A 57,671-nucleotide genomic window follows, 5' to 3' on the forward strand; every position below is an offset into this window, starting at 1 on the left:
AGATACAGTTGAATCACCAAAATCCTTTGTTACCTCTATTGTCAAAACGCCATTTTTATTAATGAATCCGCTCAATGCATCGTTTCCTGGCTCGAGTTCACGAGGAACAGATTCCCCTGTTAACGCTGCAGTGTCAACCATTGAGTTTCCTTCTATAACCTTGCCATCGAGGGGAACTTTTTCTCCTGGCTTAACAATAATGATGTCACCTATGTTTACCTCTTCAGGAGATACTTTCCTGATCTCATCGCCAACTTTAAGATTTGCATAGTCAGGACGAATATCCATCAAAGCACTTATTGATTTTCTGGAGTGACCTACAGCTATATCCTGAAACAATTCACCTACCAGATAGAACAGCATAACTGCTACACCTTCTGGATACTCTCCAACGAAGAAAGCACCAATGGTAGCAATACTCATCAAAAAATGCTCACTGAATACCTGACCGCGGGCAATACCTTTTATTGCTCTTAAGACAACCTCTCCACCAACTATGATATAACTAATAATAAACAAGGTAAGCTCAAGCCAATTTTGGAAATTAAAGATGATTCCCACGGCAAATATTGCTCCACCGACCACAAGTCTTATGATTTCTTTTTTGTTGACACCTTCTTCTTCCTCTTCGTTATTTTCGTTTATTTTGGTCTTGGAGTTATTCTCCTCAAAAATGACCTTTACATCTGGCTCTATTTTCTTTACTATGCCTTCAATCTTCTCATTTAACTCAGAGCGGTTGACTTTCGGACTTATTTCCAGTGTTAGTTTCTTCGAAACAAAATCTACTGCAGCAAATTCAACTCCTTCTAGACCGCTTATTTCTTTTTCCATTTTAGCTGCACAATTCGCGCAGCCAAGTCCTTCAAGCATTACTATGCTTTTGTTCACCTTTTTCTTCTCTGCATCAACTATTTTAACATCCGGCTCAAGTTTATTTACAATGGATGTTACTTCTCCAAGAATTTTACCAAATTCCTTTTTATCGACCGCTTCAATTGTCAGCTTCTTAGATACAAAATCAACGGTCGCACTATTTACTCCTTCAAGGCTTTGTGTTTGAGCTTCAATCTTTGCAGCACAATTCGCACAGTCAAGTCCTTCAAGTATTAATACTTTTTTATTGCTCTTGTTAACGGATTTTTCTTTCACTACCACATCCGGTTCGTGCTTGTGCACTATGGTTTTAACTTGCTGTAATGTATTCTTATACTCTTGCTCTGATTCAGTTTCTAAAGTCAATGTCTTGTTCATGAAGTTCATATAGGCTTTGACTCCATTTAATTTATTAACCTCATCTTCAATTTTAGCTGCACAATTTGCGCAATCTAAACCTTCTAAAATTACTTCCTTCTTTAACATTACTGACCCTCCTTTACTTACTTTCTTCTGAAATATGAATTAATCCCTGGTCAAATATTTGCTTTACATGTTCATCTTCAAGAGAGTAGAATACAATCTTTCCTTCTCTTCTGCTCTTTACTAGTTCAGCCTGCTTTAAGACTCTTAGCTGATGTGAAATTGCTGATTGGGTCATATTTAATAAGAATGCAATATCGCAAACGCACATCTCTGATTCATCTAATGCCCAGAGTATCTTAATTCTTGTTGAATCTCCAAAAACTTTAAATAGTTCTGCTAGATCATATAGAGTTTCTTCTTGAGGCATTTTTTCTCGCACTTTATTTACAATTTCCTCATGTATTACATCACAGTCGCATCTTTCAATTGGTTGAATTTTTTTTGCCATATTTATATCACCTCTTTATCATTCAATTGAACACTTGAATAAGCTTTCATATATATTATAAACCTCAATTCTCCGTTTGTCAATAAAAACATATGAGTAATTGTTCAAGTGTGTTTATCTTTTAGCTTTACGGTCAAGACCGCCACCTCTAAGCGCAGCGTAGGTGGGTTTTAATCAGGTGGAGTAGACTCTCCATCTGATTCCCCGATGTTTCAGCTTGCTGAAACGAGTTCACTTATTAGATTATCCCCAAGTATAAATAGAAAAGAACCGCCCATCAAGAAGTATTTCTCCTCAATCGGCGGTCAAATTCGTTTTATTTTTCTATATCAATTTCTACACCAGATTTAAATTCAATAGTTAGTTTATCATCATAGACCGTTATTTTCTCTATAAGTCTCCTTACTAGTTGCTCATCATACTCCTCAAGGAGGGTGGATTGTTCATTTAGGAACTTTTCCATATCTTCTAGTCTTTGCTTGGAGCCTTTTTTGCCAGCTTCTTCTGCTAAAGCCTTATGTCTTTCCTCTCTGAGCCTGTAAATCTCATCGGCTATATCGTTATAATCCTCTTTGGAATTGGCCAGTCTCAAAAGGTCTTTTTGTAATTCCTCTAGCTTTTTATCTATCTCGGAAACAACATTATTGCCCGTTTCACTTATCACTGTTTCTATATTTTCCTTTAAGATAGTTAAAAAGCCATCCTTTTGCCCTATTAGTTTATTAATTGCCTCTACCGTAGCAATACCTATCATATCCTCCAGCACGGTTCGGGAATGACAAGTTAACCCTGTATTCTCAAGTCTACTGACGCATCTCCAAACAATCGATTTTTTACCTCGATTATTCCAATGAACTCTACGGTATATTTCGCCACACTCACCACAGAAGATAATTTGCGAAAATACATGATTTGAACTAAAGTTTCTTTTCTTTCCACTAGTACTTATATGTCCTCTACTTCTACGAACTAACTCTTCTTGTACCTGCATGAAAATTTCACGCGGGATAATGGCTTCATGGTTATTCTCTACATAATACTGAGGTACGATTCCGTTATTCACAACCCTCTTTTTTGTAAGAAAATCTACCGTATAAGTTTTTTGGAGCAATGCATCACCAATGTATTTTTCATTGCTTAATATTTTCCTTATAGTACTGGTATGCCACCTTTTTTTCCCCGCTCCCGTAAGTATGCCATCAGTTTCAAGTCCTTTTTTGATTTTATCCATACTGGAGCCTTCAAGATACTCTCGGTAAATCCTTTTAACAATTTCAGCTTCCTCCGGCACAATTACTAATCGCTTATTTTCATCTTTGGTATATCCTAAAAACCTAGAACAATTGACCATTACCTCTCCCTGTTGGTATCGGTATTGGTAACCAAGCTTTACATTCTGGCTTAGTGACTGGCTCTCTTGTTGCACTAAGGATGCCATAATGGTAAGCATAATTTCACCTTTGGCATCCAGTGTATTGATATTTTCTTTCTCAAAATATACCGCAACATTTTTATCTTTAAGTTTTCTGATGTATTGTAGACAGTCCAAGGTATTTCTAGCAAATCGGCTTATTGATTTGGTAATAACCATATCAATTTTCCCAGCCATACACTCATCAATCATTCGATTAAATTCGTCGCGATTTTTTGTATTTGTGCCGCTGATACCATCATCAGCAAAGATCCCTGCAAATTCCCACTCTGAATTCTTCTTGATAAACTCTGTATAGTGTTCAATCTGCACTTCGTAACTACTAGCCTGCTCATCACTATCTGTAGAAACTCGGCAATAAGCAGCGACCCGAAGTTTTGGTGTTTCATCTTCTTTTCGGCTGTTGCCTACACGTTTAATTGCAGGTATAATCATTACATTTTTATTAACTGCCATCTTGCTGCACCTCACTTTCTATTAAGCTGTATACATATTCCGCTTGTGTAAAAGGATTTGTATACTTCTGAATTACTTGTCCTATGGTAAACTTCTTAAAAATAGTAGGTTCATCTTCTTTCTTGGGTTCAAAGATTCTGCCTAGCTTTTTCGCTCTCTTTACCCTCTCTGCTTCTGCTTTTTCGTAGGTTTCTTTATCAATGATGGCAGGGTAATAATCATCACCAAGATAACGCTCATTTCTTAGCATCCTTCCAGCAGTTCCATGATAAGCATCTATTCCAGCAGTCTTTGCAGCGACCGTTAAGGAAAGGCCTGATAAGTAGCCCTTATACAATTTCCTTACTTTTTCAGCTTTTTCTTCATCGATAACTGCTATTCCATTCTCTATCCTATAGCCATAAGGCATGTGCGCCATTTTCTCACATCCTTTCCCTTAGTGTGATTCCACATTTCAGAACGAAACCTATCTCTACCCTTGAGTAAACGATAATTTTTTCAATATGATCATTGAAAATTTGCTCGTTAAAGGTATTTATCATTTCAGCCTTATTCGTAAACTTTATTAAGTTACTGACTTCCTGCACCTTTGATAATTCTCCATTTAAAGCATGAATTAAAGCTTCTTTTTGCCCCATATAATTATCTGCTTCCATTTTCAGTTCATTGTTTTCTCTGTTAAAAAGGGCAGGTTCTAGATAACCCTTTGCCATAAGCTTTACAAGCAGTTCTCTCTGTTCTGCATTTTTTTCAATTTGCTTCTCTAATTCCTGAATTCTTGAAAGGTTATCAGAGTTGCTCATTCCACGCAAAGCATCTAATAGTGGTTGTAGAATAAGTTTTCTACCGAAAATCAGCTTGTTAATCATAGTAACAAAGGCCGTCTTTATATCCTCATCTCGAATAAACTGCATGGAACATTCTGTTATCTGCTTTAAGTGTTTACTACAACACCAGGCTACATATTTTCTTGTGCCGGACGAATGAATTCGTCTTTTAAAGGTGCTACCACATTCCGAGCAAATAATTTTTCCGGAGAAAGAATACCGATTTTGGTACTTATCATTACGCTTTTCTATTCCCTTTTCTTTTGCCCTTTGATTTAAGGCAGCCTCTACTGCTTCAAACACTTCATGGCTGATAATTGCCTCATGGTGATTTTCTATTAAATATCTGTTTTTCTCACCATAATTGGTGCGCTTATTAAAACGGGAATCTGTATAGGTTTTTTGCAGTATAACATCCCCGGTATATTTCTCATTTTTTAGAATTCCTCGAATTGTTGTAGCGGTCCAACGACCACCTCTTTTGGAGGGGATACCCTTTTGATTAAGATCATCTGCTATTTTCTGTGTACCCTTGCCTGATAGTACTTCTGCGAAAATATACTTCACAATTTCTACTTGCTCAGGGTTTACCACCATTTGTCCATCAATGTTGTCATAGCCATATGGTGGGTAAGAAATCTTAAAAGTTCCGTTCTGAAATCTCCTTTGAATTGCCCACTTGTTATTTTCCGAAATGGAGATTGACTCACTTTCTGCAAGCCCGCTTAATATAGTAAGCATCAGTTCACTTTCCATTGATTGGGTATTGATATTCTCTTTCTCAAAGTAGATATAAATCCCAAGGTCCAACAGTTTACGAACCATCTCCAAACAATCCGTAGTGTTTCTTGCAAACCTACTAATGGACTTTGTAATAATTAAGTCGATCTTCTTATTTTCACAATCTGACAGCATCCTGAGAAGTTCCGTTCGGTTTTCTTTTTTAGTGCCACTAATTCCCTCATCATAATACAAGCCAACATACTCCCATTCTGGGTTTGCCTTTATGTAAGTCTCATAATGGGATTTTTGTGCTTGTAGACTTACTAACTGTTCATCACTACCCGTAGAAACACGACAGTATGCGGCCACTCTTAGTTTAGGTTTGATAATCGATGCAACCTTATTTCCTTCTATTTTCGTTATCTTTTTCATCGCCTCACCTCCTTCTTGGTAGGTCACATATTACCTCTGAAACCCTTATATATCAACGAATTCAGGGCATTATCTCTGCTAAAAAAGGAGAGAAAGATTGGCGATTAAGTGCCTCTATCTTGTTGAATTCTGCTTCCGTTATTAAACCTTTTTGGAGCATCTTTCTAAGTAATTTCTCTGCTTGAATATAATCAAACTCACGCTGTAGCTGCTCCTGTGACATTTTCTTTAATTGGATGCTTTTGTCTATAACCCCATCTGAGATCTTCATAACTTTTTTATCCTCATGCTGATTCATGTAGAATCACCTCCTACCTAATAGCCGCGGGAACAGGTCGAAGTTGAGGATTTGTAAAAATTAAATTAAATCAGAGCATAAAAAAAAGAGCCTGCAAGGGAATAACCCCCACAGGCTATATACATCTAATAGTTAATATTTTTAGGGAAACTCTGTAAAGCTAAAGCATAATTGCTTTTTTACTCGCTCCCTTTGATTAATCATACTTAATAAATGCATCCGTAAATCCTGCCTTTTTAGCTTTGGCAAGCTGTGCCTCAGCATTTGCTTTGACAGTGTATGCACCTATTTGTACACGGTAGTATTTCTTTTGCACTGGTTCTGCTGATTTTTCTTCTTCGTTTAGAAGTTTCTTAACGTCCGCTCTAAAGGTATCCATGGTCTTGCCATGCTTAGGAAACCAGTGCATTACATCCGCATGGTTACTGGCTATACCTTGCTTATAGCCTTCACTATGACAGAGGATATCCTTATCACTAAGTCCATAGAGTTTGCAAAGATATACACAAAGCTCCACTGCTTCCTTATAAACAGCAGAAAAATACGAGGCATCGGTTAGACCGTCCTCGCAAATTTCAAAACCTATATGGGTATTATTCGCATCCCCTCCAGCATGCCAACCACGATGATTCCAAGGCAATGTTTGATAGGTGGCAATGGAGCCATCTGCTAATTTACCAATAAAAGCATGGACGCAAACTTGACGACCTCCGGGTTTATCCTGATTCCAATGATTATTGTATTGGTTCTTTCCGAGCAAACCATCATCTGGACCAACATATCTCTTCAACCATGGGTTGTTAGCCCCTGTTGAATGAACCATTATACCCTTCGGTTTTATTGTTTTGCCTGCTTTGTAACAGGCATTGTTCGTAAGTATTAGTTTGTATAATTTCATTATAATCACCTCAACATTTAATCATTTGGCTCAGGTGTAAGATGGACAGGGTACAGGTGATAGGTAAACTTTAAATCACAATAAGCATTTGATGATGTTCCATCACTTCCCATACAGATATACAGTCCATAACCGGCTGGAACTCTGGCCTGCCGCATTTGAATATGAATGTGCAAGGATTCTGCTGAAGTATTCGATCCGACAGGTGTGCTCCGTTGAATTCTGGTGAACGTCTCCTCATCATTAGAAATATACAAGTCCAGTTCCTTTTCACTAGTATCCGATTGACGACAAAGAGTTATCAAATGGCAATCATAAGCCGTCGTATACAATTCTACGCCCTGACCGCCAATAACCACACTATTAATAGGTAATATCGTGTGCAAAGGACCACGGACACTGTTTGCACCGCCTGAACCCGAGACATTACCCGACAAAATATATCTTGAATAGGCCGAACGGGTGAAGTCACTAATAATAGCCGTTGCTGTGGATGAGAGAGGTATTACGGAAGTCACATTTTCTGCTCTTTCAAGTAGAAAAAGGCTCTCACCTGCCTCAACGGTAGTACTACCTATGGAAAACCTTTGACTTGTCCAGTAAGCTGTACAAATTGGATTTGGATCAGTCCCAATTCCATAGGCAATATTCATTTCGTCATCAATGCCCCTTATAGCTCTAGCAAGTGTCTTAACTGTATTACGAAGGGTGTCTTGAATTAGAACCTGCACATTATTTGCAGCTGGACTACCCAAAGCTGTAACGAAGGTATATGTTATCATGCCAATCACTACATTGTTTCCATTTGCTATATTGCTAAATGTGATGGCTGCCCTCCGGCTAATCATATCCGGTGCACTAGCTGTTTCTATTGGATGCAAATGGTTTAGTAGAATACCTGTCCGCCTATATAAATTTTCGCGGGTATCCTCAACCAAATTGTGTGTTGTATTTAGCAAATCATAGTTGTTGTTTAATAGATTGTAAGTGAGGTTGAGCAGATTATTTATTTCATCAATATCCAGTTCAGCTAAAGCTGAAAGCACTTTATTTAACCATTCCTGTGCTGGAGGTTCTGGTGGTTCAGCAATTCCATCCACAAGAGCATCCTCGACTATGGTTAGTATTCTTGCGCTCTTTCCAACCACATCACCATAAGTAACCCTTATTTCAAGCCGACCAACACCAACAAATGATGTGTCCGTTGCATTGGGCTGCCATGTAAGGACACCATCAGCGTAGTTCGTGACTACCGGATATGCAACCCCATCAGGCCTTTTGTAAATCGCATTTAAGGAGGCACTTGGGTAGTTATCTTCCAGTAGGCTTGATACATCAAACTCAATATTTCGGTAATTGTGTTCACCGCGTCGACCAATGAATACCGTTACCGCTTTTGTTAAGTCAATCATATTTCATCACCTGGCTTAGGAGGTTCCTCATCATGACCATGTAGTTGCTTAAGAACCGCCTTTAGTTTTTCTGGGATGGGTAGCCCAATATGACCTGCATTCTCCAAAATGGATACACCCTCGTTACTTAGGTAGAAAAAGATTACCGCTGTTCGCAAAGCGCTGCCATCGTATCCTGCACTCCCCAAAATTTGTGTATCAAGAATATGAGCGATACCTACCATTACAAAGATGAGCACCTTTTTGAAAATTCCCTTGGCACCAATTTCGCTGGACAGCTTTTTATCTGTAATCGCACAAAGGACTCCTGTCAGATAATCAATAGCTACAAAAGTGACCAGTGTATATAGAAATCCGTCAAACCCGCCGAGAAACCATCCAAGAAAAGCACCAACAGCCGCAAAAGCTAACTGTATCCAATTCCAAATCTCTTTCACTGTAAACACCTCCATTACATTAATTTGTGTATTTAAAAAAGCACCCCTGTAAAATACAAGAGTGCTGTTGCCGTATCACACACCTTACAGCATCAGTATAAGATCGTGGATTTGTTGCATCACATCCGCCTTTGGACGCCCTGTTCCAATAGGGAGCCATGTCACAGGTGGTATATCAAATGCTGCAGAAGAGTCAAAACCATTAACCACTGTAATGATAGTATCAATAGCCTTTCGGATTTCAGTAATGTGAAATGGCCATTTTTTAACTGTTGTTCTTCCCGCAATAATCTCTTCACTCCAAATTACAGGGGATAAGTTGTAATAACTTAGCACTATATTTAAAGCGGTTCGAAGCGTCTGAATATGTGCTGCCTTTACAACAGTCTCATTTGCAGTAATCGTTTCAAAAGGTGGCGGTAATATAGTAAATGTCCTGACAACTTCTGTGCTTGCCGACTCAATATCACTATCAAGACAGCGGAAGGTTACAGTATGGTTTCCTACTGCAAGCGGTTCCGCTTGGTACACCGTACTAACACCATTTCCCAGATAGCCACTCGTAGAAAATCTCTCAGGATTATCCACACTATTAACCCACTCATCTGAATCAATCTTTACTTCCACAATCTGTGTCTGACCGTCTGGTTCAGTGCCTGTAGTAATCATAAAGCGTGGTGTAGTGTTATAAGTAGACTTTCCGGTCATAGGACTGACGATGATCGGAGCAGCAGGCGGACTGTTTTTCTTTACCGTGTTACTAACCACATGGCTTGAAACTGCATCAAGTGTATCTGTTACGCTTATTCGATAGCGGGTATACATTCCAGGTACCGGGGAAGCATTTACCTGATGGGTACCTGAAGTAGCACTTGAAATAATAGTAGTCAATGCTTCATATACCGACCAATTTATACCGTCTGCTGATGTAGCTTGTTGAATAACATATTGCTTGATGGCACTGGTTCCCGGTATCGTTCCGCTCCACATAAGAGTTACTGTATTCGTCTCATATATTGGAGGAGTAGCAGTGAAAGAAGTAGGCGGAATGGGCAGTGTATTTCTGCGGACAGTGTTGCTAGATATAGTCCAGTCAGAATAAAAACTCTCTCCAGCCGTGCCACGTGTCCTAACTCTAAACCTACGGTAATAACCGCGAGTTGTCGGTGGGCTAACAACTACGCTGCCACTTGTTGTTGAGGTAACCGCTATTGTTAATGCTGTCCATGCTCCCCATGTGCTGTTATCTGCCGAGTCACTATATTGAATCTCATAGGATGTGATGGTGTTGCCTGCTCCACTGGATGCACCACTCCACGAAAGAGTAACATTTCCTTCAGCTAAAGTTGAACTTACCGAGCAAGCAGTCGGTGCTCCACAAGCCGTGATATCACAGTAAATGCTATTACTGATTTTTTCCGAGGAATAGACATCGAGATTATCTATCGTCCATACACCAAATTGAGTATATGTTCCTGGAACTCGTGACACGTTAGGATTATAACTACCTCCACTGGCCGATAAGGCCAATATGGTTAGAACGTTCCATGGACTCCATGTGCTGTTATCCGTAGATGTTCTACTGGCAATCTGGTATCCCTTGATTGCACTCGTACTTCCAGAAGCACCGCTCCAAGTAAGCGTGATTGTTTCATCACTATAATTGATTGGAGTAGCAGTCACTGTAGTTGGTGGGCTAGGAACTGTGTTTCTGCGAACAGAGTTCGACGATACTCTCCAGCCTGAATAATAACTTGCTCCTGCTGCCCCCCGAGTTCGCACCCGAAACCTACGATAATTACCCCGTGTTGATGGTGGTGCAACTGACAAGCTGCCACTAGTGGCCGTGGTGGTTACTGTAGTTAGTGCTGTCCACGATCCCCAATTCAAATTGTCAGCAGAATCACTATACTGTATCTCGTAGGAGGAGATGGCATTATTTGTACCACCGGAAGCACCACTCCATGATAATGTAACATTGTCCTCCGAGAGGGTTGCACTCAATGAACAGGATGTCGGAGCACTACAAGCTGTGGTTCTTATTGCCCAGTTAATGGTTAACACTATCTGGCTTAAATCATCTCTGGCTCGAAATCCCATATAGTTTAGTGTGCTGGAGCCAGCATCCATGAATAAACAATTACTAGCTCCACTACCGATGGAATCAATGAGTGCGGTGGAAATTGCGATATCCTTTGTACCCTGTCCGGCAGAAACAGTATAGCTATATCCAGAAGTAACTTTCGTAGGTCTACTCCCGGATATGCTGGTACCCGAACTAGGAGATGGCAAACCATATGCATTTCCAGCATATAGTGTTATCGTTCTGGCTGAACCCCAATCACCTGCAGCTATCCTAACAAGACGAATACTGGCAGAGGTAGGATAATAGTTTGCATAGGTATTTCGAATACTTGTAAGGTCAAATAACATGGCACCAACATTCTCATAATTATTGGCTGGGGCATAAACCCCTTGTCGAACGTAGTCGGTTACACCCGCAATCCAACTGCCATTACGCCATGTACAAGCATTTATCGCTTGATAGGTTGCCATAGAAATTCACCTCACTCGTAAACCGCCGATACCAATGAGTTCACTAACCCACAAAGGCTGGTGTTTAATCTGGTATCAGTAATGTTATTTGCTGCTATTGATGTAGCTGCAGCAGGTACAAGAACGTCTGCAATACCGAGTTCATATACATCGCTGGTTCTTGTTAAGTCTGGGGCCACTGGTGTAGCAGCTGGAGTCCCTGTAACAACTGCAAGCTGAATATTCCTGCTGATTTGGCTTAAGCGAACAACAATCCGGTCAATGCGTGGATTGCTACCGTGCGCTGTAGTGAGAGGCATATTTAACGCATCTGTATTCTCATATCTATATCCATTAATCCACGCACTTCCAGCCGCCACGCTTACTGCCAATCCCATCCCTGGTGATACCTGCAGATTTGTAGCTGTTTTATAAAATATCCCGTTTGAAACAAGACTTCCAAAGTATGCTGCAAAATCCGTGGCATCATAGACTCTATCTCCATCGGATGAATTGAAAAATCCGCTTTTCTCCATACAAAAATTCCTCCTTCCTAGATGGTTTTCGTATACTCGATAACCACGTAGCCCGTATAATCTGTCCGGTCAATACCAGGTTCAACAACGACATTTGTTTTATCCACATAGAGACCGATTTGTGAAGCAAAGTTGTTATACCGTGCAAGCGGTAGTGGCAAGAAGGTGGTGCCATTTGTTGCAAAGCCGGATAAACTAACAACTGTACTTAGGTTTGCTATGCCATGGGCTACACTCCCAGGAGTAGCGTTGGGAAGGGAGCCGAGGTTTACTACTTTTCGATATATTGCCTTACCATCTATCCATAGACGCCCTGTGTTTTGTTCTGTCATAGAGTAATCAGTAAACGCAGAGGAGATTTTAGTTGCTGTAATCGTTCGTTCTGCAATCTTTGTACCAGTGACCGCTCCATTTGCAATCCGTGCTGTAGTTATTGGATCGTTATTAATATTTAACCAGTTCGCTTCACCAGACGGATTGTTAAACACAAAAACAGATATCACATAAAACGTCATGGTGTTGCGAGATATAAAAAATCCCATTGCCCGCTGATATCCGTTTCCCGTGTTATCCCCGCTATGCTTTACCAGAAAGACATGCCCGTCATCACTTGGCTGATCACTGAATTTGTTGCCGCTCCACGAGGTGAAGTAAAAGGCATCTCCAGGGCTCATATGGTGCAGGGCATACTGACCGATCGATATAGCTCCTTCTCCAACAATTACCTCAAGTGAGGGCAGTTTCCCAAACAGATTGTTGATACTATCGGTAACAGTATCTCCTTGGATATTGGGGTCAAGGTCATGAATATCTCCAAGTGTTTCTGACACATTGCCTAACGCTTCTGCAATATCAGAGATGCCAGTTGGGGCAGATAATGCAGTTTTAATCTCACTCATATCAGAGCGAATTTTTTGAGCTATTGTTAGCTCGCTCTTTCCGAATACTACACTGATGCTTTGACCGTCCGCGTCATATGTCTCCTCCACTTCAGCGATTCGTGTTGTCATAGATACACCCCATGCTTTGGAAATAACCTTAACAACCTGCCCAAGGTCAAAGTCTACCTTATAAGTCAGGTTGCCATGTGGGTTAACTGATGTATCAAATGAATAACGTATTACTTGCTCATTTAGCTTGCTCTGCCCACGAAAAATCAGCGTATTGATATAATCCACTCCAAAATCTTCTGCCCGTAGGTCTTTAGCATCCACAAAAATCTCATGTCGAGATTCTCCTGATCCACTTGTAATTGCTACAAATGTCCGCCCTGCACCTTCGCCCTCCCCACCAACAAGAGCGGTGTTAGCAAAATCTGCTGCACTTACTGTATAAACCTGCTCAGTTAGGTTCTCATACTCCTTAGAGAACACTGCCTGTGATTCAGTCCCCTTATACAGCATTATTGTAAAAACCCCTGTTTCAGGAGTAAAAATAGTCTTGATACCAACCTCCGAAACTTCACATAGTTCCGTCACTGCGTCCATCAAGTTGCGGTATGAAATTTGGGTGCTAATGGGTATATCCAGGCTTGGAGATGAAAAGGATATACCGCTGATCTTTCTTGCTACATCAGAAGGTTTGATAAGGTTATTTTCTATAAGTTGCTCCACACAATCAGAAATGTCACCGGACAATTTCTCCGTTTGCCATACAATGCGTCTAGCAAGAAAGGACGTGGCAAAGCGACCACTTACCGTAATAAATTCCTGATCCGTCTGAGACAAGGAAAGATGCTCAATAATCCCAGCTTCTTCATCATCGTTCTTCCAAATGATATTTCCTTCTTTTAGAAGTTCGGCATTCTCTTGTGTGGCTATGGCTTTTAATTCAAATGAACCACACTGAGAATAACGCCGTGTCCATCGAAGATATTCGAAAGATTCCACGATGCCCACAAGCTCCCGGTTTGTATTAAAGATATATAGTTCCATACTCACACCCCCAGAAATTGTGGACGAAAGTAAATACTGACCTCCAACAGTTCCATATTAACTGAAGCGTCATAGCGCAGTGTGTTAGTACCTGCAGCAAGCTGAAAAAACGTTGAATTGGTGTCCAATAGTGAAAAAGCATTTGTAACCGTTGACCCTACAACCTGAACCACACGCTTACCAGCGAAATGGGTATACACACGAAGTTCATCACCAGCACTCATTGTAGTGAGAAGGCGGATATATTCTCCCGTGTCTATGTTTAGTAGTTCAGGGTTGGTAACCGTACCCAGTGCTCGAAATACGATTTCGCATCCACAAGATACATCTCCAATGTTTTCTACTGTGATGATTTGACTCGGTTGGCGCATTCCAAACTCCATACCACTTACTGGTAATTCCAGTTCAAACTCAAACAGAGGTATCCATGATGCCAGTTCCTCTCTCACCTCATCTAATGTTTCGAAGAAAGGGGATGGACATAGTAAACTTACAAAGAAGTTTGGTATGCGTTGCCTAGTAGAAACAGTAAAACCTGCTTCCTCTACCACACAAGCAATTTGCCGTCCACGATACAAAAGAGTCCCTCGCATTTTTGGAGTAAATATCTTAAGAAATCTCTGTCTCCGTACATAAGCCTCGTCAAGATAATCCGCTACGACCGTACCTTCTAGCGTGATATTACGCATATCCAGTGTGGAGGAAATATAAAAAGCACCGTCTTGATCCGGTGCCTTAAATGTATTAACGGTCTGGCGTATGTTGCCTGTTCCGTCTATCTTGGTAAGAAAATACGGGCGGCTTTGTTTTAGGGTGATACTCTCACCGCTTGAGTTAATATAAGTAAGTTCCACTGCCAGACCTCCTTTAATATTCTAGTGCCAGTTTGCGAGACAGATTTTTGAATTCCCTGGCTAATTCTTTTTCAGATAGAGGCTTTGGTGACACAACAGAGATATTTTGAGTGATATTTGTACCATTGGCATTCCCTTGCCCAGATAAACCTCTGTAATTAAAATCAAAACTAGTTGGTACAGCATTTTGCATATCCCTTGAAACTGCTGTCATTGCATCCTCAAAACCTACACCGATACCTTCACCCATATTGTGGCCAATTCCAGCAAATAGCTTTGAAGGTGAACTGATGCCGAAGAAATTCTTAATCTTTGATACAACATTGCCGAAAAATCCAGAGATTTTACTCCATAGCCATGCACCTGCATCTGAAATACCTTGCCACAGACCTTTGATTAAGTTTCCACCTACTTTAGCCATCTGGCTTATATAACTTGTAAAAGCATTGACCAATCCTGAGATAATCTGAGGTACAGCCTTGACGATCTCTACGATTATCCTTGGAAGATTCGCAATTAATGCCACAAACAGCTGAACACCGGCCAAGATGATCTTGTCGATGTTACCTACAATAGCGTTTACCAAGGATGTTATTATTTTCGGAATAGCCCCAACCACAGTAGTGATAATTTGTGGGAGTGCCTGTATGAGCGATATTAATAGACGTATGCCCGCATCTATAATCAATGGAATTGACCCAATAACTGCACTGATAATACTGTCGATAATCTGCGGGATTGCTTCCACGATTGCTGTGATGATAGTAGGCAGTGCTGTAACCAGTGAAGTCAATAATTGAATACCTGCATCAATAATCTGTGGAATGGACTCCACTATAAAATCCACTATTGCTTTTATGATGACAGGTAAGGCAGATGTTAGTTGAGGTATTGCATCTACCAATCCCTGTGCTAATCCTATTATCAACTGTAAAGCGGCATCCAAAATAAGTGGTAGGTTATCAATTAATCCTTGAACAATCTGCGTGACTGCCGAAACTGCTGCGGGTATCAGTTGCGGTAGAGCCATGCCAATACCCTCCACAAGTGCGGTTACCAGTTCTATTGCTGCATTTATGAGCAGTGGAAGATTATCAATCAACGCACCGACAATCGTCATTACTGCATCTACTGCCGCTGGAATCAGTTCAGGCAATAAGTTCAAGAGTGTCTCCAACACCTGCGTGAACAGGCTCGTTACAGTTTCCAACAACATCGGAAGCAAGTCACCTATTGCTGTTAATATCGCATCGAACGCAGGCGGTAGTGCGGTTACGATGTTTTCTAAAACAGGCACGATATTTTTAACGACTGCACGGAATGCATCCACAAGATTTTCCGTCAAATTTGTCATGTCTGCATTAGCGTTACCGAGTCCTGCTGTAAAAGAGCCAAGTGCAGCTTGTAATAACCCAATAGAACCAGAAATGGTCTCAGTTGACTCTCTCGCAAAGTTTCCGGCATACTGCTGTGTGTTCTCAAAAAACATCTGCATTGCGACTTCCGCTTTTTCCGCTTGTGTAGCGGTATTCCAAGTGAAATCTAGTCCCTTAGCAAGAGCATAAGCTTCGATGTTTGTAGCATTCATGGCAACACCTAAGTTATCCATCATGGTAAAGTTGCCTTTTGCCGCTCCCGTAACCGCTTCCATGGCAGAAGACATATCTATACCCATAACGGATGCCATATCTGCTGCACGTTGCATCGCTTTTTCTGTCAATTCAAGACTTTTTCGCTGTTCAATGCCAGAGCCTTGGAACAATGCACCCATTTTATTAGCTGTTGCCAAATACTCACTTTGGGAAATTCCGAGATTTCTATAGGCTTCTTCACCGGTCTTTTGAATTGAAGCAGCATACGCTCCAAAGACTGCTTCTGAGCCACCTAGGTTTTGCTCCAATTCCCCAAACTGGGTAACTACCTCTTTACCCAATTTTATAGCAGCAGCTCCAGCAGCAACTGCAACTGTGCCCATAGCCACACCGATGCCCTTGAGTATACCACCAAGCTTTTCAAATTTACCTCCAGAATCTTCCGCACTTTTGCCTGAGTTGTCTAACTCTTCACCGAGATTATCTGCTTCAACCGCAGACTGCTGAAGTTCACGCTCCATATTATTGAGTTCTGCCTGAGCTCTGTTCAGCTGAATCTGCCAGTTTTGAGTGCGGCGGTCATTTTCACCGAAAGAGGAGGTGGCATTATCAAGAGCGGCCTTAAGGGTTGAAATCTTTTCTTTCTGTGCGTCGATTTCTTTATTCAAAACCGCATTACGAGCAGTGACCGACTGGATAGATTTATCGTTTTTATCAAACTGACTGGTCACAAGTGCCATTTCACTGCCCAGCACCTTAAAGGACTGATTGATATCTCGTAGGGCGTTCTTAAACTCACGCTCGCCCTCGACGCCTATTTTCAATCCAAAATTGTCCGCCATACCTTCACCTCCTCCTATATGCCTGGTGGGATAATATCGTCAATCGTTCGAGTTTTCTTCGGCTTTTCGATCCCATGCCATTGCTTGTGGCAAGCCCATAAATCAAAAAACAGTCCAATTGGCATAAGCCAGAATTCCTCTGCGTCCATGCCCATCTGAACTGTTCCATAATAATAAAGTCGGGTAAAGACTTCAGCGTCCGTTACCCGACTTCCACGTTTTTTGGAGTTTCTTCCTCACTTTCCACGTTGCGCTTTGCACCTTTGAACATTGCTTCGGTGATTGCACTTTTATATTCCGCCAAATCAAGCGGTGAGGTAAGAAGCTCCACTTCTTCCTCTGTCAACAATTCTTCTGGTGCGTTCTTATTCTTAAGATTGCGAATTAAAATGGACTGGTTTGCAAGCAGTGTGATTAGCCAAACTATCTCGTCCAGTGCCATCTCAAAGTTTTCTGATTTCATCAGTTTTTCTCCAAGATTTTCAAGACCACCGTAACGACCAGCAATTGCCTTTGTTGCACGTGTAGTTAAAACCAGTTCATACTCTTTGTCACCTATTTTGATTGTGGCACTTCTCTCATTATCCATCATTTCTCCTCCTATGGTTCAGGTGTATATACGGGTTCATAAACTTCAGTGAACCAGCCTGTTATGGTGGACGATGAAACACCGGGGTCGCCTTCTGTGACTTCTGCTTTCCATGGGTGCTTGCCCAACCCATCCAGCTTGTTCCTGCGCATAACTGTTCCTTCAATAGTAGGTGTAGAAAAGGTAATGGAATCCGCTTTTGTCTGTAAGTTGGTCGCTGGTAGTCCAAACTTAACGCGATACAACCAAAAATATCGATATGTTCCATTGGCCTTTTGTGCACGAAACCCCACTGCAACAGGTGTACCTACACTCTCACTTGCAGAAATTAATACCCCGTTGTCGTCGGTGGACGCACCAGTTAGATCTGCTGCTACTGTCGGGCCAATGTCATCTACACCGAGAGTGAGTGTACCGCTATTAAAGTCCTTCACAACCTCGGCAGCACCATCATCGGCATACAGAATTGCTTCCACCAATTCTACCGAAAGTTCGGCAGTAATGGCTTTTGCGAGTACCGAAGGCACACCGTAGGTTTCCTCGCCATTTGAGTCCTCGGTTATTTTTGCATAGTACAGTTTATCCAAACCGATAGTTGCCATATGTTATTCCTCCATTCCATAGTTTTTCGCCACGTCGATGGCGTAATGATGATATCCAGTATCATCCTCGTGACCAATATATCTACGCTCAGTCACTGTAAAATCATCGTTTAACAAAGCCGCTGTAATCTGTCTCTTCCGCTCTAAGTAGTTGCTCTTGGAAAATAGTGATATCCGTGCTTCCTGCACATCAAAGCAAGGTCGGTTATCCGCATGAACTTCAAAAACATCCGAAAGTGGGAGTATCACCACGTACTCATCCGGTGCCAAACCTGAAAAAACCCCGGTTTCTACGGGGATAGGTATTGCTGTCAGAAGTGTATTTAGCTCCTCTAAGATATTCATATTTTATCAATCTCCTCCTCAAGCTTTGCGATCATCGCATTGATACAAGGTTTCCTAGATGCAGTTCTCGCAGGCTTTAGGAAGGGTTTTGCAGGCTGACCATGCTTACCATATTCAATGATTGTGGCAATTTTAGCATTGCTCTCACCATCAGAACGTGGCTCGGCAAAGCCAACTTTGACATTGAAGTTTCCGTTTCTATCTTGCTTTGCACTTGAAAGTCCTAGTGAAGATAGTAGCTCCCCAGTGCTTTTGGATGGATATTTTGTATTCTTACATATCACTTTACTTAGATTTCCCTTAACTTTATCCAGTACCACTTCACCGCCAACTTCCAGAACCTTAGGAAGAATTACATCGGTCTGGTCAGCTAATCGTGATACCTTTAAAAGGAATTCTTCTGGCATCTTTATATTCACTTTTGCCATATCCATCACCTCACGGTTGGTTCTATCTTTTCTGCTAAAACCTCGACATACATACCTCGGTTTCTAACATCATCAACACTTAAAATCTGATATCTGCCATCATCACAAACGATGACCATTTCACTGGTCACCCTAAGGCCAGATATTTTTCTAAACCTAAATAGGGAAGTTGCAGAAGAAAATGATGCCCTATTTGCCCACCGCTCACTGCCATGCCGATCTTCCTTGTAGGCACGTACACTGGCAAGTATGTTATCGCCTATAGCAGCGAAACCATCCTTGTCTTTAATAGGCTCTGTACTGATGATATCAATAAAGGTGTTCATCTTTCCAAAACTCATAATTTACACCTTCCAATCCCGGTCTAGTCTAAGTAGTAGGTTCACTGTGTTCCAAACCTGCTGCCCCGCCTGTACGCTATCGGCGAAGAAACCAGCCGTCGAGCCATCTCTGCTTTCGTAGAAATGACTCGACAACATGATTACTGCCTGTTCAGTTGTTGGGGGCATGATGTTTTCAGTGTAATAACCCTCAGCAACATGCTGATAACTTTCCGCATAAGAGACGGCGGCTTTGATGTAATGCAGCAGAAGTCCATCGTCTGCGTCATGCGTCAGGATCAGATTTGCTTTTACTTTAGGAAGAAGATTATCAGTTGTCATGCCGTCCGCCTCCTTCCGGTCATTCTTCGTCTGTAGCCATTAACCCAGCCGCTTTTAGTTTAGCGAGCAGAGCATTAAAATCTGTGACAAGAGTGGCTGTATCCTCAGCTATGCTGTCGGCTTGATTAGCAGCCATTTTTACCAGCCCAGAGACTGACTCCGTAGCATCGGTAGGATATGTTGGAGCATACAGCTTACCATCTTCACCAATTTTGATTTCGACAGTATCACCCTCATCAGCAGCGGCGGCTTTTACACCACCAAGAGTCTCCTCTGTTGCCACGAGAAGCGGATCGGCGGAGAGCCCCGTTACCGAGGCTCCTTCCTTGATTTCAAGTGTTCCGCCTATAACAGTTTTTTCTCCGCCTTGTTCGGTATAATTCTTAGTGTTATAGCTCATAACGCACCTCCATTAAGCTTTCTGCTGAAGTACTTTTATGGCTTCAGGTAGAATTAATTTTCCATCCACACGCTGAGTAGCAACAAAGCCTACTTGACCAGTAACAGCATAAAGTTCATTAAGCCTCTTAAATACACGACCCTGACGATCAGCTACCCAGTAATAACTAAAATCACCAAATGCGATACTCTTTGCAGCTGCAGCAATAGTTGGCATATATGCAGAAGTATACAATGGTCGATTGAGGATAGTATCCGGTGTACCTGCCTGTAAGGAAGGTTGCCATAGGTACTGTCCTTGACCATCCTTTAGTTTACGGATTGCTTTTACAGTGGCGTCGTTCATAACGAATACAGCCTTATTACGGTAAGGTGCCTTTAATGAATAGAACAGATCAAGAACCTCGTCCATAGTGATTGCCGTAGCACCTGCAGTAGTCACACCAATTTGGGCACCACCTGTAGAAGCAAGGATACCTGTCGGTTTTCCAGATCCATCACCGGTAAAGAAAGCTTCTTCCTCTTTGTTACCGATACGCCTTGCAAACTCCTTAGAGATGTAGGCTTCAAGATTGAACACAGAATCGTTAAGAAGCTCCTCGGAAACTTTGATCATGGTAGCGAGTTTGTAAGCTCCTATAGAAACCTGTCCGAAACTATCATCGCTATCTGGGATAGTGCCTTCTTCATCCACCCAAGAAGCAGTACCTTTTGTAGCTACAACAGGAATTTTCCTATCACCAGAAGATGTATTGATAACATTGGCCAGTGAACGGAAAATGTTCTCTTCCTCAAGAGCCTCTACTAAGGTACGTTCAAACTCGTCAGGCACAAGATAACCACCCTCGGAGTCTGTACCGATTTGAAGGGCATTTCTTACGTTTACATCAAGGCCTTCACCTGCACGAGTACGCATAGCATTCCAGAATGCTTTCTTGTACTCTGCAGACGCACGTCCTGTCTTATCTTCAGCATGTTTGGACGGTGTGTTTGTAATAGGGCTACTAGTGGCTTTGGAAAGTTCTAAGTCAATAACCGCCTGACGTTCCAAACGTTCTATTTCCTTACCAAGTGCAACAACTTCAGCTTCCATCTTTTCATAGGTTTGTGTGTCCTCTGCGGATAACAATCCATCACCGCCACGTTTTGAATCAAGGAATGCCTTCGCCGCATCCCAAACCTTAGCGCGTTTCTCGCGCAATTCAAGAATTTTACTCATTGTTATTTCCTCCTTTAAATTAGTGAGAAATTAAAGAAAGCCGCTTATCCAGCGACTCTATAGGTGTACCTGTTTTTTGTTTTTGTTTTTTAGGTAGTTTGCTAATAAGTGAGTTAGTAACCGCCATCCTGCTAAAGATAAGGCTATCCGTCAAATCCGGTGTTTCATTTTCCATAAACATGATCTTATCTGCAAAACCCAGTTCGATGGCTTTATTTGCATTCATCCATGATTCTGCATCCATCAGATGAGAAAGCTTTGTTCGGGAAAGACCAGTCTTTAACTCATAGGCATTAATAATACTTTCCTTAACCTCATCTAATAGAGCTTTAGCTCGTAGCATTTCCTCGCTATCACCGATGGCAATAGTCGAAGGGTTATGAATCATAATCATGGATACCGGCGACATATATACATCTCCACCCGCCATTGCAATAACAGAAGCTGCACTTGCCGCAAGCCCGTCAATTTTTACAGTGACCTTTCCTGTATAGTCCATAAGCATGTTGTAAATCTGAGCTGCTGCAAACACATCCCCGCCAGGAGAGTTAATCCACACTGTAATATCACCGGTGCCAGCCAGCAGTTCATCTTTGAACATCTTAGGTGTGACCTCATCACCCCACCACGTTTCTTCGGATATCACTCCATTTAAATAGAGAGTGCGCCCTTCATCAGAATCTCGCACCCAATTCCAGAACTTCTTCATTTACTGACCTCCTTCGGTTTTGGCAAACGCTCCTGCGTCAGCCAATTTCGTCATATTTCCGTTAACCAGATATAAATCGCCACCTTCCTCAGCTGGGATACGGTTCATGTCCTCCAATTCACGGATATCATTAGCTGACATCCAGCCATTTTGTCGCCCAATAGCATAGCCATTCATTCGGCTTTGATAATCGCCGCGAAGCAGACCATCTAAATTGAACTTGATGAATACTGATGTTTTCTCAGAAGGCAAAATAAGCGATTGCTGGAGACTTTGCTCCCATCTCACCACCCACGGATCGAGAGTGTATTTTACAAACTCCAAAGACTGCTGCTCGATATTAGAGAAGCTAGATTTCTCAAGATCTCCCACCATATGAGGAGGCACACGGAAAATCCTTGCAATCTCATTGATTTGAAATTTCCGTGTTTCTAAAAACTGAGCCTGTTCTGGAGGTATACCGATGGCTTGAAACTTCATGCCCTCTTCCAATACAGCGATTTTATGTGCCTTAGCTGTGCCTTGGTAAGCACTATTCCAGCTATCCTTGACTCTCTGTATGTCTTTAATTACTCCTGGGTGCTCCAGCACACCGCCGGGATTGGCTCCATTAGCAAAGAATGCCGCACCGTATTCTTCGGTAGCAAGTGACATACCGATTGCATTTTTTGCCATAGCAATAGGGCTATAGCCAATGAGTCCATCAAAGCCCAAGCCTGGTATGTGAAGTACATCATCTTTGCGAAGTGTGACATACCCGCCCTTTGGATTCAGGCCACTTTCGTCTGTATCCCGGTAGTAGGTATAAACCAGTTCACCATTTGATGCTCGACTTACTTCCATCTTGTTAGGAAGTAGAGGATAAAGCGCAATTGCCTGGCCACGACCATTTCGAACTATCTGTGCATAAGCATTGCCCCAAAGTAAAAGATGACTCATCAGTGTTTCTCGAAACACAAATGAAGTCATCTCTGGATTTGGTTCATCATGAAGAAGGTAATACAAAGGGTGGAAAGGAATCTTTTCTTTACCTCCATCAGAACGATATCTATATACATGTAGTGGCAGTCCAGCAATAGCTTCAGCTAGTATTCTTACGCAGGCATACACCGCTGTTGCTTGCATTGCAGTACGCTCATTTACTGTTTTGCCAGATGATGTACCGCCGAATAGGAAGGAAAATGCGCTACCCACACGGTTTTGCGGTTTGTCCCTTGAACGAAACAGTCCTTTTAATAAATTCATAGGCCTCACCTCCAAATTGAAAGAATTACACCACAAACAATCATTGAAATTTATAGAATTATTAAACCTCTCTCGTCATACACCGAGTCTCCACTATTACCTGGTCCACAGCGGATGGCGCGGTCGAGTGCCATAATAGTTGCCACTGCTCCATCTATTTTTTCTGTACTTTTTTCCTTGTCCGGTTTTATATTTCCAGCCGGATCTGTTTTTATATAGATGTTATCCATCATCCACCGTAGTACTGGATGCCCGCCGTGTGCTATTCTTTCTTCTAATGTCAATTTCATAAGTTCCTTTGTAGGTGGTGACATATCTTTAAAACCTTGACCGAAAGGAACTACAGTAAAGCCTAACCCTTCAAGATTTTGCACCATCTGAACAGCGCCCCAGCGGTCAAAAGCAATCTCTCGAATGTTGTACTTTTCCCCCAGTTCTTCAATGAATTTTTCAATGTATCCATAATGGACTACATTTCCCTCGGTGGTTAAAATATAGCCTTGCTTCTCCCAAAGATCGTATTGCACGTGGTCTCGTCGAACTCGGAGGTCAATATTATCCTCCGGCATCCAAAAATACGGGAGAACGGTATATTTATCTGTTTCATCTTCCGGTGGGAACACCAGCACGAAGGCTGTAATGTCAGTGGTAGAGGATAAATCAAGTCCTCCATAGCATACTCTACCTTCAAGGCTCTCTGGTTTTACTGGAAACGCACAGGCATCCCACTTTGCCATTGGCATCCAACGGACAGATTGCTTAACCCACTGGTTCAGACGCAGCTGTCGAAAGCTATTTTCCTCAGCAGGGTTCTGTTTTGCGCTTTCACAAGCTGCTCTAACTTTATCGATACTTACTGTAATTCCTAGGCTTGGATTTGCTTTCTTCCATACTTTGGGATCAGTCCAATCATCCTCTTCTTTGGCACCGTAGATTACGGGATAAAAAGTAGGATCGTATTTTCTGCCCTCAATAATATCAACCGCTTTTTGGTGTGTTTCATAGCAGATACTCTGGGTATCCGTCCCTGCAGTGGTGATAAGAAAATATAGCGGTTGGGTCCTCGCATCACCAGACCCTTTTGTCATAACATCAAATAGTTTCCTATTTGGCTGAGTATGAAGTTCATCAAAAACAACACCATGTATATTGAAGCCGTGTTTTGAATAGGCTTCAGCCGACAATACCTGATAAAAGCTGTTGGTCGGCAGGTACACCAGTCGTTTAGTTGAAGTCAGCAACTTCACTCGTTTATTCAGCGCTGGACACATCCGCACCATATCGGCTGCTACTTCAAATACAATTGATGCCTGCTGGCGATCTGCGGCACAACCGTATACCTCTGCTCGTTCTTCACCATCTCCACAAGTGAGGAGAAGTGCGATTGCTGCTGCAAGCTCGCTTTTTCCCATCTTTTTAGGTATTTCTATATAAGCCGTGTTAAACTGCCGGTATCCATTAGGTTTTAAGATACCGAATAAATCACGGACAATTTGCTCCTGCCAATCGATAAGTTCAAAAGGCTTGCCTGCCCATGAACCTTTCGTATGGGAGAGTGCTTCGATAAAAGCCACAGCGTAATCAGCAGCGTCCTTATCGTAATATGACCCTTCAGCTATAAAGGCGGTCGGCTTATATTTCTTCAGTTTCCGCATAAACACCGCCCCTTTTATGGAAAAGGACATAAGAAAAGAGCCTCAATCCTATAGATGAAGCCCTTTTCTCTATCCTATTTAGATTTAGTTATTTCTTTTTATCCACTTCACCCGTCAGTATGAAATGGGCATATTCTGCTTTATGGTCTATTAAATAGACTACCAATTCATAAAACCCTCGTTCATTTGCCTCATACTGTACTCGGTCCACATCAAACATATTTGTGACTCCACTTTCTCGGATGGAAAGGATTTGTTGCTTAATTATCTCATTCATTGGCTACCTCCTCCGATTCTATTGAATCAGTTGTAGCTTTGCGCAGGATTTCCACATCGAAGCCCGCACTCTTATAGCCTTCTAAAATTGTACTGTAATAATAACAACTCGGCTGTCCAAGCGGTCTACCATCATTCATGATGTAGACCATCGCCTTGACGGTTTTGCTTCCCAACTTCACTTTTATTGTTTCCTTTCGATAAAGGAACGGCCATCCCTCGTAACGGTCAAGTGCCGCTTCATCGGTCGGTGTAATCTCCCAAACTAAAACTGGTACGTTGCCACCCTCAAAAGGCTCGATTGTCGCCACAGCGCCCGCGTGTGCCCCTCTAAATAATAGGCGGTGGTCATTGATTTGACTTGCTCCTACCACCTTCGCTGTGGGGCATCTGTCGGCCATTTGCTTTAGATTAAGGTTGGAGCCATAGGCAAGATATAATTTATTCTTCATTGTAATCCTCCTTCTTAGCTTTGTGGGTTAGGGGCAGCTCAGGCCGCCCGAAACCGCCATGCAGCTGAACCCGAAAGTGCTGCTGTCAAATGTTCTCTGCAGTTTGCAAATTCATCTCCAATGAAACCAATTCGGTTTAGATAGGTTCTCATGGCAAATTTTTCGTTTTCCACCTGCGGTTTCTTTGCTGATGCACACTTTTGTGTTAAGGCTTGGTGGTTGATGGCAAGTGCTAGAACAATGTAGCTTCTTATCTTTCCTGCATGAAGTTCGCTATTGAATCCTCTAAGTTCAACTGTATGGTTTCCGGTAAAAAAGCTGTGAAGGTTGAGGAAATGGTAGCGGCTGTTGTGATAATGAGTGCTTCTACTCTCGCTGTAGCCCTCGTACCAAATGTCCTCAATTTGTCTCATGGTTCTAGGCTTTTTACGGTTTATCTTCTCAACCAAAATGCTGTCCATCTTTTTGCAGTAATTCATTCTCTGCGGTGCAATCTGAAGTGCTTTATAAAATAAGTCATTTTTACTTGCAATGATATTTACAAAGTTTCGAATGCTTCGTGGGGTATGTTCAGCACCGTCTAGATGAATGTGAATTCCGCAAGATGTATTTGTAAAGGCTCCAGCTTTGCGAAGCTTTCTTACTAGCTCTTGCAAAGTTTCAATGTCCTCCCGATAGGTTAGTATTGGGCTAACCAGCTCAACACTATAATCTCTACCTGCAGCTACTTTTCTTCTACCTTCTTTTCTTTGGCAGTTGATGCTCCCATCGTACATAAACTTCCACACTCGACCATCTGAAGTTTTTACCTTCTTGGTGTCGTAGTAAGTCCCGCCTTCACTGTAAATGCCTTGCAAAAACTCTGCAGCGACTCTAGCCGCCCTTTCCCTTGTAATCCCTGTAAATTCAATCTCAATCCCGAATTTTGCACTTAACATCGTGTCTCGCTCCTTTTAAAGTGTGTTTGTCCTTTCGGCATGTACATATATCACTCTAAAAGGCTTATATAGCAAGACAATTCTGCAATACAAATCTACATATTTACTGCCATATTGGGCTTAAAATGTGTATTTTTATTCTTCGATTTTCTTGCATAAATCCTCTCCAAAAACCACTCCAAGGGAACTGCCTGAATCCCAACTGACGTGGATAGTTCCCATATCATCAACACTAGTAACCGTACCTTTATCTCCTGGCTGAAGCTTGGTATAAGGGTCATTCATCTTAAGTAGCATGACACGAGTTCCTGGAGTGTAATAACTTCTAAGTTGCTTTAGCATTTCTGGGTGAATGATATTCATTATTCACTCACCTCCTCATGCTTGGCACTTCCGCTTTTGAAGGCAGAGCTACCCGACAATTTGGAGAGGAGAATTTTTCGTTCTGTTTTGTATTCTGGCCCGATAAATCCAAGTCTTAGAAGGAAACAACGGAAAGCGTACTTTTCATTCTCCACTGATTTCTCGGTCGAGTTGACGCGGGTCTGCTTCTTTGCCATTTCACAAAGTGCTGTTACAAAGTGGGTATAAGCCTTCACCTCCTCTGCGGAGCACTCACTCTGGAACCAAGGGAAGGTTATAAATTCCTCATTTATGATAATGGGAATAGAGTCAGTATCAAGTGCTTTCTTTATAAGGGTTTCTTTGCTTTCTACCAATCCTTTTAGGTTACCAAGTGCAGTTTCGCTAAAACCCTCCCTCGGCATTTGAATAATCAAACTAATAGCTTCTTCGGTTTCATTTGATTCGCTGTATACGGGAGGTTCTTCGTAATCACTATTTGGACTTACCCTACCCCCAAGAGCCGCTTCATTAGGAACTTGAATATTTTCAAGAACAGGCTCTGCTGCTGGAATTGGTGTGTCAAATTCTACTGTAACCGCCTTAAAGTCATGAAGGCCTAATAGATTATTAACCAGTTCAGAATTATCTGGTCCTCTGACTACCCCGTTTTTGTCAATATTGTAGTCTGCCACTTCATATGCAAATGTAGGCGCTCCAAGATATCTTGCAGGAGCATTCAGTTTTTGGCTGATTGCATTGACTAGCTCTTTTCTTTTTGCTCCTGTGACATTATAGTTTATCTGCATTTTTTATACCGCCTTTCTATTTTCGGTACATACATATATCACTCTAAAGGCTGTTAATATCAAGTCATTTAGAGCATCTTTCTGTAGAAAATACTGTTCCATTAATCGGCGGTAGCAACGTCTGGCAGGTCACAATATCTTATTTTCGAACCATCTCTTAAAAGAAACACACCGTCTGAGTTTCCAACTTGCTCAATATACCTTTTCACAATAACATCACAGTACTTTTCATCCAGTTCAATGGTGTAGCAGATTCTATCTGTCTGCTCACAGGCAATCAGTGTGCTTCCTGAACCACCAAAAGGATCAAGCACGATACAATTAGAAAGGCTTGAATTCAAAATAGGGTAGGCCACAAGTGCAACTGGCTTCATCGTAGGATGATCACTGTTTTTCTTCGGTTTCTCAAATTCCCAGATGGTGGTCTGCTTTCTATCGGAATACCAGTTATGCTTGCCTTTCTTTTTCCACCCAAAGAGAATAGGTTCATGCTGCCATTGATAAGGGGAGCGACCGAGAACAAGGGACTGCTTTTTCCAAATACAAGTACCAGAAAGATAAAATCCTGCATCGGAGAATGCTCTTCTAAAATTGAGTCCTTCGGTATCCGCATGGAATACATAAATAGAAGCGTCCTTTGCCATCGCTGCTTCGGTGTTCTGAAATGCTGCAAGCAGGAAATCGTAGAACGCTTCGTTAGCCATATTGTCATTTTTGATTTTTCCAGCAGTGCCTTCATAGTTAACATTATATGGAGGGTCCGTAACTACCAAATTAGCAGTTTTCCCATCCATCAAGACATCAAAGGTGTCTTTCTTTGTACTGTCTCCGCAGACTAATCGATGCTGTCCAAGTAGCCAAATATCCCCTAAATGCGAAACAGCGGGCTTTTTCAGCTCGCTGTCTACATCGAAATCATCTTCTTTTATATTATCCTTAAGGGAATCCTTGAAAAGATCGTCCAACTCTCCTGGGTCAAAACCTGTCAAAGACACATCAAAGTCTGAAGCATTTAAGTCCGTGATGAGAAGTGCTAATTTGTCTTTATCCCAATCACCACTTATTTTATTTAGTGCAATGTTCAGCGCCTTCTCCTTTTGCTCATCCATTTCAACAACTACGCATTCTATCTCCTCCATGCCCATACTCAGCAGGATTTTCAAACGCTGATGACCTCCGATGACTCTGCCTGTGGTCTTATTCCATATTACGGGTTCTACATATCCAAACTCCTCAAGGGAGCGTTTAAGTTTCTCATATTCCGGATCACCCGGTTTTAAATCCTTCCTTGGGTTATATTCAGCGGGGATGAGTTGTTTAGTTTTTATCTTCTCTATCAACATACTTTTCCACCGCCTTTCTAAATTCACTGTACTTATTTACATCCTCCCACGGGAATAGACAACTATTAAAGTGACCATAAACAGCTGTATCAGAGTAAATCACATTCCTTAGACGCAACTTCTCTATGATTGCCGCAGGTCTTAAATTGAAAATCTCCTGTGCAGCAAGAGTTAATATTTCGTCAGAAACAATACCTGTGCCAAGAGTATTTACAGAAAAGGCTACAGGATTTGCCTTACCAATGGCATAGGATATACTAACTTCACATCTCTTTGCATAACCACACCAGACGATATGCTTTGCAATGTACCGAGCCATATAGGCACCGCTTCGGTCAACTTTGGTGGGGTCTTTACCACTAAGTGCGCCACCTCCATGGGATGCAAGTCCTCCATAGGTATCAACCATAATTTTTCTACCAGTTAAGCCTGTATCGGCAGCGGGACCACCTTCGACAAATCTACCAGAGGGGTTAATGAGAATTTCTGTTTCATCATCAAATGGGAAGTCCTCAAAGCACTGCCATAGGACATTGTTAAGGATATCTGTCTTTAGTTCTTCCTGTGTTTTATTCTTATCATGCTGTACCGATATCACAATAGTCTTTATTCGCACTGGAGTGTCCCCTTCATATTCCACCGTCACCTGCGCTTTACCATCTGGGTGGATACCTTTTATCAGTTTCCCTTTTCGGCAATCATCCAGTCTCTTTACAATCCTGTGAGATAGTACAAGGGGTAGGGGAAGCATTTCTCCTGTTTCCTTTGTAGCATAGCCGTACACAGTTCCTTGGTCTCCAGCACCTATCGAACCATACTGTTCATTTATTCCATTTCTTACTTCCAGTGCAGTATCCACGCCAGTTGCAATATCTACACTTTGTTTGTGTACAAATACATAAATCAAGAATTTAAGAGGGTTGTATCCAATCTCTTTAAGGACATTCCTAACAATGTATCGGATGTCTATTTTCTCGCTGCAGGAGATTTCGCCCGCCACGATAATTTTCCCTTTGGTTGCCATTACCTCACAAGCGACACGTGATGCTTTATCTTTACGTAAACATGCTTCTAAAATGCTATCTGCTATGATGTCGCATAGTTTATCAGGATGTCCAGCACATACACTTTCAGCTGTTAAATATCTTTTACTCATTACATATCTCCTCATCTTTATTTTCCTCTGCGGGCAGATAGCAGTCGCTCCATCACATCGTCCTGTGGGTTTAAACCAGAATACTCTGTAGCACAATTCTCTTTAACGATTTGATAAATCTCCATCCACAATCTGTTTGTCTGACTCATAAAGTTCTGACTCATAGCTACATAAGGACTTTGAATAGCATTGCCGGTAGTTGGATGCTTGGCAAGAAAGCCAAACTCAGTTACCGCCTCCTCACACTGTATCCATCTGGCCGCACTCATGGCATATCGTTCTAGAAGCTGTGGGAGCACCAAATGGGCACAGCCTCGCTCCTCAAGCCATTTCCAAGTAATTTCATAAATCTCGCTGGCTACTAGGGTTTTCCCGTCCTTTTGCACCGCCGAGAGCATGGCCCTTGGCTTTGGCATTTCCTGCCCCTTTAAATCAGCGGTATTTTGGAAGTCGATAATTTCTAGCTTTCTCTTACCTGGATTACCCTGTGCAATTTTATCAGCAAGTGGTTTCTTTTTTTGACCAGAGCCTATACGGGCACCGCCACGATTTGTTCCATCTTTGGCCATTCACTCACCTCTTTTCGTTGATGGGTCTATTACCCTGTTTGAAACCGCGAATTTTCACGCGTTACCCCACGCCCGTTACACAAATGAAAAGCTGTGGAGATTTGACTCCCCCTACCGGGTTCCCCAACGGTCTCCATCTCTTGCTGTGATAGCAGAGTGGCAAGGAGTACAAAGAGCCATCAGATTACTTCTATCGTGAGTCCCTCCTCTTGCAAGAGGAAGAATGTGATGTACCTCGGTTGCTGAGGTCAGCTTTCCTTGCCGTTTACACTCCTCGCAAAGAGGATGAGCCGCAATGTAGCGGTCACGTATTCTCTTCCATGCACGACCATATCGCTTACGAGTTACTGGATCGCGGTCATACTTTTCATACCGTGCAGCTTCCTTTTTAGCATGTTCTTCACAAAAACGTCTGTCAGTCAGCTCTGGACAACCAGGGTAAGAGCATGGTCGCTTAGGTTTCCTTGGCATACTACACCTCCTTTTGCCCATAGAAAAAGCCCTCGCAGGAGAAATGCTCCCGTGAAGGCTTCTGTTTGCTAATATTCCATACTACCATTATATAACTTTCACTACGGACAAACAGTGTCATCGTATGCCAACCTGTGCCAAAGTGTGCCAACTTTTATTTAGGCACCTTTAAATGCTGCAAGGCTGATGAGTGAAGTCTATGCACAGTTCTCATAGAAACATTAAGGTTGACACAGATTTCTTCCCAGTTAAGAAAGTTAATGTAGCGGTAGCGAAGAAGCAGCTTTTCATCCACGTTTTCCATCTGGTTAATCGCTTCACGAATATCTGACTTAAGCTTTATTAAACGTTCCACCTCTTGTTGTATCTGCTTCTCCAAATCTACTATTCTAATCACGTATTTTTCAAAAGGTGGATCAGTACTTTTTGTTTTACTGACTTTTTCCTCAAGAACAGGAGATGAAACACTTCTTGAGAGTTCCCTTAGATTTTGCAACTCCTCAAGATCGGAATTAATCAGCTCATTTAAGCGATAAGCTTGTTTCAAGAATTCCTTTGCCGTCATCGCACCACCTCCTCATGTAGCTTTTTAATTAGCATATCAGGATCGAGGGATGTCAGGGTAGTGAAATACCCGGAATGAAAGAAACGCTCAATCTCACGTTTCGTATATCTAGCAGAATCATTGCGAGGGTATTTTGCTAGTCTTTTCAGAGCAAAACGATAATCTTTGACTGCCTGTAGAATAATGGCATTTGCCAGTTTTTCAAATGCATCCATCATACAACACCCCTCGCTTTCCCCAGATTTGCTTTGACAGCGTTAATAAGATCGGACTGTGTCTTTTCCTTTCGTTTCAAGGCTCTCATCACATCTTCATCAATCGTGCCTTTTGTAACAATGTGATGGATAACCACCGTTTCATTTTGTCCTTGTCTCCAAAGTCTTGCATTTGTTTGCTGATAGAGTTCTAGACTCCAGGTAAGACCAAACCAAATAAGTGTTGAACCACCACTTTGTAAATTGAGACCGTGTCCTGCTGATGCAGGATGGATAACCGCCACAGAAATATCACCGTTGTTCCAGTCCTTGATATCCTTGGATGTTTTAATTTCTCTAACATTAAATCTTGCTTTAATACGCTCTAAATCGTGATTATACCAATATGCAATAAGAACAGGTTTGCCGTTTGCACCTTCGATTAAATCTTCAAGAGCATCCAGCTTGCGGTCATGGATAATATGAGTATTTTTATCATCATCATAGACAGCACCGTTTGCCATTTGAAGGAGTTTGCCCGAAAGGACTGCTGCATTCATGGCATCAATCTCCTCATTGGCAAGCTCAAGAACCATCTCTTCACGAAAGTGATCGTATACTGATTGTTCTTTATCATTTAGATACACCGACACTTCATTTATCACGCATTCTGGCATTTTTAGAAAATCAACCGACTTCATTGAAATGGTAATATCTGAAATTAGCCGATATATGGCATCTTCTGCCCCAGGTAACGGTTTATATGAAAATACAATCTGCTGATTACGTTTATCTGGAGTAAAGAAGGAATTGCGGTAGTGAGTTATGTATCTGCCGAGTCTTTTACCCATGTCGAGAATACGAAACTCTGCCCACAAATCCATTAACCCGTTACTGGATGGAGTACCTGTAAGACCCACGATACGTTTCGCCCTAGGTCTGACTTTTAGTAAACTCTTAAATCTTTTTGCTCCATAAGACTTAAAAGATGACAATTCATCAATGACCACCATGTCATAATCAAAAGGAATGCCACTTTTGTTTACTAACCAGTCAACATTTTCTCTGTTTATAAGATAGACACTTGCTGGTTTCCTAAGAGCTGCTAACCGCTCCTGTTCTCTTCCAATAGCCACTGAATACTCCAGTCCTTTTAAATGCTCCCATTTGTTTATCTCAGCTGGCCAAGTATCCCTTGCTACCCTTAGAGGGGCAATGACCAGAACCTTTCCAATTTCAAAACTATCAAGACATAAATCAAATATAGCAGTTAAAGTGATTACGCTTTTGCCAAGACCCATCTCTAAAAACACCGCTGCTATGGGATGCTCAAGTATGAAATTCGTAGCATATGTTTGATATTTATGAGGATTGTATTTCATAGAGTATCCCTCCAATCTGCTCAACATCATCAATGACATAGCAGGTAAAGCCTAATTTTTGTAATTGCTTTATTCTTCTAATCTGTAGTGGACGAGGTTTCTTTCTGGGAGCCTTTAATTCCACAAATGCCATCTTTCCAAGTGGTAAAAGCACTAGGCGGTCTGGCATCCCATCTAAACCTGGGCTAACAAACTTTGCTGCAATGCCACCCATCTTTTTTACCTCAGCCACCAGTTTCTTTTCGATATACTTTTCAAGCATAAATACCTCCCATATAAAAAGGCTCGGAACAAGAAAACAACTTTGACCCATTTTTCCTATACGCGCGCGTATGCGTGTATGCACAGGCTACACTTTCTTCTTTTTTACTATTTATAAATAAATAGGATACTTCTTGTTCCACTTGTTCCGAACCGTAGATTTTCCTTTTGATTACTAGCTTCGGGGAAAGAACCAGTATGAGAACAAGGTAAGGTACAACTAGCTTTGTTCCTCGGTTCGGGAATAAGCTCGTTGCTTTCCATAGATAGGGAAATTGATTGTTCCGTTCTTGTTCCCGGTGTACTTGTTCCACCCACTGATCTTTCTCATAATGGCACCGATGGCATAAGAATCAGATGTTCTCATTGAGGATGCATCTTTTCCAAAACATTCACACCAAATCTCCATATTGCAGACAAGTGTTCTTTTTACTGTTCCAACACGGGTGCCGCCGCCAAATTCGCTACCGCCGAGGAAATTTCTACGCTCGTATAAAGACATAGTGTCCCAATCATCCGGCAAAAGAGTATCCAGATAGGTACGAACCAATCCTTCTCGTTCATCTGTTTCCATGGCATCTGCCTGCTCACTAGTTGCCATGGATGCATCATCACCTTCAAGGTAGAGTTTTTCGCCCTTTTCATATAGCACTAGTGTCTCTGCCCAAATCTGCTGTACTTCCTCTTTAGTCATCTGCCAAGCTTTCTTTTTACCATTACCACTAATACGGACTGGCCAGAATCTTCGATTGCCAGTTATATCTCGAAGAAACCCGCTTTCTGCATTTGTAGAACCTACAATCACACATTGACGGGGATGGCTTTCCACATTGACTCCATAACTTGCCCGGTACTTATCATCTGCCCTCGAAATAAAAGACTTCACAATTTCCACATCCGTCTTACGCATACCGGCAAGCTCACCCAGTTCCAATAACCAATATCCCTGAAGTTTCTCAGCCCCAGATTTATCTTTCATGTCCGTAATGGTCAAGCTGTCTGAAAACCAATCTCCAGCGAGTTTTGCAAAGAAGGTTGACTTACCGATACCTTGAGGACCGTTTAAGATAAGGACACTATCAAACTTTGTGCCTGGTCTATAAATGCGGGCTACCGCTGCAACCATCGTTTTGCGGATGACTGCTTTTGTATAGGAATTATCTGTTGCACCGAAATAATCAATTAATAGATTATCTACTCGACTAATTCCATCCCATTTTGGCAGGGAGTCCAGATACTCCTTAACAGGATGGTAGGCTCGTTCAGCCGCTACCGCTAACACAGCATCCTTGGTCTTGGTAGGTGAATAGACTCCATATTTGCTGCTTAAATACACTTTAAGAAGTGCATTATCTGAATCATTCCAACCCACCTTGATCTGTTCCCATGGCAGACCACCTTTGGCATCAATACCATCACGGTGACAATTAAAAGCTATATGCTGTAATTCCTTGTCATGACGAATAATCAAAACGATGTTGTCTAGAGTGTCTTTTATTCGGCCTTGCTTATCCAATTCCAAAGCTGTCTGCCAATCCTCATCACTAAACTCCTCTTCAGCCTGTGCCTGTCTTTCCTTAGAAAACTCAGCTTTTACTCTTTCATCTTTTATAGCAAACTCGCACATTGCCACAAAAGATGGCATCTTACCAGGAGCTGTAGTGGTAGAAGCTTTATCATCTAAAGAACCGAATTTATGAATACGAATGAGATCAAAAGCATTGAGGAGTAATCCACTTGCTGGGTCTGTAGCATGGTGGCTGTATGCGAATTTATCATCATAGATAATCACACCGGCACTACTATCAGCTGGAATATAATCGTATCGCCCTTCCATAGTAGAAGGTGCATAAACTGCACCTAAGAATTTCTCAATTGCTTCACGAACGGAGTAGGCACGACAGAATGTTCCTACCACACCTTCCTTTAAAAGCGGGTCTGCTTGCTCTTTAAGACTGCGATTTATAACTTCAGACTGCCTGCTTGATACTGGCCATGTTGATGTATCCCGCCAGTTTTGATATTTTGAAAGATAAACATCAGGGTCAAGCAATTCTCCATCCTGCTCTTCATAGACGAATTCACCATTAGAGGAAGTGGATGGCCAATACATAAGGCGATGGGCTTCATAAGTCGTATCATCGAAAAGATCTATGCCGATTTCTTTTGCCACCATACGTCCAACGGCTGCGTATTCTTCTTCGCTGATTTCACGAGCAAGAGGAACGATTAGCCTAAGTCTTGGATTTTCCGGTGTGTGCTTATGGGTGGAATAAACACAGCATTTGAAATCAAAAAGCATACTGATTTGTTCCCAGATGTCCGGTCTACCGTAATCCATATCAAGGGTAAGCAAAGAACGGCATAAAACATTGCCCTTCTTTCGCCTTCCTCCTTTTAAATGCCCTCCAACAAAACCACCCACATCTTTGATATCATCTTGTTGACCTCTTTTTAATTTCCGATATTCTTCTACCGTTTCTGTAGTACGTTGGGTTGTCTTTACACGGGAACAAAAATCCTCCCAGGATATATCTTTGTTTTTCCATTTTCTATCCATCCGGCTATTGCCTACTGCAATTTTCATAAGCTATCAACCTCCTCATGCTCCGGACTAAAATACCTGACCATTTGTCTGCGTTTCTTGGCTACTTCAATCTCCCTTGCCATCCCGCTTGAGATGGTATTGCCTAGCACCCAAACCTCGGAGCATTTGCCCATAAGCACGATGTCCATAAATATGGCAAGTTCCCGTTCCTCTGGATTTTCATCATCCATAAACTGTGGAAACATAAGGTGGGGAGCAATCGGAATACAGTTTTGGTCTAATGCAAACCTGCAAAAACTGCGAGCCTTTTTAATGTTTCCTTCTACATCACCGGAATAGGGAGAACAAATATATACAAGTGGCTTAAAGGCAGATTTTTTCTCTGCCTTTTTCTTTCTTATTATGTTGGTCAGTGCCTCATGGGGAGTTGGGTCATGGTATCCTTCATGATTGAATTTATCAATTCCCATTACACACCCTCCATTTCTATCTGCGGCAAAATACCATCTGCCTTCAACAGTTCGTAAATGAAGAGTCTGCCTTTTTGAGTCCAATATGTATGGACTTTTGTATGCAGTTCACCGTTACTACCGATGTAGCTATGTGTCTTGGTACTGGTATAGCCTTTTTCTGCATACTTCTGATATAAAAGCCAGATACCACCTTGTTTAAATTGGATGCCCTTTTTATTAAGATAGCGGTTCATCCAAATAGCTGACTTGCCGTAATCTTTGGCAATTGCTGATGTAGAAATGAGGTCTTTGCAATTTAGAACTACATCATAATAGGAGACTTTCGGTTTCATTTCCGCAATCTGCTGATTCTGAACAGCAATCGTACCTTCAAGTAATTTATTTTGATTCCTTACTTGAGTTAGTTGTTGATTGGCAAACTGTAATGCCCTTGCCATGATCGCCTCAGGGGAATTCCATCGTCTTTCTATTTCAAGAAAGTACCCGCGGCATTGTTTTCCTTTTGGAGTACGCTGTATCATGCATAGCTCTTTTGCCATATCAATTGTTATTTGGTGGTCCACAGCGGGCCTTCCACCTGTACTTTCCGACAGAAATGTCGAAAAGTCCGTACCCTCCACAAATCCATACTCACACATTCTTGGAAACCATTTATCATAGGGTGTTTTCACTTCCAAAACTGCATGTAAATCACGGCCAAGTACTGTGGGGCGGTCTTTTTCATAATTGATTCTTACTAATTCGTCCATACGAATTACCTCCTGTAATATAGTCAGAGAGGAAACCCCTCTACCTAATAGCCACAGGAGGTAATGAATGTTGAGGATTTTGAAAAAATATATTTAATCTTTTTGATAGAACTGACACTCATAGCCATCAGCACTAAGTAACAGGCCATTTGCCCATGTTGGTGTCCTAGCCATTTGTTCACAAATAGTAGTAAGTGACATCCTCATATCCGCTTCGATTATAATTTCATCGTGTACATGAGCCACAATGGAACAATTCTTTAACGTCTGCATGGCATGGCACAAAATGTCACGGCTGATTGCCTGGACAATATTCTCTACAAATTTTGGTCCATAGCTTTCGATTCTTTCCCATTTCTTTGTCCCACCAACCCCTTCATAAGTAACTGACTCACCACCAAATACATTCTCTCCCATACGAGGTTTTACATAGGAAAGCCGCCTGCCGGAAGGAAGGACAATAAAGAGCATCCCACTTTGATATATAAATTTAATACCGTGTGTTTCTGTAGGATTTTTTTGCTTAACGCAGGTTTTTACAGCACGGTCAACATCCCACCATAGTTTTGTAATATTGGGATTGGATTGTCTCCAAGCCGTTACAAGAGGTTGAAGTTCCTCTTCTTCAATTCCCATCTCCAAGGCACCCATTGATTTCAGTGCTCCAACAGATCCACCGTAACCTAGGGCTAATTCGGCAATTTTTCCCTTCTGACGAAGATGTCCATTAACACCGTTTTTCTCCACAGGTACATTAAACATCTGAGATGCACTTGCACAGTAAATATCACCGCCATTTTGGAATACATCTATTCTCCATTTTTCTCCCGCAAGCCAGGCGATAACGCGAGCTTCAATCGCTGAAAAATCTGCAACTATAAACTTCATGCCTTCCTGTGGTATAAAAGCAGTTCGGATAAGTTCCGACAGTACCTCCGGGATAGAATCATAAAGTAAGGTAAGAGCATCAAAGTTTCCGCTACGAACTAAAGCACGAGCCTGTTCCAAATCGGGCATATGGTTTTGAGGGAGATTTTGCAGTTGAATAAGCCTACCCGAAAATCTGCCTGTTCTGTTGGCTCCATAAAACTGAAACATTCCTCTTGCACGACCATCTTTGCATACCGCATTCTCCATTGCCGTATATTTTTTTACTGACGATTTCGCAAGCTGCTGACGAAGTTCCAAAACGGTGCCTAGTGGTTCAGGTGCTGTCTTTAACATCTCAACAACTGCTTTTTTACCAAGACTATCTGTTTCCAATCCGTTATCAGCAAGCCATTCTTTCATTTGTTGTACAGAGTTTGGATTCTCCAAATTAGTTATATCCTGCATTAAAGCCATTAGCTTTTCCCGCGACTGTTCATCCATCTTGACGGCTTGTTTTACAAAAGCCATGTCAATAGAGATACCACGGTCATTTATTTTCTGGTCAAGATGATATTCTGACCATATATTCTCTGGAATCGGGAATTTAGATAGTCTCTGCTGTATTGACATCTCGGCTTCCACATCACGGAGGTTATATGCTTTAAACCGCTCCCATTTATCCATATCGTGTTTTGGCAGATTACGAACTCGTCCTCCGTTTGATTTAGTAGGGGAACATGGTGTACAGAAATATTTAATAAGGTCTTTGCCTTCCGTTAATTTTTGTTTTTCCAATCCTAAGACTGCACCGACACCTTCAAGAGAAAGCGGAAGTCCCATATAAGCCGACCATACCATTGAACATTTCCATGATGTAGGGTCAAGATAATCAGTAAGGTTAAGCCATTTTGATAGGCAAACACGCTCAAACATAGCATTAAAGGCCCATTTGGTAACGGAATTATCCATAAGAGCATTGATTATTTCTTTTGGGATTTTCTCTCCGCAGGCAAGATCAACCACCTGAACTGCACCGCCATCAACCGAATAACCAAACAATAGAATTTCAAAATCATCACTCTCGGCATAACGGTAGACTCCACATTTTTGAAGATTGGCACTACTAAATGTCTCAATATCAATAGATATAGAATTCATGTATTACACCCTTTCCAATGCAAACGAGGTGACAGAAGAACAACTTCCACCACCCCGTTTGTATTCATACTTTAGCTGTTATGCTAGGAAATCATCATCTTCAATTGTGGTGAAATCATCAGCCGCTGTGGTTCTGCTGCCTAAAGGCTCTCCGTCTCTAATCTTCTGGATGTTACCAAGTCCGCAGGCCACACCCTTGTTCCCATTAGAATTGAAAGCATAGAAATTAAGTGACACTCTTGCATAGCAACCGCTGTATACTTCGTTGCGATCCAGAATGGGCTTGACTGCTTTATCTACAATCTGAGGCGGAGTAGTACTGTTGGCATTTACGAAATAATGTCCTTTATAAGCCTCATCATCTCGTTCTACATCACCATCTCGAAGCGGCAGCTTGATAGCAGCCTTATTTGGTTTTTTACCGCCAAACTTTGCAATGCCCTCTTCAATAGCTGCATCAACTGCTGCATTGATGGCATTAATGGTTTCCTTATCCGATTTAGGAATCAATACCGATACACTATACTTTTCTGCCCCACCATTGATGGATACCGGTTCCCAGCCATGAAAGTAGCTGAGACGTGTGTTTACACCAGTAATAACCTTCGTTCTGTTTTTATTATTCATATTCACATTCCTCCGTTATTTCGTTAAATTCGTTTTTTGCGTTTGATACGTTCATAGCCGGACGCTTATCCGATAGCGGGACCAGAGTCGGCTTTCCCGGTGGCTTGTATATAAGATCACCTAGTATCTTCTCAAATTTTGATTTGCCCATCAGCCTTTCCATTTCCGTAAGAGTGATGAGACTCTGACGAAAGATATCTTTATAACCGTTTGCTTTGGCTACTTCAGCCACAGCATCTTCATCCTTGTATTTGCGGACAGATCTGCCCTCAACAACCTTAAAACCATGCCACTCTTTCCCATGATTAACAGCTGCATCGGTGGCATATGCAATGATTTCATTTGCCCATTTCGTAAGGTCGGACAGTTTAGATAGAACTTCCTCGATTTCAGAGTCCGTAAGTAGTGGAGGTAGTTTAAACTCCGATTGTGCCAATTTCAGTTTTTCCTCAGCCCTAGCACGGCATTTAACTGCCGCTCGGCAGAAAGTACACCACTCACCCGGAAGATATTCACCTTCACCGTCATAAGCTTTTTTTGCCTTTGGTTTTAGTTCTTTTTCTGCCCAAGCTTTTAAATCCTCTACCCGTATTGTCCATGTGCTGACATTCTCTCTGCGTGGCTGGAAAATGGTCATGGACACTTCCTCGATGTCGTACAAACTATCGTAAATTTCTAAAGCACCCAGTGCATACAGTTTCATCTGTGGATTGTCCACCGCATCCACCAATACTCCCATGCCATACTTGAAATCGATAATGTGAAGTTTCTTATCTGCAATAATGATGCAGTCACCGGTTCCAAATCCCTGTGGAACATAGCAGGAAAAATCAAGACGCTGTTCGATTAGTATTAAAGGGTCTGTGCAGCTCTGCTTTGCCAGCTCAAGCTGTTCCATTACAAATTCCACATAGGCATCACTGTGTTCTTCCATCGCATCGGAGTTATAAACTGAGACAGGACGCTTACTTCTCATGTGAAGTGCTTTTTTGAGTTTATGTTCGCAGAGAGCATGGGCGGCGGTGCCTTCAGCGGCTGCACTGGATTCGTTATTTACAAACTCCAGTTCCAATCGTGCAGACGGAAGGCAATTCAGCCACCTATGGGCGCCTGATGCGGAAAGAACTGCATGATCACTCATTCCCAAGTACCTCCGCATCTTTTAACATATCTGCATAATGTTTTGGGTCCACTTCGCTTAATTTAGAGCCACCGTATTTTTGGATTATTTCTCTTACTTGAGCAGTAAGACCGGCTTGACTCTTTTCAGCGAGTTTTGCTCTGACTTCCTCCAGAGTGATTTCCTTTTTATTTGGTTCAGGCTCTTTTACAGTTGTAGTCGGTTCTTTTGTTTCGACAGGTTCATTGTCCGCCATTACATCAGCAACCGCTTGTATGCTGTCTGCCAAAGAGCGCATATCGGAAACCACATCAAGGAGTAGCTTGATCTTGCTCATGGCTTATTCCTCCTTCCTTAATCTCACTGATGGCGAGTTCCTGTACGGTGTCACCCGGAACAAGGATGGTCAGTTTCTGCTTATCACCAAGTAAAAAGCGAAGGAAACGCTCCCTAATGGTGACGTTTCGACAGGAAACAATCCCGCCAGACTGTGGTTTTTTTGAAACACTGATTTTCAAGTTGTGCTTCATGTATTCACCTCTTTCCGAGAGCGTTTATGTATTGCCCTCTAACTATTAGCCGTGGCAAGAGGGGAAAGTTGAGGATTTGGGATAGATTTTTTTGAAATTCTTTTTAGCTGTATCTAAACGGTGGGAAATGGCACTTACACTTACTCCCTCACGTTCTGCATACTCTGTTACAGAAACACCATCTAGGAATATAGCAATCAGTAACTCTGCTTGTTTTTCCTTGAGTGTCTTGCGGATAATTTCACAGATATGCTCATACTCTTCTTTTTTCTCTCTAGCCATTTCATCTGAGTAGTCAGGGAAGTAGTCCATATGGTCTGTTTCATCAACCTCTTGGTCATCCTTGCGAAATGGTTTCTTTGGCATACCTCTGTGTCTGTCAAATTTATGCCAGTTATTGTACTCCGGCTTGTTGAAACGTTCGTCCATTATCTCCTGTGGAGAGCGCCGGGTCACAGTTTCTTTGTCCTCTGCAGAAGATAGCCTGTCCTCATAATCCGTCTCAATCATTAAGGTAAAGTCCTCGTCTGGTACCTCCAGATAGATTGATTTGTTTTCGTGCTGAATTCTAATTTTCATTTTGCATCCTTTCCGCCGGATTGCATTGGCGGCAAAGGATACAAAAATAGGCCTGTACCAGAAGTACACAGACCTTTTTATCCTGAAAATGAGCGCAATAAGGTAAGGTACTTCTATTGCACCGCAACAATCCTTACGGATTGGAGCGAAACAATATGTATCCTCTGCCCTTATTGCAAATCAGGCATTCGATATTTTTTTGTAGACGAGGAACGGTCTTAATCTAGCTACTTACGAAGGACCTTTCCTTCGTCTAATATTATTGTAAGGTAGAAATGGACAGCCTTGGCGGACACCTCATGCCCGGTAACTTCAGGCTTAAAATGATGCTTTTCTCCACATAAATACCTAAAAACAGCAATAAAAAAAGCCATACACAAACCCTTAAAAGGATTCATGTATGGCTCATGTGCCTAACAGCTAAAAAAAACGGACATCCCGTGTCCGCTTTTTCAAAAATATTTTGAAATTTTATAATGGATCTGCACCGTGTTCTTGTAAAAACGCCCTAATCTCATCCATCGATTTTGGATATAGGTGAGTCAGGGCAAAATTATACCAAATATGACTATCGTTATTGAAGTTTAACGAAAAGGGAGAATTGCGAATTATATGACTACTAATATTAGGTGGTAGATGAAGTCCAAGGCAAATTAAGATTATGGAATTGATAGATCCCGGTTCCTCACCATTAACGATTCGTATTATAGTACGTTCATTAATCAGTATTCGTTCAGCTAATTCTTTATAAGTTACATTTTTCCATTCACGCACTATTTTAAGAGAGCTTGTATAACTATTTGGCAGTTCATTATAGATCCGCGTTTCTTCAGCCAGTGTATCAGCTAGTATCTTTGCTTTCTTCTCTGGAGTCGCGTGTTCAAAACCGTTACAGTATTTTATGTCGAAATCAATATTTGATGTCTTATCTCGGTTGAGAAAACATTCAGTATAATATCTTTCCTTACATCCAGACTTGACTGATAAGTTAAAAACCAAACAGCATTCTTCCATATGGGTTCGTGCATAATCAGTAAGTACAGTCTGTCCAAATATATCCTGTGTTAAATATTTGGGATGATTTAAAACAAAGTGAGAATCTACATAAACATAACTTCCATCTCCAACTAAAGCTGCCATTTCAGGATTAGTTATGCTTTGGATGGCAGCATCCTCCGCACTTATAGAGAACGTTTGATTTCTTTCAAGTGCACCTTTCTTAAACCTATGAGGTTTGACGTAACGACCATCTATGTAAGTAAAAGTTCCAATTGCTTCCTCATACCCAGCATCAATCATTCGGATTTTTGCTGCGGTTCGAGAAACACAGAAAAACGTAGCCAAAGCGTCAATAACTGGTTCCATTACATCTATAAGTTCAGACGTTCCTAATTCCGTACGAAATTGCTTAATATACTTAAACGCTTGGGTTTTAAACATTGCAAGTGGCATTTGTATCTTTGGAGTGAGAGCATTTGCCTGCCATTCCATCCAATCAGTTGCATCTCTGCTATTGTCTTTTATGCCACCAACAACCTGACACTTGATTCGTGTTAGACTGTTGTTATAGAGCCGCTCCAATTCAAATGCTTTTCTATGCTGATCCCAATGAACACACTCATGGACAATGGTATTGTTTACCGATCCTAGATTACGTAGGAAGAACGCTTTTGGATCAACTATGATAGTTCTGGCATCTACATGGGTCTGTACCATTTCATCACTGTCCTCATCATAGAATACTGCATCACAATCATGAAAGTATAGCTGTCCAAAAACAGAGAAATCCTTTGTAATTTCTCTCATTTCCACTGTAAGACCCATTTTTTCTGCTAGTACTTGTGGTTCAATTGCCATTGGGGTTTTTAGTGCTTCTGGGTAATGTCTGCGAAGAAAGTCTGTAGCGACAGATTCAAGTTGCTCCTTATGAATGATAGGGACAAGAGAGTCCGACATAGGTTTGGGCTGCTTATTTTTACTGGTATACTCAGTTACACTAGAGATTGTAAAGTCATCTAAATTGCAAGCCAAATCTCCTGAACATGTCAGCATAAACCACTGCCTACAATTTTCCGATTCATCATAATGATAGTCTGACTCACGGACTTCTAATTCGGCTTCCACAACAACATCAAATTCTATTTTCATACCTGGTAAGTCATTAACAGATACAAACTTTACTTCTATATCTGATAATTCTATGCCACCAATATTTCGAACCCTGTATAGCCTTAAGTCTAAATCATCGTAGTTATCCGTGGTGTAACTTTGTATAGCAGCAAATATTTCATTATAGAACCTATCTGCCACATAGTCTTTAAAAGAACGATTACCCGCCACTATATTATCCCCCTCTCCAATCAATGTTAAAAAGATTTATTCTGCTTCTAAAATATCTCTCTTTTTATTAATCCCTTGGATAATATTGTAACATCGCAATAAAGAGCTTTCAATCGATTCTGCATGAAAATCTTGCTATCGCATGATTATTCATGCTTTAAGCATTGTTTTTTACATTTTGAGGTGATATACTTGAAAAAGGACTTATAAAGTGGCCTATTATTAAGCCACTTTACTTCTTTTAATGTAGAAGTTGAGAGGTGGAAATTGATGTCCATAAGTTATAAAAAATTATGGAAATTACTTATCGACAAAGATATGAAAAAGAAAGATTTACAGATAGCTGCAGGAATAAGCTCATCTTCCATTACTAAAATGGCGAAGAATGAAAATGTAAGTACAGAAACTTTAACTAAAGTTTGTAAAGCACTTGACTGCGATATTTCCGATATCGTTGAAATAATAAAAGACTAGCCTTATTAAGCAGAAGTCTAAGCAAATATACGGAGGTCATTATGAAAATAAATACATTTTTCGACTTTTGTTCGGGAATCGGAGCCGGAAGGCTCGGTTTAGAGCAAAGTGGATTAAGATGTGTCGGTTATTCAGATACAAGTAGACTATCGGTAGCAACATATAAACAGATGTTTGATACTGAAAATGAAAAGAATTATGGAAACTTAAAAAAAATTAAAAGTGAAACTCTACCATCATTTGATCTTCTAATTGCAGGATTCCCTTGTCAGACATTCTCTGTCATAGGTAGAAAAGCAGGATTTAATGATGATAGAGGGCAGATCATTTTTCACCTTATAAGAATCCTTAACGAGACTCGCCCGAAATGTTTCATATTAGAAAATGTACGTGGACTTGTGAGCCATGACAAAGGTGCAACAATTAAAAAGATTATGACTGAATTTGATGATATTGGATACTCAGTTGTTTATAAGGTTTTAAACAGCCTTGATTACGGCGTTCCTCAAATGCGGCAACGAGTATATTTCATTGGATTTGATAAAAAATCGAATCTTTCTGCCGATGGCTTCGAATGGCCAACAGTAGAGCCCGTACCTGGTTTAGAAAATTATTTAATTGATTCAAACAACGATATATCAGAGATTAATCTTGAAAAATTCACATATTACCTAAAAAACCCAACAAATCAGGGAAAGTATGTACCAACAGATTTCTTGGATGAAGAATTACTTATAATCGATACAAGAATGTCAGATTTAAGGTTATACCGTGGAAAGGTGCCAACTTTACGCTCTCAAAGAGACGGGATCTTTTACATAAAAAATCATGCCATTAAAGAACTAACAGGTTTTGAAGCACTACTTTTACAAGGTTTTCCTGTACAATATGCAGAAAAAGTAAAAGACAGTGTTACAAATAGACACTTACTTATGCAGGCTGGAAATGCAATGACAGTTAATGTCATTAAAAAGTTAGGTGATTGTATCATTAAACATCTTAAAAAAGAGGAGGTAATATAATGTCATCAATATGGGAAGATTTTGAAATTGACTGTACCGAATATTTAAATAGAAAATTCGGTGATTATGCAAGCTTTAAACATGAGGGGGGATCTGACTCCACTATACCAGACATTAAAGTTACAACTAAGTCTGGCAATATTTTTTACATTGATGCAAAGCACTCTCCAGCACAATGTGGTCAATTTGTTTTGCTACCAGATATTGCATCAAGTACATTTATTTATAGCCGTCTAAATACCACTCCAATTAATACATACGCAAAACAAATCATTGAACATATGAATGCCCAATTTGACGAGTTTAAGGAGGCTGGAACAGCAGGAAAAGATATAGTAATGAATAATGGTTCTGAAATCTTTTCAAATTGGATTATCGACAGCTACAGAAATAAGGGTGCTCGCTATTTTATAACAAATAACTATACTATTTTACCTGTTGAAAGATTTAGTGAATATTTTAATGTTAGTGCTAAATACAGAGTTAAACGCAGTGGGTCAAGTCATGTTGGAAAGAGTAATATATCCAATGTTCTAAACTATATTAAATCCAATGGCTATAATATTGAAAGCTCAAGAACAGATGCTGGCAAGCTTTTTGTCGTTTCAGCGGAATCCTTACACAACCAACGTTTCCTATTACACGGTTATGAATATATGTTCTCTCTACGAGACTCTGAATACGAAATCAGAAAGCTTTCTAATACATTTAATGCAAACGTCATTTTTTCAATTGACTTAAAGTCAAATAAAAGCGGTATTGGACCAGATGAGTTCATTCAGGCTTTGAGGTAATCTCGTCCTCAATGAATTGCTTATACTTATTTAGTGCATACTTAAATATACTAAGCTGGTATTTACCAATTGGCAAATCTACATTTTTAAACTTATTCATATTGTCATTTAAACCTTTGTTTTGAAAAAGGGAGAATAGGTAATAAAACTTATCACTGCGATATTGCTCATCAATATCGCAGTTTTCTATCGCCTTTTCAAAACGTTTCAATCTCGACACAAGATCACTTTGCATCTTTTTGGATATATTATTTTTAGATAGCCATTGTCTGAATTCTATTTCCCTCATTCTTTGCTCCCTCCATGGCACTTCCTATCTCTTGACCAATCAGTTGCAAAACATCAATAACTACAGAATTACCAAATTGCTTATAGGCTTGATTATCACTCTTGCAAATTTTGTAACTATCTGGAAACCCCATTAGTCTAGCACATTCTCTAGGATGCAATTTTCTGGTTTTTCCATTAATTAAGTATCCTCCCGTTTTGGCAAATATTCCTCCACCGTTAGCCGATAGCGTAATCGCTATCCCTTTTACACTATATATTCTTTCACCTTGACCGCCTTTATTTACTATTCCTAATCTAATTGGTTTGTTACTGTACTTGTTATCTTCCACCCCATTGAAATAAGTATCTGGCCTCTGTATGTATAGATGTTCTACCTGGCTTTCATCTTCTAATAAAAAGTCTTCAACATGTTTTTTCAATGGGAAAGGCTTTGGAAAATTAAACTCTCCAATGTCTAAATCATTTCTAAAGCAAACCATGTAAATACGCTCTCTCTTTTGAGGAATTCCATAATCAGCAGCGTTTAAAACTCTCTGATGGAATGTATACCCCAACTCCTCCATAATGGTTTTTACCACGGACAAAGTATTACCATTATCATGAGAAGCAAAATTCTTAACATTTTCCATAAAAACTACCTTTGGCTTCTTAGCTTTCACAATTCTTGCGACATCAAAAAATAATGTACCTCTACTATCTTCAAATCCACGCTGTTTCCCACTTATTGAGAAAGCCTGACATGGAAATCCAGCACATAGAATATCATGATCAGGAATAGAGTTTTCATCTACTTGAGTAATGTCTCCATCAGGGATATCTCCAAAATTCTCTGCATAAACTTCTCTTACAGGTTCATCCCATTCACTTGAATAAACACATTTTGCACCCAGCGATTCTAATGCAATTCGAAAACCACCTAATCCTGCAAATAAATCGATAAAAGTAAAACCAGAAAGCGACTTTTTCTTTATATTAATCATAGTGAATCTCCTCTTTAAGTTTTAATTTCTACTATCATTATAGCGCATTGCGCTATAATTTCAAGTTCTTTAGTCCTAAATTACTAAGTGTTTTCTCAATCAATTATCTGTTTAACCCCATGTATATCTATCCTATCTCCTCGACCCTACGATTTTATCTAATCTGTCAACTCAACCCTACACACTTTTTTACAGTCGACCTGTTTCCTCAATAAATAAAAATAAGGATTTCCAAGGTTAAGAGGACTGCCAGACATCAGACAGAAAATCTTACAACCTTGAAAACCCTTTATTTATCAGTGTTTTGAATACCCCTACTTCTCAACCCTTGACATCAATACTACACTCTCCACATGTCCTGTATGAGGAAACATATCCATAAGCTTAACCTTATCCACGCTGTACCCTCCGTAAATAAATGACTTCAAGTCTTCAACTAAAGTTTTTGGATTACAGGAAACATATATTATAACATCTGCACCAAACTTTACAATCTCCTTAAGTGCCTTTGGATGAACTCCTGGCCTTGGAGGATCAATAATTATTACATCTGGCTTATAATCAAGATCTCCTACAATCTTTGCAACATCATCTGCAATAAACTTGCAATTATCAATTCCATTCAATTTTACATTCTCGTTAGCAGACTTAACTGCATCCTCTACAAGTTCAACACCTATAACTTCCTTTGCATTTGACGCAACTATCTGCCCTATTGTTCCTGTTCCACAGTAAAGGTCAAATACAGTCTTTGAAGAGGCATCTCCCATAAAGTCCTTCACTATATTATAGAGCTTTTCCGCTCCCTTTGAATTTGTCTGAAAAAATGCCCCGGGAAATATTTTAAACTTTAATCCGGAGATTGTTTCCATTATGTAATCATTTCCATAAAGCAAGTTTAGCTTTTCTATTTTTACCACATCTGAAAAACTATCATTTATGCTGTGCAGTATTCCCTTTATATTGCCGCTTAAATTCAAGCTTAAAAGCATTTGAACCATTTCATCAAAGTTAAAATCTATCTGTGACGTTGTAACTATATTTACAAGTATATCTCCTGTGTTCTTTCCCTTTCTTATAACTAGATTTCTAAGATACCCTCTCCTTGTCTTTACTCTATAATAAGGAATATCTTTTCCTCTAAAATAGTTTACAACTTCACTAAGTATCATTCTGAAGTCACCATCTACAATTTTGCACTGGTCTACATTTAATATTCCGAAGTTTTTACCTTTCATATGCATTCCAAGATTTAGTTTTCCGCCTTTTTCAGCATTTCCAAATGTAAACTCCATTTTATTTCTATATTCAAATTCCTCGGGATTTTTCTCTATACCTAGAAATTCATATCCTTCTATTCCTGCTCTGTTAAATAGGTCTAAAACCTGCTGTTTTTTCAATTCCAGTTGAAGATGGGACGGTATAAATTGAGAATTACAACCTCCACATACATTAAAGTGAGGGCATGGTGCTTCAATAGCATCCTTTATATTCTCTTTAACCTCTATAAGTTTTGCCTCCAAGTGATCTCTTTTCTTTTTTGTAAGTCTAGCCATTACAGTCTGACCTGGAAAAGTATTTTTGATAAACACATCATGTCCTTCCAAATCTGCTATACCTATTGATGGGAAGGAAGTTTTTTCTATATAAAATTCATATATATTTCCTATTTTCAATTTATTGCGCCTCCTCTCATTTAAATAGCTCAGCATTATTTTGCTGGTCCAGAAAACTTCTCACCTAAAGTTGTTTTATACTTTGTCTTACTCATTAAAAATGGATACAATATCAAAATTATAAAGAATATTATTATAAACATTCCCTTTTTATCTACAATATAATACCCAAAAATAAGTCTTAAAATTATATCCATAAGATACTCTACTATAACAGATACAACTCCAGTAAATGCAGTATCTATTATTGAACTTTTCAATTTTCCATTGACATGAGGTATTTTAAACCTTTTTGTCTTTTTAGTAATGGAAAAGTCATCTTTTTTAACTAATTTTTTTTCTTCATCTTTAACTACTATATCATTTTCAGTACTTTCTTCTTTTTTACTTTTTTCCTCTTCAGATTGCTTCTTTTTAAGCTCTTCTTGTTTCTTTAATTCTTCCTCTTTCTTTTTCTTCTCTTCAGCCTGTTTTTTCTTCATTTCTTCTTCTCTTTTTTTAATTTCCTCAAGCTTTCTCTTTTCCTCAAGATTCTTGCTTTTCAACTCTTCAAGGAATTGTTTTTTGGCTTCTTCTTTATTTATATTGTTTTCACTACCCTCATTTCCTTCCATTTATAAAACCTCCTACTATATTATTCTTAACAATTCTTTATATACTACACCAATAAGTGAGATTTTCATTTTGTGCAATTGTACAATAAATATATTATGCTACACTAAAAGGTTTATGTAAATATCTATGGATAAATACTTTCACTTTGTTAACATTTCATTTTACAATCCTATATATAAATCTTATAATTTTACTATCATATAACTTTAGGAGGAATTTTATGAAGGCTTTTATTTCTACTTTAATAAGTTTCATAGATATACTAATATTTATGGTTTTAGTTTCATATAAGACTTTAATTTATGGAAGGCAGATAAACCCATCAAGCTTCCCTGAATTTTCTCTTTTAGTCCCAAGTTTTGCATCATTATGTATTTTAGTTTCAATAGCATGTATTTTAAATAGAAATACGAGATTTAAGTTTTTATATATATGTAACCTTATAATAAGTATTGTTATCATATGTGATCTAAATTATTTCAGATATTTTAAAGATGTTATATCAATTCCTGTAATTATAAATGCTCTTCAACTTGGTGCAGTTGAATCAAGTGTAGAAAGTCTTGCACGGCCTTTAGACTTTTTATATACAGTAGATCTATTTATAATTCCATTTGCAAATAGATATATAAAGAGAAAATATCAATCCTATTATTTCAATCCTAAAATAAAAACAAAGCTTATATTATGTTTGTGTTTTCTCGCCCTTGGAGTTTCAATTAATTACAAATGCTTTTACAAGCTATCAAAGCAGCAACCAAGACTTTTAACTACAATGTACAACAAAGTATATATAACAAAAAAGCTTGGCACCCTAAACTACCACTATATAGATATTTATAACACCTTCCGAAATAAAATCGATAGAATGACACCAATATCTAAAAGTGAATTAACAGAGATTAGAAATTTTATGAATCTAAATAAATCCTCAGGTAAAAATCTTCATGGTGCCTACAGTGGAAAGAATCTAATTGTAATACAAGTAGAAGCTCTTCAAGAATTTGTAATAAATAGTTCTATAAACGGAAATGAAATAACTCCAAACTTAAATAGGTGGATAAAAAGATCCCATTACTTCGATAACTTTCACTATCAAGTTGCATCTGGAGGTACTTCAGATGCAGAGTTTATGGCAAATAACTCCCTGTATCCTGCTCAATCTGGTGCAGCATATTTTCTTTATTCAGGAAACACATTTCAATCAATGCCTGAAAGCTTTAAAGAAAAAGGCTATGAAACAGCTGCCTTCCATGGATTTAGAGAAAGTTTCTGGAACAGAAATGTAATGTATAAAAATTTTAAATTTGATAAATTTTATTCAAAAAAAAGTTTTAAAAATGATGAAAAAATAGGTCTTGGCCTAAGTGACAAGTCATTCTTAAATCAATCTATTGAAAAATTAAAAAAACTAAAAACTCCATACTATGCCTTTTTAATTACATTAACAAGTCACTATCCATATAATGATACAAAAAATTATGGTAATTTCAATGTGGGAAACTTAGAAGGTAGTTTAATTGGAAACTATATAAAATCAATTCACTACACAGATGCACAGCTTGGCATGTTTTTAGATAAGTTAGACAAAAATGGAACTCTAGAAAATTCCGTAGTAGTTATATATGGAGATCATTATGCAATTCCAAAGAATAAGAAAGATGAATTTTTAAAGTTTTACAATAAAAAATCACTATCTGAAGTTGATTGGATAAAATTACAGAAAGTACCTCTTATAATACACTTTCCAAATGACAGTATAAAAGGTACAAGCCACATAAATTCAGGTGAAATGGATATCTATCCTACAATAAGCAACCTATTTGGCATTAGAAGCGACTATACTATGGGAAATGACCTTTTCAATGAAAAGAATCCAAAAGTTATATATAGAGATGGCTCTTTTATAGATGGCGATTATTACTATATGTCTGAAAACAACTCCTATTACAATATGACTACAGGAGCTAAAATAAAGGAGAATACGGAGCTTAAAAAGAAAAAACAAATGTATTTAAAACAGCTCCAGTATTCTGATGATATATTAAAACACAATTTACTTAAAAATTGGATTAAGCAGTAGATTTGCCATCTCTATTGCAGATACAGCACCATCGTAGCCTTTGTTGCCTGATTTCGTTCCAGCCCTTTCTATAGCTTGCTGTATATTGTCTGTAGTAAGTACACTAAATATAATTGGAATATCTGTTTTAAGGGATACATTTGCTATCCCCTTTGAAACTTCATTTGATACATAGTCAAAGTGAGGTGTGTTTCCTCTTATTACTGTTCCAAGACATATAACAGCATTGTACTTTTTTGAGCATGCCATCTTCTTTGCAACAAGTGGTATTTCAAAAGCTCCAGGAACCCAGGATATATCTATATTCTCCTCTTTTGCGCCATGTCTTTTTAATCCGTCAAGACATCCCTCTAAAAGTTTCTTTCCTATAAATTCATTAAATCTTCCTATTACTATGCCAAATTTTAAACTATCTGCAATAAGATTTCCTTCATATACATTCATTTTCAATCAACCTTTCATTTTTATATTATTAACTCTATTCTGTATATTAAATATATTCTTAAAATTATAATTTTAAAAGATGTCCCATTTTTTCCTTTTTAGTTCTCATATATCTTTCGCTTTGCTTTGATATTTTTACCTCTATAGGAACTCTTTCAACTATCTCCAATCCATAGTTTGAAAGTCCATCTATCTTCTTTGGATTATTTGTCAAAAGTCTAATTTTTTTAATCCCTATATCTTGGAGTATTTTAGCTCCTATTGTATAGTCCCTCATATCAGCAGGAAATCCAAGTGCCAAATTTGCCTCTACAGTGTCCATTCCCTCCTCTTGCAGGTTATAGGCTTTTATCTTGTTTGCTATTCCAATTCCTCTTCCTTCTTGATTCATGTATAAAAGTACTCCTTCACCTTCTTTTTCTATCTGCCTCATAGATGATTTTAGCTGCTCTCCACAGTCACATCTAAGTGAATGGAATACATCCCCTGTAAGACACTCTGAGTGAACTCTAACAAGTACTTTTTTATCTTTGAAATTTCCTCCTTTTACAAGGCATACATGTTTATCTCCGTTTAATGTATTTTCATATACCATAACTCTAAATTCTCCAAATTCAGTTGGAAGCTTAGCTTCTGCTACTCTTTTTACTAATTTCTCATTTTTCTTTCTATAAGCTATAAGGTCAACTATAGTCACAATTTTTATGTCATGCTCTTTTGAAAACTTCATAAGATCATCTCTTCTTGCCATAGTTCCATCATCTTTTATTATTTCACATATTGCAGCTGCACCTTTAAAACCTGCAAGCTTTGAAAGGTCAACTGAAGCTTCTGTGTGTCCTTTTCTATCAAAGACTCCATTTTTTCTTGCTATTAGAGGAAATACATGTCCAGGTCTTCTAAAATCTTGAAAAGAGTTTGAAGTAGCAATCATGTTTATAGTGTGAGCCCTTTCAAATGCAGATATTCCAGTTGTAGTGTCCTTATAATCTACAGTTACTGTAAATGCAGTTTCGTGATTGTCTGTATTTTTTTCAACCATTGGATTTAATTTAAGTTTTTCTGCTATTTTCTCTTCAACAGGTGCACATAAAAGCCCTTTTGCATTTTTTATCATAAAGTTAATATTTTCTCCTGTTGCCTTTTCAGCAGGTATTACAAGATCCCCCTCATTTTCCCTACCTTCATCATCTACAATTATAATCATCTTTCCATGTTTAAGATCTTCTATTGCTTCTTTGATAGTGTTAAATTTATGCTCCATATTAAGCATCTCCTTTTTAATATTATTTTTAATTTTTTGTATATTTAATCTATTTTGAAAACTATACAAATCCATATTTACTAAGCATGTCCATACTTATATCTGATTTTTTATTTTGTATAGATCTTTGATTTAAAAACATCTTCTCTACATACTTTCCTATTATGTCACATTCTATATTTACCTTATCCCCAATTTTTCTATAGTTTAATACTGTTTCCATCTTTGTATGAGGTATAAGTGATACACTAAAACAATTGTTACTTATCTTTGCCACAGTAAGACTTGCTCCATCTAAAGTTACAGATCCTTTTAAAACTATATATTTCATTATGTCTTGTGAAACTTCTATATCAATCCAAGTGGATATGCCTTCATCATGTATATCTACTATTTTTCCTGTACCATCTATATGTCCACTTACTATGTGACCACCAAATCTATCTCCTAATTTAAGTGCTCTTTCAAGGTTAACTTTACTCTTTATTTTTAAACTTTTAAGACTTACCATTCTAAGTGTTTCTGCCATTATATCTACACTAAAAAAATCTTTTCCATAATCTGTAACAGTTAAGCATGTACCATTTACTGCAATACTATCTCCAATTTTCATTCCACGGAGAATTTTCTCTGCTCTTATAGAAAGTTTTGAATAATTTTCACCCTTTGACACTTGTAAAACTTCTCCAACTTCCTCTACAAGTCCTGTAAACAACCTATCATCTCCTCATTATAAACTGCTAATAAATCAACCTTTTAGGAAGATATGCCTCAATCATTATATCTTCTCCAATACTTTTAACTGAAACATTTTCAAGTTTTATTTCATCTGATATACTTTCTATACCACTTCCCTCTACTGAAGTTTTTGCATCTTTTCCACCAAATATCTTTGGTGCCATAAAATAAACTACTTTATCTACAATATCTGACTTTAATGCAGAAAAATTTACACTTCCACCACCTTCAATAAGTATGCTATCTATGCCTAATTTTCCAAGCTTTCTAACTAGATATTTAAGGTCAACCATGGAATTTGAATCTTCAGGACAAATTATTATTTTAACTCCCTTATCTTTCAGTTTCACATAATTTTCATTATCAAATTTTTCAGTACAAGCAATTATAACCTCCCTTTCCTTCAAAGTTTCAAACACTCTAGAATTTACAGGAGATTTCAACTTTGAATCCAATATAATGGCTTTTGGACTCCTTGATTTTCCCTCAAGCCTTGTAGTCAAAAGAGGATTATCATCTAAAATAGTACCTACTCCTACCATCACTGCAGTTAAACTATTTCTCATTTTGTGAACTCTATTCCTTGAAGCCTTACCTGTTATCCACTTTGACTCTCCAGTACATGTAGCTATTTTCCCATCTAATGTAACTGCACATTTCATCACAACAAATGGAAGCCTTTTAGAGATATATTTCATAAATACCTCATTTAACTGTAATGCACTACTTTCCATAACTCCTGTATCTACTTCAATACCTGCTGCTTTTAACATCTTTATTCCATTTCCTGATACAAGTGGGTTTGGATCAACACTTGCAATAACAACTCTCTTTATACCAGATTTTATTATAGCTTTTGCACAAGGAGGAGTCTTTCCATAGTGTGAACAGGGCTCTAAAGTTACATATAGACAAGAATCTTTTGCATTTTCTCCTGCCTCTTTTAATGCATATACTTCTGCATGTGGCCCTCCGAAAAATTTATGATATCCTTTTCCTAAAACTTTTCCCTCTTTAACAATTACTGCTCCAACCATTGGATTTGGGTTTACAAATCCTCTTCCCTTTTTAGCAAGATCTAGTGCCATTTTCATATAGTGCATATCTAACTGGCTATTTTTCATAAATTCACTTCCATATTCTAATTAATTTAATTTATAAGAAATCCCCTGAAGTAACCTTCAGGGGATAATATACAATATGAATAAGCATAAATTAATATGCCACTATAACTATATAATAGAAATTTATTGCAATGATTATACTTTCTTTCATCCAGACTTTACTGTCGGTACTGGAATTAAACCAGTTCTGCCTAAATGGCTTGCGGACTATACCGCCGATCGGGAATTTCACCCTGCCCTGAAAGTTACTATTTAATTTTGATTATACTATATACCTATTTTTTTATATTGTCAATATATTATCAACATATAGTAAATTTATTTTTATTTTTACTTATTAGTTTATAAACTATATTTAATAGATTAAAATAAAAAAAATAGTAAATAAACAAAAATAAATGAAAATAAACGAAAATTACACTTCTATTAAACTAACTTACTCTAATCATAAAATTATAGATTTGGAAATATTATTTTTAAATGATAATATAAACGTAAACAAAGTATAAAATAATAATAAACATAAAATTATATATAATTAAAATATAATTTATTTTGAAAGGGTTGATTATAATGAAAATAGCTATAGGCTGTGACCAAAATGGATATGAATTAAAGCTGGAATTAATGGATTTTTTAAAGGAGAAAAACATTGAATATGTTGATTTTGGATCAAATAAAGGTGAATCAACATACTATCCAGAAATTGCATTAAAGGTAAGTAAAGAAGTTGCTAAAGGAAACTTTGAAAGAGGTATTTTAATTTGTGGTACAGGAATAGGAATGGCTATAACTGCTAATAAAGTTCCAGGTATACGTGCTGCTGTATGTCATGACATCTATTCTGCAGAAAGAGCACAAAAGAGTAATAAAGCACAAATTGCTACCTTTGGTGCCGAAGTAGTAGGTCCTTCACTTGCAAAATATCTATTAAATATATGGTTAAATTCTGAATTTGTAGATGGAAGATCTACTCCAAAAGTTAATTTAATAAATGAAATAGACAAAAATTTCAGAAAAGATTTAAAATAATAAAAAACAAAATTTACTTTTTTATAATTATTGGAGGTAATTGTATGAAATTTTTTATAGATACAGCTAATGTAGATGAGATAAAAAAAGCAAATGAAATGGGAATTATATGTGGTGTTACTACAAATCCATCCTTAATTGCAAAAGAAGGAAGAGAATTCAAAGATGTAGTTAAGGAAATTACAACAATTGTAGATGGTCCTATAAGCGCTGAGGTAATTGGTCTTAAATCAAATGAAATGATAGAAGAAGCAAGAGATCTAGTTAAAATACACAAAAATATAGTAATAAAAATTCCAATGACAACAGAAGGATTAAAAGCAGTAAAAATACTTTCAAAAGAAGGTATACACACAAATGTAACTCTAATATTCTCTGCATCTCAGGCACTTTTAGCTGCAAGAGCTGGTGCTTCCTATGTAAGTCCTTTTCTTGGAAGACTTGATGATATAGGATCGAATGGTATGAAACTTGTTGAAGATATAACTAAAATATTTAAAAATTATAATATAAAAACAGAAATAATAGCCGCTAGCGTACGAAGCCCTCTCCATGTAATAAACGCTGCAAA

At 39.3% G+C, this 57,671-nt stretch carries 62 protein-coding genes and 1 riboswitch (2 of these 63 cut by a window edge); of the genes, 6 read left to right on the forward strand and 56 right to left on the reverse strand.

What is annotated here, in order from left to right; translation table 11 throughout:
• The 48 genes from H2684_RS00360 to H2684_RS00595 form a co-directional block, all read right to left on the reverse strand.
• Positions 1–1,362 carry the 5' portion of a heavy metal translocating P-type ATPase gene (locus H2684_RS00360; protein ID WP_182087396.1) on the reverse strand. It extends 1,236 nt beyond the left edge of the window, so only the first 1,362 of its 2,598 coding nucleotides appear in the window; it begins with the start codon at positions 1,360–1,362; its stop codon lies beyond the left edge, outside the window.
• Positions 1,363–1,375: 13 nt separating this feature from the next.
• Positions 1,376–1,750, reverse strand: a complete 375-nt coding sequence (locus tag H2684_RS00365; protein WP_005584884.1) for a metalloregulator ArsR/SmtB family transcription factor — start codon at positions 1,748–1,750, stop codon at positions 1,376–1,378.
• A gap of 316 nt (positions 1,751–2,066) precedes the next feature.
• Positions 2,067–3,638, reverse strand: coding sequence for a recombinase family protein (locus tag H2684_RS00370; protein ID WP_182087397.1), 1,572 nt, complete (start codon positions 3,636–3,638; stop codon positions 2,067–2,069).
• Positions 3,628–4,056 (reverse strand): recombinase family protein, encoded by a 429-nt coding sequence (locus H2684_RS00375; RefSeq protein ID WP_182087398.1) that lies wholly within the window; start codon positions 4,054–4,056, stop codon positions 3,628–3,630. The genes H2684_RS00370 and H2684_RS00375 overlap by 11 nt, the downstream gene beginning before the upstream one ends.
• Positions 4,057–4,060: 4 nt before the next feature.
• Positions 4,061–5,620 (reverse strand): recombinase family protein, encoded by a 1,560-nt coding sequence (locus H2684_RS00380; protein ID WP_182087399.1) that lies wholly within the window; start codon positions 5,618–5,620, stop codon positions 4,061–4,063.
• 61 nt (positions 5,621–5,681) lie between these two features.
• Positions 5,682–5,891, reverse strand: a complete 210-nt coding sequence (locus tag H2684_RS00385; protein ID WP_165000833.1) for a DUF1974 domain-containing protein — start codon at positions 5,889–5,891, stop codon at positions 5,682–5,684.
• Positions 5,892–6,114: 223 nt separating this feature from the next.
• Entirely contained in the window at positions 6,115–6,816 is a 702-nt protein-coding gene (locus tag H2684_RS00390; RefSeq protein WP_182087400.1) for an N-acetylmuramoyl-L-alanine amidase, read from the reverse strand.
• 17 nt (positions 6,817–6,833) lie between these two features.
• On the reverse strand, positions 6,834–8,228 hold the full coding sequence (locus H2684_RS00395; protein WP_182087401.1) for a hypothetical protein: 1,395 nt from the start codon (positions 8,226–8,228) through the stop codon (positions 6,834–6,836).
• The gene (locus tag H2684_RS00400) at positions 8,225–8,665 is read right to left on the reverse strand and encodes a phage holin family protein (RefSeq protein WP_182087402.1); all 441 of its coding nucleotides are present in this window, start codon (positions 8,663–8,665) and stop codon (positions 8,225–8,227) included. Before H2684_RS00400 ends, H2684_RS00395 begins: the two co-directional genes overlap by 4 nt.
• Before the next feature lie 84 nt (positions 8,666–8,749).
• A complete protein-coding gene (locus tag H2684_RS00405; RefSeq protein ID WP_182087403.1) occupies positions 8,750–11,221 on the reverse strand; it encodes a hypothetical protein in 2,472 nt (823 codons plus the stop codon).
• A gap of 11 nt (positions 11,222–11,232) precedes the next feature.
• Complete coding sequence (locus tag H2684_RS00410) at positions 11,233–11,736, reverse strand: hypothetical protein (RefSeq protein ID WP_106024194.1); 504 nt, start codon at positions 11,734–11,736, stop codon at positions 11,233–11,235.
• 17 nt (positions 11,737–11,753) lie between these two features.
• On the reverse strand, positions 11,754–13,670 hold the full coding sequence (locus tag H2684_RS00415; protein ID WP_182087404.1) for a siphovirus ReqiPepy6 Gp37-like family protein: 1,917 nt from the start codon (positions 13,668–13,670) through the stop codon (positions 11,754–11,756).
• A gap of 2 nt (positions 13,671–13,672) precedes the next feature.
• Positions 13,673–14,524 carry a phage tail family protein gene (locus tag H2684_RS00420; protein WP_182087405.1) on the reverse strand — a complete coding sequence of 284 codons (852 nt, stop codon included), beginning with the start codon at positions 14,522–14,524 and terminating at the stop codon, positions 13,673–13,675.
• Between the two features lie 13 nt (positions 14,525–14,537).
• Positions 14,538–16,958, reverse strand: coding sequence for a phage tail protein (locus tag H2684_RS00425; protein ID WP_182087406.1), 2,421 nt, complete (start codon positions 16,956–16,958; stop codon positions 14,538–14,540).
• Between the two features lie 202 nt (positions 16,959–17,160).
• On the reverse strand, positions 17,161–17,547 hold the full coding sequence (locus tag H2684_RS00430; protein ID WP_106062428.1) for a hypothetical protein: 387 nt from the start codon (positions 17,545–17,547) through the stop codon (positions 17,161–17,163).
• Positions 17,548–17,558: 11 nt separating this feature from the next.
• Positions 17,559–18,149, reverse strand: coding sequence for a major tail protein (locus tag H2684_RS00435; RefSeq protein ID WP_012102978.1), 591 nt, complete (start codon positions 18,147–18,149; stop codon positions 17,559–17,561).
• 3 nt (positions 18,150–18,152) lie between these two features.
• Positions 18,153–18,494: a hypothetical protein gene (locus H2684_RS00440; RefSeq protein WP_182087407.1), complete on the reverse strand. Its 342-nt coding sequence runs from the start codon at positions 18,492–18,494 to the stop codon at positions 18,153–18,155.
• Positions 18,491–18,922, reverse strand: a complete 432-nt coding sequence (locus H2684_RS00445; protein ID WP_182087408.1) for an HK97 gp10 family phage protein — start codon at positions 18,920–18,922, stop codon at positions 18,491–18,493. Before H2684_RS00445 ends, H2684_RS00440 begins: the two co-directional genes overlap by 4 nt.
• A 5-nt stretch (positions 18,923–18,927) precedes the next feature.
• On the reverse strand, positions 18,928–19,263 hold the full coding sequence (locus H2684_RS00450) for a head-tail adaptor protein (RefSeq protein ID WP_012102981.1): 336 nt from the start codon (positions 19,261–19,263) through the stop codon (positions 18,928–18,930).
• 3 nt (positions 19,264–19,266) lie between these two features.
• Positions 19,267–19,584: a head-tail connector protein gene (locus H2684_RS00455; protein WP_012102982.1), complete on the reverse strand. Its 318-nt coding sequence runs from the start codon at positions 19,582–19,584 to the stop codon at positions 19,267–19,269.
• Positions 19,585–19,603: 19 nt separating this feature from the next.
• The gene (locus tag H2684_RS12445) at positions 19,604–19,984 is read right to left on the reverse strand and encodes a head fiber protein (protein WP_092561614.1); all 381 of its coding nucleotides are present in this window, start codon (positions 19,982–19,984) and stop codon (positions 19,604–19,606) included.
• A 12-nt stretch (positions 19,985–19,996) separates the two neighbouring features.
• A complete protein-coding gene (locus H2684_RS00465; protein WP_012102984.1) occupies positions 19,997–21,202 on the reverse strand; it encodes a phage major capsid protein in 1,206 nt (401 codons plus the stop codon).
• Between the two features lie 19 nt (positions 21,203–21,221).
• Positions 21,222–21,911, reverse strand: a complete 690-nt coding sequence (locus H2684_RS00470; protein ID WP_092561612.1) for a head maturation protease, ClpP-related — start codon at positions 21,909–21,911, stop codon at positions 21,222–21,224.
• Positions 21,912–23,156 (reverse strand): phage portal protein, encoded by a 1,245-nt coding sequence (locus tag H2684_RS00475; protein WP_012102986.1) that lies wholly within the window; start codon positions 23,154–23,156, stop codon positions 21,912–21,914.
• 50 nt (positions 23,157–23,206) lie between these two features.
• Entirely contained in the window at positions 23,207–24,811 is a 1,605-nt protein-coding gene (locus H2684_RS00480) for a terminase TerL endonuclease subunit (protein WP_182087409.1), read from the reverse strand.
• 88 nt (positions 24,812–24,899) lie between these two features.
• A complete protein-coding gene (locus H2684_RS00485) occupies positions 24,900–25,088 on the reverse strand; it encodes a DUF5049 domain-containing protein (protein WP_018664388.1) in 189 nt (62 codons plus the stop codon).
• Entirely contained in the window at positions 25,081–25,539 is a 459-nt protein-coding gene (locus tag H2684_RS00490; protein WP_018664387.1) for a gamma-glutamylcyclotransferase family protein, read from the reverse strand. Before H2684_RS00490 ends, H2684_RS00485 begins: the two co-directional genes overlap by 8 nt.
• 38 nt (positions 25,540–25,577) lie before the next feature.
• Positions 25,578–26,477 (reverse strand): amidoligase family protein, encoded by a 900-nt coding sequence (locus H2684_RS00495; RefSeq protein ID WP_019155120.1) that lies wholly within the window; start codon positions 26,475–26,477, stop codon positions 25,578–25,580.
• Positions 26,478–26,612: 135 nt separating this feature from the next.
• The gene (locus H2684_RS00500) at positions 26,613–26,840 is read right to left on the reverse strand and encodes a DUF4314 domain-containing protein (RefSeq protein WP_019155121.1); all 228 of its coding nucleotides are present in this window, start codon (positions 26,838–26,840) and stop codon (positions 26,613–26,615) included.
• Entirely contained in the window at positions 26,840–27,628 is a 789-nt protein-coding gene (locus H2684_RS00505; protein WP_035150335.1) for a hypothetical protein, read from the reverse strand. Before H2684_RS00505 ends, H2684_RS00500 begins: the two co-directional genes overlap by 1 nt.
• Positions 27,629–27,729: 101 nt before the next feature.
• Positions 27,730–28,971, reverse strand: coding sequence for a site-specific DNA-methyltransferase (locus tag H2684_RS00510; RefSeq protein ID WP_182087410.1), 1,242 nt, complete (start codon positions 28,969–28,971; stop codon positions 27,730–27,732).
• Complete coding sequence (gene metK / locus H2684_RS00515; RefSeq protein WP_024400904.1) at positions 28,946–30,127, reverse strand: methionine adenosyltransferase; 1,182 nt, start codon at positions 30,125–30,127, stop codon at positions 28,946–28,948. The genes H2684_RS00510 and metK overlap by 26 nt, the downstream gene beginning before the upstream one ends.
• Positions 30,128–30,144: 17 nt before the next feature.
• Complete coding sequence (locus H2684_RS00520; RefSeq protein ID WP_024400905.1) at positions 30,145–30,696, reverse strand: P27 family phage terminase small subunit; 552 nt, start codon at positions 30,694–30,696, stop codon at positions 30,145–30,147.
• A gap of 111 nt (positions 30,697–30,807) precedes the next feature.
• Positions 30,808–31,167 carry an HNH endonuclease signature motif containing protein gene (locus tag H2684_RS00525; RefSeq protein WP_182087411.1) on the reverse strand — a complete coding sequence of 120 codons (360 nt, stop codon included), beginning with the start codon at positions 31,165–31,167 and terminating at the stop codon, positions 30,808–30,810.
• 154 nt (positions 31,168–31,321) lie between these two features.
• Positions 31,322–31,732: a DUF1492 domain-containing protein gene (locus H2684_RS00530; RefSeq protein WP_035150326.1), complete on the reverse strand. Its 411-nt coding sequence runs from the start codon at positions 31,730–31,732 to the stop codon at positions 31,322–31,324.
• Positions 31,729–31,947 carry a hypothetical protein gene (locus H2684_RS00535; RefSeq protein ID WP_182087715.1) on the reverse strand — a complete coding sequence of 73 codons (219 nt, stop codon included), beginning with the start codon at positions 31,945–31,947 and terminating at the stop codon, positions 31,729–31,731. Before H2684_RS00535 ends, H2684_RS00530 begins: the two co-directional genes overlap by 4 nt.
• A complete protein-coding gene (locus H2684_RS00540; protein WP_240946221.1) occupies positions 31,947–33,308 on the reverse strand; it encodes a DEAD/DEAH box helicase in 1,362 nt (453 codons plus the stop codon). The genes H2684_RS00535 and H2684_RS00540 overlap by 1 nt, the downstream gene beginning before the upstream one ends.
• Entirely contained in the window at positions 33,289–33,570 is a 282-nt protein-coding gene (locus H2684_RS00545) for a VRR-NUC domain-containing protein (RefSeq protein ID WP_170102813.1), read from the reverse strand. Before H2684_RS00545 ends, H2684_RS00540 begins: the two co-directional genes overlap by 20 nt.
• Positions 33,571–33,789: 219 nt before the next feature.
• On the reverse strand, positions 33,790–36,156 hold the full coding sequence (locus tag H2684_RS00550) for a virulence-associated E family protein (protein ID WP_182087412.1): 2,367 nt from the start codon (positions 36,154–36,156) through the stop codon (positions 33,790–33,792).
• Entirely contained in the window at positions 36,153–36,587 is a 435-nt protein-coding gene (locus H2684_RS00555) for a DUF4406 domain-containing protein (RefSeq protein WP_182087413.1), read from the reverse strand. Before H2684_RS00555 ends, H2684_RS00550 begins: the two co-directional genes overlap by 4 nt.
• Complete coding sequence (locus H2684_RS00560; RefSeq protein WP_182087414.1) at positions 36,587–37,339, reverse strand: phage antirepressor KilAC domain-containing protein; 753 nt, start codon at positions 37,337–37,339, stop codon at positions 36,587–36,589. Before H2684_RS00560 ends, H2684_RS00555 begins: the two co-directional genes overlap by 1 nt.
• Before the next feature lie 93 nt (positions 37,340–37,432).
• A complete protein-coding gene (locus H2684_RS00565; RefSeq protein WP_182087415.1) occupies positions 37,433–39,367 on the reverse strand; it encodes a DNA polymerase in 1,935 nt (644 codons plus the stop codon).
• Positions 39,368–39,445: 78 nt separating this feature from the next.
• Complete coding sequence (locus H2684_RS00570) at positions 39,446–39,994, reverse strand: DUF2815 family protein (RefSeq protein WP_044036310.1); 549 nt, start codon at positions 39,992–39,994, stop codon at positions 39,446–39,448.
• Complete coding sequence (locus tag H2684_RS00575; protein ID WP_092561590.1) at positions 39,987–41,135, reverse strand: DUF2800 domain-containing protein; 1,149 nt, start codon at positions 41,133–41,135, stop codon at positions 39,987–39,989. Before H2684_RS00575 ends, H2684_RS00570 begins: the two co-directional genes overlap by 8 nt.
• On the reverse strand, positions 41,128–41,451 hold the full coding sequence (locus H2684_RS00580; RefSeq protein ID WP_182087416.1) for an rRNA biogenesis protein rrp5: 324 nt from the start codon (positions 41,449–41,451) through the stop codon (positions 41,128–41,130). The genes H2684_RS00575 and H2684_RS00580 overlap by 8 nt, the downstream gene beginning before the upstream one ends.
• On the reverse strand, positions 41,426–41,644 hold the full coding sequence (locus tag H2684_RS00585) for a hypothetical protein (protein WP_067424292.1): 219 nt from the start codon (positions 41,642–41,644) through the stop codon (positions 41,426–41,428). Before H2684_RS00585 ends, H2684_RS00580 begins: the two co-directional genes overlap by 26 nt.
• A gap of 45 nt (positions 41,645–41,689) precedes the next feature.
• Positions 41,690–42,223 (reverse strand): ECF-type sigma factor, encoded by a 534-nt coding sequence (locus tag H2684_RS00590; protein WP_243159236.1) that lies wholly within the window; start codon positions 42,221–42,223, stop codon positions 41,690–41,692.
• 471 nt (positions 42,224–42,694) lie between these two features.
• Positions 42,695–44,563, reverse strand: coding sequence for a helix-turn-helix transcriptional regulator (locus tag H2684_RS00595; RefSeq protein WP_182087417.1), 1,869 nt, complete (start codon positions 44,561–44,563; stop codon positions 42,695–42,697).
• A 270-nt stretch (positions 44,564–44,833) separates the two neighbouring features.
• Here H2684_RS00595 and H2684_RS00600 point away from each other — a divergent pair, with 270 nt between their 5' ends.
• The 3 genes from H2684_RS00600 to H2684_RS00610 are packed head-to-tail and all read left to right on the forward strand — an operon-like array spanning position 44,834 to position 46,853.
• On the forward strand, positions 44,834–45,037 hold the full coding sequence (locus H2684_RS00600) for a helix-turn-helix transcriptional regulator (protein ID WP_058009470.1): 204 nt from the start codon (positions 44,834–44,836) through the stop codon (positions 45,035–45,037).
• Positions 45,038–45,078: 41 nt separating this feature from the next.
• A complete protein-coding gene (gene dcm, locus H2684_RS00605; protein ID WP_154439159.1) occupies positions 45,079–46,059 on the forward strand; it encodes a DNA (cytosine-5-)-methyltransferase in 981 nt (326 codons plus the stop codon).
• Positions 46,059–46,853, forward strand: coding sequence for a hypothetical protein (locus tag H2684_RS00610; protein ID WP_097033496.1), 795 nt, complete (start codon positions 46,059–46,061; stop codon positions 46,851–46,853). Before dcm ends, H2684_RS00610 begins: the two co-directional genes overlap by 1 nt.
• Here the strand turns inward: H2684_RS00610 and H2684_RS00615 are convergent.
• The 4 genes from H2684_RS00615 to H2684_RS00630 form a co-directional block, all read right to left on the reverse strand.
• Positions 46,834–47,142 carry a hypothetical protein gene (locus tag H2684_RS00615; protein ID WP_216585076.1) on the reverse strand — a complete coding sequence of 103 codons (309 nt, stop codon included), beginning with the start codon at positions 47,140–47,142 and terminating at the stop codon, positions 46,834–46,836. The genes H2684_RS00610 and H2684_RS00615 overlap by 20 nt on opposite strands.
• Positions 47,108–48,124, reverse strand: a complete 1,017-nt coding sequence (locus H2684_RS00620; protein ID WP_154439160.1) for a DNA cytosine methyltransferase — start codon at positions 48,122–48,124, stop codon at positions 47,108–47,110. Before H2684_RS00620 ends, H2684_RS00615 begins: the two co-directional genes overlap by 35 nt.
• A 314-nt stretch (positions 48,125–48,438) precedes the next feature.
• Positions 48,439–49,800, reverse strand: a complete 1,362-nt coding sequence (rlmD, locus tag H2684_RS00625) for a 23S rRNA (uracil(1939)-C(5))-methyltransferase RlmD (protein WP_182087418.1) — start codon at positions 49,798–49,800, stop codon at positions 48,439–48,441.
• A 35-nt stretch (positions 49,801–49,835) separates the two neighbouring features.
• Complete coding sequence (locus H2684_RS00630; RefSeq protein WP_182087419.1) at positions 49,836–50,414, reverse strand: hypothetical protein; 579 nt, start codon at positions 50,412–50,414, stop codon at positions 49,836–49,838.
• A 221-nt stretch (positions 50,415–50,635) separates the two neighbouring features.
• Here H2684_RS00630 and H2684_RS00635 point away from each other — a divergent pair, with 221 nt between their 5' ends.
• On the forward strand, positions 50,636–52,498 hold the full coding sequence (locus tag H2684_RS00635) for an LTA synthase family protein (RefSeq protein ID WP_182087420.1): 1,863 nt from the start codon (positions 50,636–50,638) through the stop codon (positions 52,496–52,498).
• Here H2684_RS00635 and ribE read toward each other — a convergent pair.
• The 4 genes from ribE to ribD form a co-directional block, all read right to left on the reverse strand.
• Complete coding sequence (gene ribE, locus H2684_RS00640) at positions 52,472–52,942, reverse strand: 6,7-dimethyl-8-ribityllumazine synthase (protein WP_182087421.1); 471 nt, start codon at positions 52,940–52,942, stop codon at positions 52,472–52,474. The genes H2684_RS00635 and ribE overlap by 27 nt on opposite strands.
• Positions 52,943–53,006: 64 nt before the next feature.
• Positions 53,007–54,206, reverse strand: a complete 1,200-nt coding sequence (locus H2684_RS00645; RefSeq protein WP_182087422.1) for a bifunctional 3,4-dihydroxy-2-butanone-4-phosphate synthase/GTP cyclohydrolase II — start codon at positions 54,204–54,206, stop codon at positions 53,007–53,009.
• A 61-nt stretch (positions 54,207–54,267) separates the two neighbouring features.
• Positions 54,268–54,921, reverse strand: a complete 654-nt coding sequence (locus H2684_RS00650) for a riboflavin synthase (protein ID WP_182087423.1) — start codon at positions 54,919–54,921, stop codon at positions 54,268–54,270.
• A gap of 25 nt (positions 54,922–54,946) precedes the next feature.
• Positions 54,947–56,068 carry a bifunctional diaminohydroxyphosphoribosylaminopyrimidine deaminase/5-amino-6-(5-phosphoribosylamino)uracil reductase RibD gene (gene ribD, locus H2684_RS00655; RefSeq protein WP_182087424.1) on the reverse strand — a complete coding sequence of 374 codons (1,122 nt, stop codon included), beginning with the start codon at positions 56,066–56,068 and terminating at the stop codon, positions 54,947–54,949.
• 135 nt (positions 56,069–56,203) lie between these two features.
• Positions 56,204–56,318: riboswitch (FMN riboswitch) on the reverse strand.
• Between the two features lie 323 nt (positions 56,319–56,641).
• Between ribD and rpiB the strand changes: the two genes are divergently transcribed.
• Both rpiB and fsa read left to right on the forward strand, forming a co-directional pair.
• Positions 56,642–57,100: a ribose 5-phosphate isomerase B gene (rpiB, locus tag H2684_RS00660; RefSeq protein WP_182087425.1), complete on the forward strand. Its 459-nt coding sequence runs from the start codon at positions 56,642–56,644 to the stop codon at positions 57,098–57,100.
• Between the two features lie 44 nt (positions 57,101–57,144).
• Positions 57,145–57,671, forward strand: the 5' portion of a protein-coding gene (gene fsa / locus H2684_RS00665; protein ID WP_182087426.1) for a fructose-6-phosphate aldolase. Its footprint extends 121 nt past the window's final position; 527 of the gene's 648 nt are visible here — the first part of the coding sequence; its start codon is at positions 57,145–57,147; its stop codon lies off the right edge, out of view.

It is taken from the genome of Clostridium sp. cel8 (assembly GCF_014050525.1).
GTDB lineage: Bacteria > Bacillota > Clostridia > Clostridiales > Clostridiaceae > Clostridium_B.

Excerpts from the sequence above, each read along its gene's own strand:
- H2684_RS00365 (WP_005584884.1), bottom strand. The coding sequence starts at position 1,750 with ATGGCAAAAAAAATTCAACCAATTGAAAGATGCGACTGTGATGTAATA.
- H2684_RS00390 (WP_182087400.1), bottom strand. The coding sequence starts at position 6,816 with ATGAAATTATACAAACTAATACTTACGAACAATGCCTGTTACAAAGCA.
- H2684_RS00565 (WP_182087415.1), bottom strand. The coding sequence starts at position 39,367 with ATGAATTCTATATCTATTGATATTGAGACATTTAGTAGTGCCAATCTT.
- H2684_RS00480 (WP_182087409.1), bottom strand. The coding sequence starts at position 24,811 with ATGCGGAAACTGAAGAAATATAAGCCGACCGCCTTTATAGCTGAAGGG.
- H2684_RS00385 (WP_165000833.1), bottom strand. The coding sequence starts at position 5,891 with ATGAAGATCTCAGATGGGGTTATAGACAAAAGCATCCAATTAAAGAAA.
- H2684_RS00545 (WP_170102813.1), bottom strand. The coding sequence starts at position 33,570 with ATGCTTGAAAAGTATATCGAAAAGAAACTGGTGGCTGAGGTAAAAAAG.
- H2684_RS00470 (WP_092561612.1), bottom strand. The coding sequence starts at position 21,911 with ATGAAGAAGTTCTGGAATTGGGTGCGAGATTCTGATGAAGGGCGCACT.
- H2684_RS00370 (WP_182087397.1), bottom strand. The coding sequence starts at position 3,638 with ATGGCAGTTAATAAAAATGTAATGATTATACCTGCAATTAAACGTGTA.
- H2684_RS00445 (WP_182087408.1), bottom strand. The coding sequence starts at position 18,922 with ATGGCAAAAGTGAATATAAAGATGCCAGAAGAATTCCTTTTAAAGGTA.
- H2684_RS12445 (WP_092561614.1), bottom strand. The coding sequence starts at position 19,984 with ATGAGCTATAACACTAAGAATTATACCGAACAAGGCGGAGAAAAAACT.
- H2684_RS00540 (WP_240946221.1), bottom strand. The coding sequence starts at position 33,308 with ATGAAATACAATCCTCATAAATATCAAACATATGCTACGAATTTCATA.
- H2684_RS00490 (WP_018664387.1), bottom strand. The coding sequence starts at position 25,539 with ATGAAGAATAAATTATATCTTGCCTATGGCTCCAACCTTAATCTAAAG.
- H2684_RS00630 (WP_182087419.1), bottom strand. The coding sequence starts at position 50,414 with ATGGAAGGAAATGAGGGTAGTGAAAACAATATAAATAAAGAAGAAGCC.
- H2684_RS00485 (WP_018664388.1), bottom strand. The coding sequence starts at position 25,088 with ATGAATGAGATAATTAAGCAACAAATCCTTTCCATCCGAGAAAGTGGA.
- H2684_RS00505 (WP_035150335.1), bottom strand. The coding sequence starts at position 27,628 with ATGCAGATAAACTATAATGTCACAGGAGCAAAAAGAAAAGAGCTAGTC.
- H2684_RS00645 (WP_182087422.1), bottom strand. The coding sequence starts at position 54,206 with ATGGAGCATAAATTTAACACTATCAAAGAAGCAATAGAAGATCTTAAA.
- H2684_RS00620 (WP_154439160.1), bottom strand. The coding sequence starts at position 48,124 with ATGATTAATATAAAGAAAAAGTCGCTTTCTGGTTTTACTTTTATCGAT.
- H2684_RS00635 (WP_182087420.1), top strand. The coding sequence starts at position 50,636 with ATGAAGGCTTTTATTTCTACTTTAATAAGTTTCATAGATATACTAATA.
- H2684_RS00510 (WP_182087410.1), bottom strand. The coding sequence starts at position 28,971 with ATGTTGATAGAGAAGATAAAAACTAAACAACTCATCCCCGCTGAATAT.
- H2684_RS00500 (WP_019155121.1), bottom strand. The coding sequence starts at position 26,840 with ATGAATATCATTCACCCAGAAATGCTAAAGCAACTTAGAAGTTATTAC.
- H2684_RS00495 (WP_019155120.1), bottom strand. The coding sequence starts at position 26,477 with ATGTTAAGTGCAAAATTCGGGATTGAGATTGAATTTACAGGGATTACA.
- ribD (WP_182087424.1), bottom strand. The coding sequence starts at position 56,068 with ATGAAAAATAGCCAGTTAGATATGCACTATATGAAAATGGCACTAGAT.
- H2684_RS00525 (WP_182087411.1), bottom strand. The coding sequence starts at position 31,167 with ATGCCAAGGAAACCTAAGCGACCATGCTCTTACCCTGGTTGTCCAGAG.
- H2684_RS00615 (WP_216585076.1), bottom strand. The coding sequence starts at position 47,142 with ATGAGGGAAATAGAATTCAGACAATGGCTATCTAAAAATAATATATCC.
- H2684_RS00375 (WP_182087398.1), bottom strand. The coding sequence starts at position 4,056 with ATGGCGCACATGCCTTATGGCTATAGGATAGAGAATGGAATAGCAGTT.
- H2684_RS00475 (WP_012102986.1), bottom strand. The coding sequence starts at position 23,156 with ATGAATTTATTAAAAGGACTGTTTCGTTCAAGGGACAAACCGCAAAAC.
- H2684_RS00535 (WP_182087715.1), bottom strand. The coding sequence starts at position 31,947 with ATGGATGCATTTGAAAAACTGGCAAATGCCATTATTCTACAGGCAGTC.
- H2684_RS00530 (WP_035150326.1), bottom strand. The coding sequence starts at position 31,732 with ATGACGGCAAAGGAATTCTTGAAACAAGCTTATCGCTTAAATGAGCTG.
- H2684_RS00395 (WP_182087401.1), bottom strand. The coding sequence starts at position 8,228 with ATGATTGACTTAACAAAAGCGGTAACGGTATTCATTGGTCGACGCGGT.
- H2684_RS00450 (WP_012102981.1), bottom strand. The coding sequence starts at position 19,263 with ATGAGTTTTGGAAAGATGAACACCTTTATTGATATCATCAGTACAGAG.
- H2684_RS00550 (WP_182087412.1), bottom strand. The coding sequence starts at position 36,156 with ATGAAAATTGCAGTAGGCAATAGCCGGATGGATAGAAAATGGAAAAAC.
- H2684_RS00570 (WP_044036310.1), bottom strand. The coding sequence starts at position 39,994 with ATGAATAATAAAAACAGAACGAAGGTTATTACTGGTGTAAACACACGT.
- H2684_RS00520 (WP_024400905.1), bottom strand. The coding sequence starts at position 30,696 with ATGGCCAAAGATGGAACAAATCGTGGCGGTGCCCGTATAGGCTCTGGT.
- H2684_RS00425 (WP_182087406.1), bottom strand. The coding sequence starts at position 16,958 with ATGGCGGACAATTTTGGATTGAAAATAGGCGTCGAGGGCGAGCGTGAG.
- H2684_RS00560 (WP_182087414.1), bottom strand. The coding sequence starts at position 37,339 with ATGGACGAATTAGTAAGAATCAATTATGAAAAAGACCGCCCCACAGTA.
- H2684_RS00590 (WP_243159236.1), bottom strand. The coding sequence starts at position 42,223 with ATGAAAATTAGAATTCAGCACGAAAACAAATCAATCTATCTGGAGGTA.
- ribE (WP_182087421.1), bottom strand. The coding sequence starts at position 52,942 with ATGAATGTATATGAAGGAAATCTTATTGCAGATAGTTTAAAATTTGGC.
- H2684_RS00580 (WP_182087416.1), bottom strand. The coding sequence starts at position 41,451 with ATGAGCAAGATCAAGCTACTCCTTGATGTGGTTTCCGATATGCGCTCT.
- H2684_RS00440 (WP_182087407.1), bottom strand. The coding sequence starts at position 18,494 with ATGAATATCTTAGAGGAGCTAAATACACTTCTGACAGCAATACCTATC.
- H2684_RS00610 (WP_097033496.1), top strand. The coding sequence starts at position 46,059 with ATGTCATCAATATGGGAAGATTTTGAAATTGACTGTACCGAATATTTA.
- metK (WP_024400904.1), bottom strand. The coding sequence starts at position 30,127 with ATGAGTAAAAGATATTTAACAGCTGAAAGTGTATGTGCTGGACATCCT.
- H2684_RS00575 (WP_092561590.1), bottom strand. The coding sequence starts at position 41,135 with ATGAGTGATCATGCAGTTCTTTCCGCATCAGGCGCCCATAGGTGGCTG.
- H2684_RS00585 (WP_067424292.1), bottom strand. The coding sequence starts at position 41,644 with ATGAAGCACAACTTGAAAATCAGTGTTTCAAAAAAACCACAGTCTGGC.
- H2684_RS00430 (WP_106062428.1), bottom strand. The coding sequence starts at position 17,547 with ATGGATAATGAGAGAAGTGCCACAATCAAAATAGGTGACAAAGAGTAT.
- H2684_RS00415 (WP_182087404.1), bottom strand. The coding sequence starts at position 13,670 with ATGGAACTATATATCTTTAATACAAACCGGGAGCTTGTGGGCATCGTG.
- dcm (WP_154439159.1), top strand. The coding sequence starts at position 45,079 with ATGAAAATAAATACATTTTTCGACTTTTGTTCGGGAATCGGAGCCGGA.
- H2684_RS00455 (WP_012102982.1), bottom strand. The coding sequence starts at position 19,584 with ATGACAACTGATAATCTTCTTCCTAAAGTAAAAGCAAATCTGATCCTG.
- H2684_RS00435 (WP_012102978.1), bottom strand. The coding sequence starts at position 18,149 with ATGGCAACTATCGGTTTGGATAAACTGTACTATGCAAAAATAACCGAG.
- H2684_RS00555 (WP_182087413.1), bottom strand. The coding sequence starts at position 36,587 with ATGGGAATTGATAAATTCAATCATGAAGGATACCATGACCCAACTCCC.
- rpiB (WP_182087425.1), top strand. The coding sequence starts at position 56,642 with ATGAAAATAGCTATAGGCTGTGACCAAAATGGATATGAATTAAAGCTG.
- H2684_RS00405 (WP_182087403.1), bottom strand. The coding sequence starts at position 11,221 with ATGGCAACCTATCAAGCGATAAATGCTTGTACATGGCGTAATGGCAGT.
- H2684_RS00380 (WP_182087399.1), bottom strand. The coding sequence starts at position 5,620 with ATGAAAAAGATAACGAAAATAGAAGGAAATAAGGTTGCATCGATTATC.
- H2684_RS00410 (WP_106024194.1), bottom strand. The coding sequence starts at position 11,736 with ATGGAGAAAAGCGGATTTTTCAATTCATCCGATGGAGATAGAGTCTAT.
- H2684_RS00600 (WP_058009470.1), top strand. The coding sequence starts at position 44,834 with ATGTCCATAAGTTATAAAAAATTATGGAAATTACTTATCGACAAAGAT.
- H2684_RS00465 (WP_012102984.1), bottom strand. The coding sequence starts at position 21,202 with ATGAGTAAAATTCTTGAATTGCGCGAGAAACGCGCTAAGGTTTGGGAT.